Source organism: Streptomyces sp. NPDC127114 (assembly GCF_042677525.1).
Lineage (GTDB): Bacteria > Actinomycetota > Actinomycetes > Streptomycetales > Streptomycetaceae > Streptomyces.
Genome location: NZ_JBHXTJ010000007.1, coordinates 57,672 through 114,231, shown reverse-complemented (window position 1 = coordinate 114,231; position 56,560 = coordinate 57,672). Strand labels below are relative to the sequence as shown.

Sequence of the window (56,560 nt, the reverse complement as noted above, 5' to 3'; positions counted from 1 at the left end):
TTCGTCGAGAAGTCGAAGCTCGACCTCGAGAAGATCATCCCGAAGACGCTCCTCGACTACACCCAGTTCGAGGGCAGGCGGTGCGCCATGCCGCTGCTCACCGACGCCTACGGCCTCTACTACAACAAGGACGCCTTCAAGGCGGCCGGCCTCGACCCCGCGAAGCCCCCGAAGACGTACTCCGAGCTGCTCGCCTACGCGAAGAAGCTCACCAAGGCCAAGGGCGACGGCTACGAGCGGCTCGGCTTCATGCCGAACTACCACGGCTACGAGACCACCACCGAGCACTACCTGGGCAGTTGGGGTCCCTCGTACTTCGACCCCGCCACCGGCAGGTCCACCGTCGCCTCGGACCCCGCGGTCGCCGAGATGATGACCACCCAGAAGAAGATGGTCGACGAGCTCGGCGGCTACGCGAAGCTGGAGAAGTACCGCACCACCTTCGGCGACGAGTGGGGCGCCAAGCACCCCTTCCACACCGGACAGGTCGCCATGCAGCTCGACGGCGAGTGGCGGCTGGGCATGGCCACCGACGCCAAGGTGCCGTTCGACATCGGCGTCGCCCCGATGCCCGTCCCGGACGACCGCGCGGCGGAGTACGGCAAGGGCTTCCTGTCCGGCACGATCATGGGGATCGCGCCGCAGAGCAAGAAGCAGAACGCCGCCTGGGAGCTGGTCAAGTTCATGACCACGGACACGGAGGCCGTCGTCGCCTTCGCCAACGGCATCCGCAACGTGCCGTCCACCTTCGACGCCCTGAAGTCGCCGGACCTGAAGCTCGACCCGCGGTTCACGACCTTCCTCGACATCGCCCGGCACCCGAAGTCCAACACGCCGGCGGGCGCGGTCAACGGCGCCGCCTACCTCAACACGCTCCAGGACTTCGCCCTGCAGTACGAGAAGGGCGAGGTGTCCGACCTCAGGGCCGGTCTGGAGAAGACCGCCCGGCAGATCGACACCGACATCGCCAAGGCGAAGTAGCCGCGGATGAGTGCCCCCACCCTGCGTTCGAAGCGCCGTCGCTCGGCGCTCCGCACGGCCGCGTTCCTGTCACCGTGGCTCGTCGGGTTCGGCGTCTTCTTCGCGTACCCGATGGTCTCGACCGTGTACTTCTCCTTCATGGCCTACGACGGCTTCCAGCCGCCGTCCTTCAACGGCCTGGCCAACTGGACGTACGTCTTCCGGGACTACCCGATGTTCTGGCCGGCCCTGCGCAACACGCTGTGGCTGGTCGTGGTGATGACGGCCTGTCGGGTGGTCTTCGGCCTGGGCGTCGGTCTGCTCATCACGAAGATCAAGACCGGCGCCGGGGTCTTCCGCACGCTGTTCTACCTGCCGTACCTGGCTCCGCCGGTCGCGGCGACGCTCGCCTTCGTCTTCCTGCTCAACCCGGGCACCGGGCCGGTGAACTCGGTCCTGGAGGGGCTCGGCGTCCCCGCGCCCGCCTGGTTCAACGACGCGGCCTGGTCCAAGCCCGCGCTCACCATGCTCGCGGTGTGGGGCGTCGGCGACCTCATGGTCATCTTCATGGCCGCGCTGCTCGACGTGCCGAAGGAGCAGTACGAGGCCGCCGAGCTGGACGGGGCCTCCGCCCTCCAGCGCTTCCGCTTCGTGACTCTGCCGAACATCTCGCCGATCGTGATGTTCGCCGTCGTCACCGGGATCATCCAGGCGATGCAGTACTACACCCAGCCCCTGGTGGCCGGGAAGGTCGCCTCCGGCGTCATCGGCGGCTCGGGCCAGCAGTTCGAGCCGGGATACCCGGACAAGTCCACGCTGACCCTGCCGCAGCTCGTCTACAACCTCGGCTTCCAGCGCTTCGACTACGGAGCGGCCTGCGCCACCGCCCTCGTCCTCTTCGCCCTGGCCATGGTCTTCACCGGGCTGCTCATGCGCCGCCGCGGCGGCCTCGTCCAGGCAGGTGACTGAACCATGAGCCAACTGCTCCAGAGCCGCGAGGCCGTGCGGCCGGCCGCCGCCGAGCCCACCCCGGCCTCCCGCACCGCCCGCCGCAGGGCGCTGCTGCACTGGATCGCCGTGCACGCGCTCGGCATCGCCGCCGCGCTGTTCTTCGTGCTGCCGTTCGTCTTCGTGCTGCTCACCTCGCTGATGAGCGACCAGCAGGCGCTCACCCGCGACCTCACCCCGGACACCTGGGAATGGGGCAACTACGTCCGGGTCTTCGAGGCCCCGGGCTTCCTCACCTGGTGGCGCAACACGCTGCTGTACGCGGGCCTCGGCACCGTCCTGACGGTGGTGTCCTCGGTCCCGGTGGCGTACGCGCTCGCCAAGTTCCGCTTCCGCGGCAGCCGGCTCGCCCTGATGCTCGTGATCTCGATGATGATGCTGCCGCCGCAGGTCGTCGTCATCCCGATGTACCTGTTCTGGGCCAAGCAGCTGGACCTGTCCGGCAGCCTGTGGCCGCTGATCGTCCCGATGGCCTTCGGCGACGCCTTCTCCATCTTCCTGCTGCGCCAGTTCCTGCTGACCATCCCGAACGAGTACCTCGACGCCGCCCGCGTCGACGGCTGCGGCGAACTGCGCACGCTCGTCCGGGTCGTGCTGCCGATGGCGAAGCCGGGCATCGCGGCCGTCGCGCTGTTCCAGTTCTTCGCCGCGTGGAACGACTACTTCGGGCCGCAGATCTACGCCTCGGAGAACCCGGCCGCGTGGACCCTGAGCTACGGCCTCGAGTCGTTCAAGGGCGCGCACCACACCGACTGGAATCTCACCATGGCCGCGACCGTCCTGGTCATGGCCCCCGTGATCCTCGTCTTCTTCTTCGCCCAGAAGGCATTCGTCGAGGGCGTCACACTGACCGGAGTGAAGGGCTGACTGATCCCATGCCGCAGACATCCGGGGGCCGGCCCCCGAACCCCCTGCCGAGGAAGATCGCCGTCGTCGGGGGCGGCTCCACCTACACCCCCGAACTGATCGACGGGTTCGCGCGCCTGCGCGACACCCTGCCCGTCACCGAACTCGTCCTGGTCGACCCGGCCGCCGAGCGCCTGGAACTCGTCGGCGGCCTGGCCCGGCGGATCTTCGCCAGACAGGGCCACGACGGGGTCGTCACCACCACCTCGGACCTCGACGCAGCGGTCGACGGCGCCGACGCGGTCCTGCTCCAGCTGCGGGTCGGCGGACAGGCCGCCCGCGAGCGCGACGAGACCTGGCCCCTGGAGTGCGGCTGCGTCGGCCAGGAGACCACCGGCGCCGGCGGCCTCGCCAAGGCGCTGCGCACGGTCCCGGTCGTCCTGGACATCGCCGAGCGGGTCCGCCGCACCAATCCGGACGCCTGGATCATCGACTTCACCAACCCGGTCGGCATCGTCACCCGTGCGCTGCTCCAGGCCGGCCACAAGGCCGTCGGCCTGTGCAACGTGGCGATCGGCTTCCAGCGGAAGTTCGCCGCGCTGCTCGGCGTCTCCCCCGCCGAGGTGCACCTCGACCACGTGGGCCTCAACCACCTGACCTGGGAAACCGGGGTACGGCTCGGGGGCCCCGAGGGCGAGGACGTGCTGCCCCGGCTGCTCGCCGAGCACGGCGACGCCGTCGCCGAGGACCTGCGGCTGCCGCGGTCCGTGGTGGACCGGCTCGGCGTCGTCCCCTCGTACTACCTGCGCTACTTCTACGCGCACGACGCCGTCGTCGAGGAGCTGCGCACCAAGCCGTCGCGGGCCGCCGAGGTCGCCGCGATGGAGAAGCAGCTCCTGGAGATGTACGGGCACCCGGCGCTCGACGAGAAGCCCGAGCTGCTCGCCAGACGCGGCGGCGCCTTCTACTCGGAGGCGGCCGTGGACCTCGCGGCCGCGCTGCTGGGCGGAGGGGGCTCGCCGTACCAGGTGGTGAACACGTACAACAAGGGCACGCTGCCGTTCCTGCCGGACGACGCGGTGATCGAGGTGCAGGCGGCGGTGGGTCCGAAGGGTCCGGTGCCGCTGCCCGTGGCGCCGCTCGACCCGCTGTACGCGGGCCTGGTCGCGAACGTCTCCGCCTACGAGGACCTGGCCCTTGAGGCGGCGCTGCGCGGCGGGCGCGACCGGGTGTTCAAGGCGCTGCTCGCGCACCCGCTGGTGGGCCAGTTCGCGTACGCGGACGGGCTGACCGACCGGCTGATCGCGCACAACCGGGAGCACCTGGCGTGGGCCTGACCGGGGTACTCCTCGCCGTGGACGCGGGGAACAGCAAGACCGACGTCGCGGTCCTCGCCCCGGACGGCACGGTCCTGGGCGCGGCGCGCGGCGGCGGGTTCCGGCCGCCGGTGGTGGGTGTGGCGGCGGCGGTCGACGCGCTCGCGGAGATCGTGGACACGGCGTGGGCGGCGGCCGGCGGCGGTGGCGCACCGCCGGTCTTCGAGCACGTCGCCGCCTGTCTCGCCAACGCCGATCTGCCGGTCGAGGAGGCGGAGTTGAAGGCCGCGCTGGACGCGCGCGGCTGGAGCCGCTCGGTCCGGGTGCACAACGACACCTTCGCGATCCTGCGGGCCGGGGTCGACGAGCCGCGCGGTGTCGCCGTGGTGTGCGGGGCCGGGATCAACTGCGTGGGCATGACGCCGGACGGGCGCACCGCCCGCTTCCCGGCGATCGGGAAGATCTCCGGGGACTGGGGCGGTGGCGGCGGCCTGGCCGAGGAGGCGCTGTGGTTCGCCGCGCGCGCCGAGGACGGGCGGGGCGTACCGACCGCGCTGGCCAGGGACCTGCCGGAGCACTTCGGGCTGCCGTCGATGTACGCGCTGATCGAGGCGCTGCACCTGGGGCGCGTGCCGCCGGAGCGCAGGCACGAGCTGACGCCGGTGCTGTTCCGTACGAGCGCGGCGGGCGACCCGGTGGCCCGGTCGCTGGTGGACCGGCTGGCGGAGGAGGTCGTGGCGCTGGCGTCCGTCGCGCTCGGCCGGCTCGGACTGCTCGACGAGGAGGTGCCGGTGGTGCTCGGCGGCAGCGTGCTCGCCGCGCGCCATCCGCGTCTCGACGCGCGGATCGCCGCGCTCCTCGCCGTGAAGGCGCCGAAGGCGGCGGTCCGCGTGGTGACCGCACCGCCGGTGCTCGGCGCGGGGCTGCTCGCCCTCGACGCGGCGGGCGCGCCGCCGGAGGCGGCGGCACGGCTGCGGGAGCACTACGCGGCCTGAGGGCACACGGTGCGGATGGCGACGGCCGTGGCCGTGGTGGGTGCGGGGCGTTCCTCCGGGGGCGCCCCGTACGCATGTTCACTCGTTCGAGGACGTTCGGGGTGGAACCGATTCCGGCCAGCAGGCGTATTCATGGTGAAGGGGGTTCGCCTGCGACGGCCAGGGGAGCATGGGGCACGATAGGAACAAGATCAGGTCAATCCCGGTGTGCGAAACGGGCGCTGCGGCCATACTGCTGGCCGGGTAGTCGTCCGCCGTTCCGCCGGCAGGACGGGTCGACGTCTGAGACCGAGGGGGAGGTCACGTGACATACCCGCCGAACGCGCCCGCCGCCTCGGCGGCGCAGGGCACCACCGCCGCGCCCGCGCGGCCGGGTCCCGCCGTGCCGGCGCAGGCGACGCAGGCCGGGCACGGGCCGGCCGCCGCTCCGCCGCCGGCCTCGCCCGGTGCCTGGGCCGAGGCCCGCGAGGTGCTGCGCCGCGCCGCCACGACCGAGCCGGGCCGGCTGCGGATCCTCGGCGCGGTCCTGGCGCTGCTGGTCGTCGCCTTCGGCGCCGTCACGGCCTACGAGGTCGCCGACCGCGCCTCGTACGCGGACGACGTGGTGGGCCGCAGCCAGCCGCTGAGCGCCGACGCCGCCGACATCTACCGCTCCCTCGCCGACGCGGACGCCACGGCCGCGAGCGGCTTCCTGGCCGGCCCGCAGGAGTCCGAGCAGGTCCGCAAGCGGTACGCGGACGACATCGCCACCGCCTCCCGGCTGCTCGTCAGGGCAGCCGCGAGCACCGACGCGGGCGGTGACTCGGCCCGTGAGATCGCCACCCTGAGCGAGTACCTTCCGCGCTACACGGGCCTGATAGAGCGGGCCCGCGCCGCCAACCGGCAGGGCCTGCCGCTCGGCGGCGCCTATCTGCGGTACGCGAACCTGACCATGAGCCGGCAGCTGCTGCCCGCCGCCGAGCGGCTGTACGCGGCGGAGACCGAGCGGCTGCACCAGGACGACGACGAGGCCCGCGCCTGGCCGGTCCTGTCGCTCGCGCTCGGGCTGCTCACCCTCGCCGTGCTGGTCTGGGTCCAGCGCCGCAACTACCTCCGGACCAACCGGGTGTTCAACCGCGGGCTGCTCGCCGCGAGCGCCTCCTGTCTGGTGGCCCTGCTGTGGCTGCTCGCCGGGCACGGGCTCGCCCGCGCCGGTCTCGACGACGCCCGGGCGCACGGCCAGGAGTCCCTCCAGGTGCTCAACGAGGCCCGGATCAGCTCCCTGAAGGCCCGTGCCAACGAGAACCTGGCCGTGGTGGCGCGCGGCGCCGTGCTCACCGAGGACGGCAAGACCGACAAGTACGAGGCCGACTACGCCGCCGGCGCGGACGCGCTGGGCGCCGCGCTGGACGCGGCGGAGCGACTCGCCGACGACGCGGAGGGACGCGGCCCGCTCACCGAGGCCGCCGCGCGCGCCGGTGAGTGGCGCGAGCGGCACGCGAAGGCCCGCGAGCTCGACGACGCGGGCGACTTCACCCGCGCCATGGAGAAGATCATCGGCAGCACGGAGTCGACCGGTCAGTCCTTCGACCAGGTCGACGCGGCGCTCGGCCGGGCCCTCGCCCACGAGCAGGACGAGTTCACCCGCGCCGCCGAGGGCGGCCGGGACGCGCTGACCGGGCTGCCGCTGGGCGCGGCGGTCCTGGGTGTGCTCGCCGCGGGATGCGCCGTCACGGGCGTCAACCGCAGACTGTCGGAGTACCGGTGAGAGGGGGCGGGATGCCGGACGGCGTCGAGACGACGAACGGGACGGCCGGGGTGCCGGGCGGCGCCACCACGCCGTCCGCCGCGGCACCGCGGGGCGCCGCGCGCCTGCGCGGCTGGGGCGGGGTGGCCGCGATGGCCGTGGCCTGCGCCCTGACCGCCTCCCTCGCGCTGTTCGCGCTTCCGCGCGCCGGGGAGGCCGCCCCGTCCGCCCGGCCCGGGGCGGGTCCGGGCGTGGGCCGGGGCGTGCAGGTCAAGGCGGAGAACGCGGACACCTGCGAGAACCCGGAGGCCTCGCTGACGCCGTCGTCGGCCGACGGCCCCGCGGTGACCCGGATCAAGAACCGCGGCAAGCTGATCGTGGGCGTCGACCAGTCCAGCTACAACTGGGGCTTCCGCACGCCGCCGACGGTCACCCGGCAGCCCGACGGTTCGGTGAAGGAGGTCCCCGGCGAGCTGCGCGGCTTCGACATCGACCTGGCGAAGGCCATCGCGAAGTCGATCCTGGGCTCCGAGGACGCCGTCATCTTCCGCACCATCCCGACCAACCAGCGGATCACCGCCCTGGAGAGCGGCAAGGTCGACCTGGTGGTGCGCACGATGACCATCAACTGCAAGCGCATCCAGCAGGTCGCCTTCTCCACCGCCTACTTCCAGGCCGGCCAGCAGGTCCTCGCGCCCAAGTCCTCCACCGTGACCGGCTACGACTCCTCGCTGAGCGGCAAGCGGGTGTGCACCGCCGAGGGCTCCACGGCCTACGAGGCGCTGGAGGCGAAGTCGTTCGGCGCGGTCTTCAAGGACGTGGGCGACGGCACCAAGGACGACCCGGACCTGCTGACGGTGCCCAACCAGCTGGACTGCCTGGCCCGGCTGCAGATGGGCGAGGTCGACGCGGTCCTCACCGACAACGCGCTGGCCGCCGGACAGGCCGCCCAGGACCCGGCCGTGGAGCTCAAGGGCCGGCCCTTCACCACCGAGTACTACGGGGTGGCCGCGAAGCTGGGCGACGACGACCTGGTGCGCCGGGTCAACCAGGTGCTGGTGGAGTACCGGCAGGGCCCCTGGCAGAAGGCGTACCAGAAGTGGCTGGCGGCGGACCTGCCCGGGATATCCGGACCGCCCGCCCCCACGTACAAGTAGCACGAGACGAGAGGTGATCGATGGGCGTCGCGGGACCCCCCGGGCCGGTGATGGACCGGGACGAGGTGGACCGTGCGCTGGCGCGGCTCGGCGCTGAGCACAAGGCGGTCGAGGACTCGCTCCTCGCCCTCCAGGACCACGCCGGACGCCGGCTGCTCGAAGGCGCCGAGCTCACCGGCACGACCCGGGAGCGCTGGCAGACCGCCGAGCGGACGATCACCCTGCTGTGGGCGTACTTCGACGCGTACACGGCCGCCCTGCACGACGCCCGCGAGCTGCGGGCCCGGCGCCGCTGGCCCGGCCGGGAGGAGCTGGCCGAACTCACCGACCGGCTGCGGGGCGAGAGCGTCCACGTCCCGGGCGGCGCGATCGGACAGGCCGCGCTCGCCGAGCGGTTCACCCTGGACGGACTGGTCCGGCGGATGAACGAGCTGTACGCCTCCTCGCTCGACGTGGTGGTCACCGCCGACGCCGTGTGGTCGGCGCTGCCCGCGCGCATAGACCTGCTCGCCGCCGAGCTGGGCCGGACGCGTTCGCTGGCGCACTCGGTGGGCGTGCGGCCCGGGGAGCACCCGGCCGGGGACGAGCTGGAGTCGATCACCGCCGAGCTGTCCGCGCTGCGCGCCCAGGTGGTGTCCGATCCGCTGGCCTTCTGGCGTCCCGCGCAGGGCAGTTCGGCGCCGGGCGGCGGCCGTCCGGACACCGGGCGGTACGACACGGCGGCCCGCGCGCTGGAGGACATCCGGCGCGAGATCGAGGCGGTGCTCCAGGTCCGGCAGGACTCCGAGGAGCGGCTGCTGCGGCTGCGGGACGTGCTGTCGCGGGCGGACCGGACGCTCGCGGAGGCGCGGGCGGCCCGGGGCGAGGTCCTCGCGAAGATCGCCGCCTCCGAGGTGCCGGCCGTCAGCGGCCCGCCGACGGCGCTCCAGGAGCGGCTGGCCGCGGCCGCCGAGTACCGCAGGCACGCCCAGTGGCACCGGCTCTCGCCGCTCCTGGACGCCCTGGAGCGGGAGGCGGAGGAGGAACTGCTGCGGGCCCGCGAGTCGTTGACGGCGGTGACCGCGCCGCTCGCGGTCCGCGCCGAGCTGCGCGGCCGGCTCGACGCGTACAAGGCGAAGGTGGCCAGGCTCGGGGCGGCGGAGGATCCGCTGCTCATCGAGCGGTACGACACGGCACGCCGGATGCTGTGGAGCGCACCGTGCGATCTGCGGGCCGCCGAACAGGCGGTGCTGCGCTACCAGCAGGCGGCGGCGGAGACGCTGTCGGCACCGAGAGACGGCGGGGGGAACCAGTGGTGAGCGAAGGGTCCGGAGTGGGCAGCTGTCAGCGTCCGTCGTGCGAGGGCTCGTACGAGGACATGGGCGGCGGCGAGCTGTACTGCGACACCTGCGGTCTCGCCCCGGTCGTCGCGCCCGGGGGCGTGCTGCAGGCGACGCGTACCGGGATGGCGGTGGCCGGGACCGGCACCGGTCGCGGGGGCGATTCGGGCCGTTCGGCCTCGTCGGCGTCGTCGCGCGTGTCCTCGCGCTCGGCGCGGTCCGCGGCGTCCCGGCGTTCGGTGTCCGGGCGGCTCTCGCGCTCGCTGTCGGGGGCGAGCGGTGCCTCCCGTTCGGTGTCGGTGCGCAGCTCGGGTTCGACCGGCGGCCAGTCGGGGCGGGGCCGGCTCGGCGCCGGTCTGGTCTCGGTGCCGGAGGTGCCGCGGCCCGACCCGCGGGGCGCCGTGATGGACAACCCGGAGGTGCCCGAGAGGAAGCGTTTCTGCTCGCGTTCGGACTGCGGCGCGCCGGTGGGCCGTTCGCGCGGCGACCGGCCGGGCCGTACCGAGGGCTTCTGCACCAAGTGCGGCCACCCGTACTCCTTCGTTCCGAAGCTGCGCGCCGGGGACGTGGTCCACGGGCAGTACGAGGTGGCGGGCTGTCTCGCCCACGGCGGTCTCGGCTGGATCTACCTCGCCGTCGACAAGGCGGTCTCGGACCGCTGGGTGGTCCTCAAGGGCCTGCTCGACACCGGCGACCAGGACGCCATGGCCGCGGCCATCTCCGAGCGCCGCTTCCTCGCGGAGATCGAGCACTCCAACATCGTCCGCATCTACAACTTCGTCGAGCACCTGGACCAGCGCACGGGCTCCCTGGACGGCTACATCGTCATGGAGTACGTGGGCGGCAAGTCCCTCAAGGAGATCGCCAACGGGCGGCGCACCCCGGACGGCCGGCGCGACCCGCTGCCGGTCGAGCAGGCCTGCGCGTACGGCATCGAGGCCCTGGAGGCGCTCGGTCACCTGCACAGCCGCAACCTGCTGTACTGCGACTTCAAGGTCGACAACGCGATCCAGACCGAGGACCAGCTGAAGCTCATCGACATGGGCGCGGTCCGGCGGATGGACGACGACGAGTCCGCGATCTACGGCACGGTCGGCTACCAGGCGCCGGAGGTCGCCGAGGTCGGCCCCTCCGTGGCGAGCGACCTGTACACGGTGGCACGCACCCTGGCCGTCCTCACCTTCGACTTCCAGGGCTACACCAACGTCTTCGTGGACTCGCTGCCCGAGCCGGACGGCATCGAGGTCTTCCGTACGTACGAGTCCTTCTACCGCTTCCTGGTGCGGGCCACCGACCCCGACCCGGCCCGCCGGTTCGGCTCCGCGCAGGAGATGGCCGAGCAGCTGACGGGCGTACTGCGGGAGGTCGTCGCGCTCCAGTCGGGCCGGCCGCGGCCCGCCCTGTCGACGCTGTTCGGCGCCGAGGTGCGGGTCACGGACACCGAGCTGTTCGAAGAGCTCACCGAGGACGTGTCGGTGCTCGGCGCGCGGGAGCGGCGGCGCGGCAGGAAGACGCTGCCGACCTCCGTCAACGGCCGGGCCGGGAGCTTCCTGCGGCCCTTCGACGTGACCGCGACGGCACTCGCGCTGCCGGTGCCGAGGGTGGACGCGGCCGATCCCAACGCCGGTTTCCTCGCCGGCCTGCTCGCCGCCGCGCCCGCCGAGCTGATCACCGCGCTGCACGCGGCGCCGGTCACCTCGCTCGAACTGCGGCTCCGCGAGCTGCGGGCGCGCCTGGAGATGGGCGACCTGGTCTCCGCCGGGCGTTCGCTCGACGACCTGGAGCACGGCCACGCGGACGACTGGCGGGTGGTCTGGTACCGGGGCGTGACCTCCCTGGTCGGCGGCGACCGGGAGAGCGCGGCGGTCTCCTTCGACGCCATCTACGACGCCTTCCCGGGCGAGCCCGCGCCCAAGCTGGCGCTCGGCGTCTGCGCCGAGCTGCTCGGCCAGCTGGACAACGCGGCGGAGTACTACCGCCTGGTGTGGGCGACCGACCCCAGCTATGTCAGTGCCGCGTTCGGCCTGGCCCGGGTGCAGCTCGCGGCCGGCGACCGGACGGGCGCGGTGCGCACCCTGGAGTCGGTGCCCGAGTCGTCCATCCACTACACGGCGGCCCGGGTCGCCGCCGTACGGGCCCGGCTGCGGCGCCGGCCGGCCAACGAACCGCTGGGCGCCGACCTGACCGCCGCCGCGGCCCAGGTCTCCGCGCTGCAGGGCTTCGGCCTCGACGCGGTGCGCCGTGAACAGCTGTCGACGGAGGTGCTCGGCACGGCACTCGACTGGGTGCTGTCCGGGAGCCCCGGCGCGGGCCCGGCCGGCACGGCGCTGCTGGGCAGCGAACTGGACGAGCGCGGACTGCGCTTCGGCCTCGAACGCTCGTACCGGGTGCTCGCCCGGCTCGCCCAGCGGGGCGAGGAGAGGATCGAACTGGTGGAGCGGGCCAACCGCTTCCGCCCCAGGACGTGGGTGTGAGTATGTCGTTGAAGCCCAAGCCGCCGCACCCGCTCGGGAACTGCCCCGGCTGCGCGGAGCCGCTCGAGTCGGGTGACCGGTTCTGCGGCGCGTGCGGCTTCGACCTGTCGGCCGCCGAGGTGCCGGACCGGCCGACGGTGCCGATCGCGCTGCCCGTGGAGTGGCCGGAGCCGCCGCCCCGGGACCCGCAGTCGCTGACGACGGCCACCCAGCACCCCGGCGACCTGCCGGGCACCGACTCGGGCGGCCGCGACCTGCCGACGATCCCGGTCCGCACGGACGAGGTGCCGCAGGCCCCGGCGGCCGAGGCTACGGCCGCCGGGGCCACGGCCGGCCAGGCGCCTGCCGCCGAGGCTACGGCCGCCGGGGCTGCGGCCGCCGGGGCCACGGCCGGCCAGGTGCCGGCCGCCGAGGCTCCGACCGGCCAGGCGCCTGCCGGCCAAGTGCCGGTCGGCCAGGCACCGGTCGGCCAGGCGCCTGCCGGCCAAGTGCCGGTCGGACAGGAGCCGGTGAGCCAGGCGCCTGCCGCCGCGGTGCACGGAGCCGGGGCGGGGCCTGAGGCCGCCGCGGAGCACGGAGCCGGGGCGGGGCCTGAGGCCGCCGCGGAGCACGGAGCCGGGGCGGGGCCTGAGGCCGCAGCGAGGCAGGGTGCCGCGGCGGGGCACGAGGTCCCCGCGTCCTCGCCCGAGTCCGCTGCCGGGCACGGCACGGAGTCCGGCGCCGTGCCCGGCGCCGAGGCCGTACCGCCTTCCGACGACGGCGACTTCACGCTGCCCGCGCCCGATCCCCGGGCGGCGCTGCGCGCCGAGGCCGTGGCGCCGTCACCCGCGCCGGCGGCCGGCGACGGGCGGAAGGTGTGCGTGGCCTGCCGGACCGGACGGGTCGACGACGACGGCTACTGCGAGCACTGCGGGCACGCCCAGCCGCGGGACCGCGACCACATGGAGGAGGAGCTGCCGGCGGTCGCGGCCGTCAGCGACCGCGGGCTGCGCCACCACCGCAACGAGGACTCCTTCGCCGTCGCGTCCGCCGCACTGCCCGACGGCTCGCCCGCCGCGCTCGCCGTCGTCTGCGACGGCGTCTCCTCCGCGACCCGCCCCGACGAGGCGTCCGCCGCCGCCGCGTCCGCGGCGCGCTCCGCGCTCGTCACGGCACTGCCCCGTGGCACCCACCCGCAGCAGGCCATGCAGGAGGCGATCGTGGCCGCCGCCGAGGCGGTCACCGCACTGGCCGAGCGCCCGGAAGGCGAGCGGGAGCACCAGAACGCGCCGGCCTGCACCATCGTCGGCTCCATCGTCGCCGACGGGCTGCTCGTCGTCGGCTGGGTCGGCGACAGCCGGGCGTACTGGGTGCCGGACGACCGCGCCACACCGCCCGCCCGGCTCACCGAGGACGACTCGTGGGCCGCGCAGATGGTCGCGGCGGGTCTGATGAGCGAGGCGCAGGCCTACGCGGACGAGCGCGCCCACGCGATCACCGGGTGGCTCGGCGCGGACAGCTACGAACTGGAGCCGCACACCGCCGCGTTCAAGCCGGACCGGCCGGGCGTGGTCGTGGTCTGCACGGACGGCCTGTGGAACTACGCGGAGGCCGCGGACGACATGGCCCGGGTCCTTCCGCCGGACGCGGCCGAACGCCCGCTGCACGCCGCGCAGGTACTGGTCGGCCACGCCCTCGACGGCGGAGGCCACGACAACATCACGGTCGCGCTGCTGCCGTTCGCCCTTCCGTCCGCGGGAGCGGGATCGGGACCGGCCGGACCGGCCTGACCTGCCTCACCGGCCTGACTGGCCTGACTGGCCTGACTGGCCTGACTGGCCTGACCGTCCGTTCCCTCATCCCTTCTTCTCTCTTCCTCTTTCTTCCTCATTTCTTCGCGTGAGCCGAGGAGCCGAATCACCCATGGCGAACTTCTCCAAGCCGACCGGGCCGCAGTTCTCGGTGGACGTGTACCAGAACGAGTTCCTGCCGGAGGGCGGGCGGGACGTCAACGCGATCGTCACCGTCACCGCCACCGGTGGCGGCACCGCCGGCTCGTTCCGGCCGGCCGCCGGCTCCGCCGCCGTCGTCCTGATGCTCGACTGCTCGGGCTCGATGGACTACCCGGCGACCAAGATGCGCGGCGCCCGCGAGGCGACCGCCGCCGCGATCGACACCCTGCGGGACGGCACCTCCTTCGCCGTCGTCGCCGGTACGCACGTGGCGAAGGAGGTCTATCCGGGGAACGGTCGGCTCGCCGTGGCCGACGCCCGCACCCGCGCCGAGGCGAAGGACGCGCTGCGCGGGCTGAGCGCGGGCGGCGGCACGGCCATCGGCACCTGGCTGCGGCTGGCCGAGCGGCTGCTCTCCTCCGCCGACGCGGCCATCCGGCACGGCATCCTGCTCACCGACGGCCGCAACGAGCACGAGTCGCCGGCCGAGCTGCGGGCGGCCCTGGACGCCTGCGCGGGCCGGTTCACCTGTGACGCCCGCGGCGTCGGCACCGACTGGGAGGTCGAGGAGGTCAAGGGCATCGCGCGGGCGCTGCTCGGCACGGCCGACATCGTCGCAGACCCGGCCGGGCTCACCGCCGACTTCACGGCGATGATGGGGCACGCCATGGGCAAGGAGGTCGCGGACGTCGCCCTGCGCCTGTGGACCCCGGTCGGCGTGGAGATCGGCTTCGTGAAGCAGGTCGCGCCGACGGTCGAGGACCTGACGGGCCGGCGCACCGAGGCGGGCCCGCGCGCCGGCGACTACCCGACCGGCTCGTGGGGCGACGAGTCCCGCGACTACCACGTGTCCGTACGGGTCCCGCAGGCGGCGATCGGCCAGGAGATGCTGGCCGCCCGGGTCTCGCTGATCGTCCCGGACCCGGCCGGCGGCGCCCCGACCACGCTGTCCCAGGGACTGGTACGGGCGGTGTGGACCGACGACATGGTGATGTCCACCTCCATCAATCCGCAGGTCGCGCACTACACGGGACAGGCCGAGCTCGCGGACGCCATCCAGGAGGGACTCGACGCACGCAAATCGGGTGATTACGACGGCGCGACGGCCAAGCTCGGGCGAGCCGTGCAGCTCGCGGCGGCCTCCGGCAACGCCGATACCGCGAAACTCCTTTCGAAGGTGGTGGACGTGGTCGACGCCGCGACGGGTACTGTGCGTTTGAAGGCGAAGGTCGCGGAAGCGGACGAGATGACTCTCGAGACGCGCTCCACCAAGACCGTTCGCGTGAAGAAGTAGGCCCGTCAGGGCGAGGACGACGAGAGGGGGAAGCACCGACATGCCGACCTGCCCGAACGGACACCAGTCGGTCTCCGACGACTGGTGCGAGGTCTGCGGCCACCGCATGGCGGCCGGGGCGGGCGCGCCGACGGGTGCCGTACCGCCGCCTCCCCCGCCGCCGCCCGCGTACGGCTACCCCGGCCCCGGAGGCCCGGGCGGACCGGCCGGCCCGGCCGGTCCTGGTGCGCCGGGTGCCCCGGTGCCGCCTCCTGCCGCGCCCGGCGGCTTCGGACCGGGCGGCGACCCGAACGCCACCGCCCACGCCGAGCTGTGCCCGCAGTGCCGCACCCCGCGCGAGCACATGGCGCCGTTCTGCGAGGAGTGCCGCTGGAACTTCCTCACGAACACGGCGACCTCGTACACCCCGATCGCCCCGTCGCACGCGCCACGCCCGCCGGCCGCGCCGCAGGGCCCGCCGCCGGGTCTCAACCTGCCGCCCGGTTTCCAGTCGCCGCCGCGGCCCGCGCAGCCGCAGCACCCGGACGCGTTCGACTACCAGGGCTCGCGTCCGTCCCAGGTGAACCGTCCCGCCGAGCCGCTGGGCGCCGACCCGACCCACCACCAGGCACCGCCGCAGCGCCCGCCGATGCCGGAGCCGCCGCAGGCACCGCAGCCGCCCCAGGCCGGGCAGCCGCCCCAGGCTCCGCCGGCCCCGCAGGCCTTCCCGGCCGCGCCGCCGCAGCCGGCCCCGCCGCAGCCGCGCGCGGACGACGACTGGATGCTGCCGCCGCCCTCGCAGCCGCAGCACCCCGCACCGCCCGCGCCCGCGCCCGCGCCGCAGGGTCCGCCGCCGGTGCCGGGCACCGGTCAGTATCCGGGCCAGGGCCCGGCCCCGGTTCCGCCGCCGGCCCCCGCGCCCGCCCAGGCTCCGGCTCCGGCTCCGGCTCCCCAGGGTCCGCCGCCGCAGTTCGCACAGCCGCAGCACCCGCAGGCCGGCTGGACCGCGGTGATCGGCCCCGACCGCGAGTACTTCATGGCGATGATGCACCGCAGCGGTCCGGAGGCCTCGGGCCTCAACCTGCCCGCGTACTCCCCGGAGCAGCACGTCCCGCTCCAGGGCAACCAGGTCAGCATCGGCCGCCGCCGGCACTCCACCGGCGAGTCGCCCGACATCGACCTGTCGGTGCCGCCGGAGGACCCGGGCGTCTCGCACCAGCACGCGGTGCTCGTGGCGCAGCCGGACGGCTCGTGGGCGGTGGTGGACCAGAACTCCACCAACGGCACCACGATCAACGGCTCGCCCGACCCGATCCAGCCGTACGTGCCGGTGCAGCTCCAGGACGGCGACCGGGTGCACGTCGGCGCCTGGACGACGATCACCGTCCGCCGCGGCTGAGCTTTCAGAGGTCCGGCAGGGGCCAGGCGTAGGGCCCTTCCGGGTCGTCCAGCCAGGCCCACTGCCGTCCGCCGCTCACCGTCACACCGAAGCGCTCCCGCTCCGGCCGCCGTTCGCGCTGCCAGAGCGAGAGCGCTTCGCGCGTTCCGAGGGCGTCACCGGCGAGACCGGCCAGGAACTCGAAGCGTTCGTCGTCGTACACCCGCCGTGGCAGCCCGCCGGTGCGCCGCCGCGAGGGGCGGGCGGCGGCGCCGCGCAGCGCGACGAAGTACGCGGGGGTGGCCAGGAAACGGCCCTCGGCGTGGTCCGGGCCGTGGACCGCCAGCAGGACGAGACCGGTGGAGAGCGGCGTGAGGATCCTGGCGCCGGCCCGGCACTGCGCGAGCCAGGCGTACGGGACCGAGGGCATCGCGCACGTCGCCACGATCCGGTCGTACGGAGCGTGCTCGGGGCAGCCGCGGGCGCCGTCCCGGGTGATCACGGCCGGCCGGTACCCGGCGGCGGCGAGATGGGTCCGGGCGGACTCGGTGATCTCCTCGTCCAGGTCGACGGTGGTGACGTGGTCGTCGCCGAGGCGGTGGCAGAGCAGGGCCGCGTGGTAGCCGGTGCCCGCGCCGATCTCCAGGACGTCGTGGCCGTCGCGGACGTCGAGGGCCTCCAGCATCCGCGCCATGAGGGAGGGCTGGCTGGCGGAGGAGAGCAGCTCGCCGTCCCTGACCCGGGTGGCGAGGGTGCCGTCCCGGTAGGCCCCGCGCAGCCAGCGGGTGCGGCGCGCGGGGTCGGGGTCGCCGGACCAGAGGCGTTCGTAGCCGCCCGGCCCGGGGACGTAGTAGGAGGGCACGAAGAGGTGGCGCGGGACCCGGGCGAAGGCCTCCCGCCAGGCGGGGTCGCGCAGGGCGCCGTAGGCCTGGATCTCGCGCACCATCGCCCGCCGGGCCCGCGCGCCCTCCTCGGCGAACACGTCGCGCATGGCTCCACTGTCCTGCGCGACGTGTGGTTCCGGCCACCGGTCGCATCCGGCCGGAGGCCGGGAGAGTCCTAGACCTCCGGTCCTCCGCCGGGGCATCTGAGACGATGGAACGGTGAACGATATTCCGCGCGGCACGCTTCAGGAGCAGACCTTCTACGAGCAGGTGGGTGGCGAGGAGACCTTCCGCCGCCTGGTCCGGCGCTTCTACGAGGGAGTCGCCGAGGACCCGCTGCTGCGGCCGATGTACCCGGAGGAGGACCTGGGTCCGGCCGAGGAGCGGCTCGCGCTGTTCCTCATGCAGTACTGGGGCGGCCCCCGCACGTACAGCGACCACCGCGGCCATCCGCGGCTGCGGATGCGGCACGCTCCGTTCACGGTGGACCGGGCGGCGCACGACGCGTGGCTGCGGCACATGCGGGACGCGGTGGACGAGCTGGGGCTCGCGCCGGAGCTGGAGCAGCAGCTGTGGCACTACCTCACCTACGCCGCCGCCTCCATGGTCAACACCGCGGACTGACCGCCCGCTCGCGGACGAACACATTCCGGTGACCGGGCGCCGAATAACGGTCACGATCGCATCAAGGTGCGACCGAAAGCGGTTACCGGCTCCGATGCCCTCTGAAAGCATCCGATGAACGTTCGATAGTGAACGATCGTGGTGCATCGCGGTGCTTCCAGGGGGGAATCGGGTGACGGGTTTCGTACTCCTACGGGTCAGGGCGCACCGTCTCCTCCTCTCCGCGGCCCTCCTCGCCGTCCTCCTCACCACCTCGGTCCTCGCCACGCTGGCCGGATTCTCCGGCTCCATCGGCGACGCCGCCCTCCAGAGCACCCTCAAGGGCCGCTCCGCGCCCGCCGCCACGCTCGTCGTCTCCGGCCGGATACCCGCCGACCGGCGGGCGAGCGCCGACGCCGCCGCCCGCGCGGGCGCCGACCGGACCTTCGCCGGACTGCCGGTGACCGTGCGCAAACGGGAGACCTCCGGCCCGTACGCGCTGCCCCGCTCGCTCCAGCCGCCCGCGGCCCGCGCGGGCGAGCCCGACCTCACCCAGTTCGCCGCGCTCGACCGCTCCCGGATCACGCTGGTCCGCGGCGCCTGGCCGAAGGCCGGCGGGCCGCGCGAAGCCGTCGAGAGCGCCGTGCCGGAGGAGGCCGCCCGCCGTCTGAAGGTGGCCCCCGGCACCGTCCTGGAACTCACCGACCGGCTCACCGGCACGACCGTGACCACCCGGATCACCGGCGTCTACCGGCCCGTCGACACCGCCGACCTCTACTGGCAGCTCGACCCGGCCGGCGGCCGCGGCGTGAAGACCCTCGTCTTCACCACGTACGGACCGCTGCTCGCCGACCCCGCCGTCCTCGGCTCCGGCCGGCTCACCACCGGCGACACCTCCTGGCTCGGCGTCGCCGACTACACCGGCCTCACCACCGACCGGATGGCGGCCCTGCGCTCCGCGGCGACCGAGGGACCCAAGGCGCTGCTCGCCGACACCGCGGGCTTCGGCACCACCGTCAACGCCGCCACCTCCCTGCCGACCGTCCTGGACCGCACCGACCGTGCCCTGCTGGTCTCCCGCTCCACGCTGTCCATCGTGGCCGTGCAGCTCGTGCTGCTGGCCGCGTACGCGCTGCTGCTCGTCGCCCGGCTGCTCAGCACCGAACGCTCCGGCGAGACCGACCTGCTGCGCGCCCGCGGCGCCTCGCGCCGCCGGATCGCCGGGCTCGCCACCGCCGAGGCGCTGCTGCTCGCGCTGCCCGCCGCCGTCGCCGCGCCGCTGCTCGCGGGCCCTCTGACCCGGCTGATCGCCGACCGGTCCACGCTCGACGCGCTCGACGGCGGCCTCGGCCTCACTCCCCCGCCGCTGGTCTGGCTGGTGGCCGGCGCGGTCGCGCTGTGCTGCGCCGCCGCGGTCGTCGCCCCGGCGCTCGCGGCCGGCGACGGCGCCGCCGTGTCGCTGCGCAAGGGGCGCGGGGCCGCGCTGCCCGCGCCGGTCCGGGCCGGCGCCGACATCGGTCTGCTGCTCGTCGCGGGCGTCGCCTACTGGCAGCTCGACCGGCAGACCGGCGACGGCGGCGGCGCGCTCGCCGGGGACCGCTCCGGCGGCCTCGGCGTCGACCCGCTCCTGGTGGCCGCCCCGGCGCTCGCCCTGCTCGCCGGCACGGTCCTGACGCTGCGTCTGCTGCCGCCCGCGGCGCGGCTCGCCGAGCGGCGCGCGGCCGGCGGCCGGGGCCTGCCGGCGGCCCTCGCGGGCTGGCATTTCAGCCGCCGGCCGCTGCGCGGCGCGGGCCCGGTGCTGCTCCTCGTGCTGTCCGTCGCCATGGGCATGCTGGCGATCGGCCAGCGCGACTCCTGGGACCGCTCGCAGCGCGACCAGGCCGACTTCCGCACCGGGGCGAGCGTGCGGGTGCTGGGCGCGGGTCCCGGCGAACCCGGCCGGACCGAACGGCTCGCGGCCGTGGCGGGCGTCAGCGCCGTGGCGCCCGTGCACCGCGGCAGCGCCGACTTCGGCGGCCGCGACGCCACCGTGCTCGCCATGGACACCCGGCGGGCCGCCGACGGCATGCTCTTCCGCCCCGACCTCGCGGACGGCTCGCCCGCCGAGCGCCTCGCCGCCGTACAGCCGAAGCCGGCACCGCGCCCGGGCGTCGCCCTGCCCGAGGGCGCCCGGGGCCTGTCGCTCGACCTGCGCGGCAGCGCGCCGCGCGGGGCCACGCCCTCCCAGGTCACCGTCGTCCTGGAGGACGGCTACGGCGTGCCGTACCGCCTGCTGCTCGGCGGCCTCCCGTCCGACGGCCGCACCCACCGGCTCCAGGCCGCCCTGCCCGAACCGGCCGGTGGCACCGGCTTCGTACTGACCGGTATCGAGGCCGCCGGCCAGGCGGCGGACGGCGGCGGCGCCCACGCGCTCGCCGTCGAGGGCATCGGCTCGACCGGCGCCGGCGGCGCCCGCCGTCCGGTCGACGCCCGCGGCCCGCTCGCCGCCTGGGCCGGCGACTACACCGCGGAACGCGACAACGGCGAGGCCACCGCCTTCGCCGTACGCGGCGGGCCGGCCGCCGGCGCCCTGCTCACCATGTCCTTCGTCGTCGGCGCGGACGAGGCCGGCCCGGGCACGGACGGCTACACGCTGACGCTGTCCGCCCCGCACGGCGACCGGCCGCGGACGGTGCCGGCGCTCGCCACCGACGCGTTCCTCTCCGCGGCCCGGGCGAAGAAGGGCGACACCGTCGACGTCGGCTTCGGCGGCCACCACCTGAAGGTGACGATCGCCGAGGTCGTCCGCGAGCTGCCGACCACCGGCCCCGGCGCCCGCGCCGTCAGCGCGGGCGCGCCCGACGTCGCGCCCGAGGACGGCGGGGCGCTCCTGGTCGACCTGCACACGGCCAACCGGGCCCTGTCGGGAATGCCCGCCTCGGTCCTGGCGCCCACCGAGTGGTGGCTCACCACCGCGCCGGGCAGGGCCGCCGAGGTCGCGAGGACCCTCCGGTCCGGCACCGACGCCGACCCGTCGCTGGTGCTCGTACGGGACGAGGCCGCGGCCGAGCTGCTCGGCGACCCGCTCGGCGCGGGCCCCAACTCGGCGCTGATGGCCGTCGCGGCGGCAGCGGCGGCGCTCGCCGCGGTCGGCTTCGCGGTCTCCTCGGCCGGTTCGCTGCGGGAACGGTCCCGGGAGTTCGGAGTGCTGCGGGCGCTCGGCGCGCCGCGCCGCCGGCTCGCCCGGCTGCTCGCCGCGGAACAGGGCCTGCTCGTCGGCATCGGGCTGCTCGTCGGCGTGGCGCTCGGCACCGTCCTCACCCGGGCGGTCGTCCCACTGGTCGTGCTCACCGGCCAGGCCGAGCGCCCGGTGCCCGCCGTCCTGGTCGAACTGCCGCTCGCCCACGTGGGACTGCTGCTCGCCGGAGTGGCCGCGCTGCCGCTGGCCATCGTCGCCGTGATCGCGCTGCGCCGCACCGACCCGGCCGTCACCCTGCGCACCCAGGGGGACCAGTGACCCCGACCGCCCCGAAGCCGCCGTCCACCTCCGCTCGCGGAAAGGCCGACGCCATGCCCCGCAAGCCCGCCCGCACCGTGGCCCCCTGGGTCCGCACCCGGCTGCGGACCGCCCCGGGCGCGGCCCTGGCCCACGGTCTGCTCGTACTGGTGACGGCCTTCCTCGCGGCGGCCCTGCCGCGCGCCGTCGACACGTACGAGACCGCGGGCCTGTGGCACGCCGTCGACACGGCGGAGCCCCGCCACAGCGCGCTGACGCTCACCACCACCGTGCCGAGCAGTCTCGCACCGGAGGCGCGGCAGGCCGAGTTCGCGCCGGAGAAGCTCCGCGCCACCCGCGACGAACTGCTCCCGGCGCTGCCCGCGCCGCTGCGCGCCGACCTCGCCGACTCGGCGTACGGGGTGCGCACCACCAAGCGGATGCCGGCGCCCGAGCCGTGGCTGGCGCGGCCGGACGGCGTCGCGCCGGAGTTCCTCCTCGACTCGCCCTCCGGCCTGGCCGAGCACTCCGGACTCGTCGCAGGCCGCGCACCGCGCGCCGCCGCGGACGGCGGCATGGAGGCGGCCGTCACCGCGAAGACCGCCGCCGCCCTCCGGCTGAAGCCCGGCTCCGTCGTCCACGTCCCCGGAGTCGACGGCGCGCCGAAGCCGATCACCGTCACCGGCGTCGTCGAGCCGCGCGAGCCCGACGGCCGCTACTGGTCGACCGACCCGGCCCTGCACACGCCGTTCCTCGCGGCCACCCCGGAGGCCGAGCCCCGCCACTACTGGGTGGGCACGCTGCTCCTCGCGCCCGAGAGCGCGCCCGGCACGGTCGCCACCCTCGGCGAACCCGAGAAGTACTGGCGGTTCGCCCCCGACGTCCGCCACCTCACCGCCCAGGACACCGAACGGCTCACCGCCGCCCTCGGCTCCGCCGGCGACGGGCCCGCCCTGGTGAAGCTGCGCGACATCCTCGGCGACGGCGGGGCCTTCACCACCGACCTCGACGGGATCCTCGCCGGATACACCGGCACCCGGACCGCCATCGCCTCGGTCGTCGCCGTCGCCACGTTCGGCATCGGCGCGGTCGCGGCCGTCGTACTCGCCATGACCGGCGGCCTCTTCACCACCCGGCGGCATCCCGAGCTCGCGCTGCTGCGCTCCCGCGGCGCGTCCCTGACCGGCATCGGGCTCCGGCTGCTCGGCGAGACCGCCGCGGTCGCCGTCCCCGCCGCCGCCCTCGGCCTGCTGCTCGCCCTGCCCCTCACCGGCGGCGGCGGAGCCCGGCTCCTGCCCGCCTGCCTGGGCGCGGCGGCCGTCGCCGTCGTCGCCTCCCTGGTGCTGCCGCTGCGCGCGGTGTTCCTGCACCGGCGGCCCCGGCTGCACGGCGCCCGCGAGGACCTGGTCACCGCCCGGCCCTCCGCGCGCCGCACGATCGCCGAACTCACCTTCCTCGTCCTCGCCGTGGGCGCCGTCACGGCGCTGCGCCGCCGCGGTACCGGCGACTCCGGCGACCACCTGGTCAGCGCCGCGCCGGTGCTCGTCGGACTGATCGCCGCGTTCGTGCTCGTACGGCTCTATCCGCTGCCGCTGCGCTGGGCGGCGCGGCCCGCCCGCCGGCTGCGCGGCGCCGTCGGCTTCCTGTCGCTGGCCCGGGCCGGCCGCTCCGCGGCGTCCGGTGCCCTGCCGCTGCTCGCCCTGCTGCTCGCGCTGACCACGGCCGCCTTCGGCGGCTCGGTGCTCACCGGGGTCTCCGACGTCCGCGACCGGGCGGCCTACCGCGAGACCGGCGCGGACGCCCGGGTGGTCGGCGACCTGGCCTCGACGGCGCTGCCGCCCGGGGTCGCCGAGACGGTACGCGGCGTCGCCGGCGTCCGCGAGGTGTCGCCCGTGCAGGTCGAGTTCGGGCTCGAACTGCCCTCCCGCCGGGGCACCGCCGACCAGGGCATGGGCGCCCCGCTGATCGGCGTCGAGCCCGCCTCGTACGCCCGGCTGGCCGCCAGGACCGGCTTCGGCGCCTTCCCCGCCGGCCTTCTGAAGTCCACCGGCACGGGCGGGCCCGGCCACGTCGGGAACACCTCCCGGGTGATCCCCGCGATCGCCTCGCCGCGGGTCGCCGAACGCCTCGGCGACCGGCCCATGGAGATCAACGCGGCCGCCGGCCGGTTCCACGTCAAGGTGGTCGCCGTCCGCGCCGCGACCCCGGCCCTGCCCGACAAGGACTTCCTCGTCGTCAACGGCGACGACCTCACCAACCGGGCCGCCACCTCGCTGCTCGTCACGGGCGGGCCGGACGGCGTGCTCGACGGCCGCGCCCTGCGGGCCGCGGTCACCGCGAAGGCCCGCGGCGTGCGGGTCGTGCTGCGCGAGGAGACGCGCGCCGGCTACGTCGACTCGCCGATGCAGACCGGAGCCGAACGCATCTACCGGGCCGCCATCGGCGCCGGCGCGGGCTTCGCCGTCCTCGCCGTACTGCTGTCGCTGCTGCAGAGCGCGCCCGAGCGCACCACGCTGCTCGCCCGGCTGCGCACCATGGGCGTCACCCGCCGGCAGGGCCGGCGGCTGCTCGCCCTGGAGGCCCTGCCGCAGGCGCTGCTCGCGGCGGGCGGCGGCGCGCTCGTCGGCTGGGCGACGATCGCCCTGCTCTCGCCCGGCGTCGACCTGATCCGGCTGGCGCTGGCCGCCGCGCCGGACGAGGCCATGGCGCTGGGCACCGCGCTGCGCGCGGACGTCTGGTCGCTGGGCGTCCCGGCGGCCGGCGTGGTGGTCCTCACCGGCGCGGTGGCCGGTGTGCAGGCCTGGTGGGTGGCCCGCAGGGGCCCGGTCAAGGAACTCAGGGCAGGAGACGCACGATGACGACGACCTCGCAGACCCCCGGCACGACGACGCTGGAGGAGCTGGAGCGGCGGGCGGCGGAGCGCCGGGACCGGCCCTCGTACGGCCATGACGCGCTGATCGCCTGCGACCGGCTGGTGCGGATCTTCACCACGGACGGGGTGGAGGTCCAGGCCCTGCAGGGCCTCGATCTCCTCGTCACCGAGGGCGAGTTGATGGCCCTGGTCGGCGCGTCGGGGTCGGGCAAGTCGACCCTGATGAACATCCTGGCCGGGCTCGACGTGCCGACCGCGGGCGCGGCCAAGGTCGCGGGCTGCGACCTGCTGACGATGGACGGCAAGGCCCGGCTGCGCTACCGCCGCGAGGTCGTCGGCTTCGTGTGGCAGCAGACCGCGCGCAACCTCCTGCCCTATCTGACGGCCGCGCAGAACGTCGCCCTGCCCATGCAGTTGAAGGACGGGCGGAAGGGCGCGAAGCAGAAGGCGCGGCGTGCCGAGGAGCTGCTCGCGATGCTCGGCATCGCCGACTTCGCCGACCGCCGCCCGCACCAGCTCTCCGGCGGCCAGCAGCAGCGCGTGGCCATCGCCGTCGCGCTCGCCAACAACCCGTCGGTGCTGCTCGCGGACGAGCCGACCGGCGAGCTGGACTCGGCCACCGGCGAACAGGTCTTCGCCGCGTTCCGCCGGGCCAACGAGGAGCTGGGCACCACGATCGTGATCGTCACCCACGACCAGGCGGTGGCCTCCGAGGTCCGCCGTACGGTCGCCATCCGCGACGGCCGCACCTCCTCCGAGGTGCTGCGCCGCACCGAGGTCGACGAGGCGGGCCGGGAGTCCCTGGTGGCCCGGGAGTACGCGATGCTCGACCGGGCCGGCCGGCTCCAGCTGCCCGCCGACTACACCGAGGCGCTCGGCATGCGCCACCGGGTGGCCCTGGAGCTGGAGCAGGACCACATCGGGGTGTGGCCGGACGACGCGGAGAGCTGAGGGCGCACGTCTTGCGTCCGGAGGAACCGGGTATGCGGCGGGGCCGTCCCTCACCCCGGGGGCCGTCCCCCTCGGGGGGTGAATGATGAGGCTTCGGGGAAGTCCGATGAGGAAGGCCCTGTCGTACGCCGGCGCCCTGCTCGTGCCCGCCGCCGCCGGCGTCCTGCTGCACCTGTGGGCGGGCTGGAGCATGCGCAGTCCCGTACGGATCCCCACGTTCGCGGCCGTCCTCGCGGGCCTCGTCCTGACCGCGGCGGCCCTGTTCGCGCTCGACGCCCTGTTCCGCGAGGGCCGCGGCGCGAGCGTGCTCGCGGTGTGCCTGCTCGTGGCGGGCCTGGGAGCGGTGTGGGTGGAGGCACGCGACTCGCGGGTCCGGGGCGCGGTCGCCGACTGCGTCGTGGCCGGCAAGGTCACGGTGACCCTGCACCCCACCTTCGGCGAGGGCGCGCCGCTGCCGAAGCGGCTGTTCCACCACCCGCTGGACTGCGAAGGCGGCTACCCGTCGCAATTCTCGGCCGAGGAGAAGATCGGCGACCCGGGCAAGCCGGTACGGATCGCCTACGACCCGGCCCGCCGCATGGACCCGGTCCTGGCGAGCCGGAACACCGCCCACGGCTCACTGGTCCTGCCGTCGGTGCTGCTCGGGCTCTGCGCGGCGGTCTCGGTGCTCGCGATCGCGGCGGAGCACCGCGAGGGCCGGTTTAGCCGCCGAGCGCCATGAGTCCGGCGGCGGTGGGCCGGAACCCGCACCGCTCGTGGAAGCCGGTGAGGTGCGGCTCGAAGTCGACGTGCAGCCAGTGCGCCCCGCGCTCGCGCGCGGCCTCGGCGGCGGCCCGTACGAGCGCCACGCCGAGCCCCTTGCGGCGCTCGTCGGGGTGGACGGTCGTGTCGAGCAGGAAGGCGTGCACGCCGCCGTCGCCGGCCACGTTCACGTAGCCGACGAGCCGCCCGTCCCGGCGCGCGGTGACGTGCAGCAGCCGACGGGCGAGGACCGGCCCGAAGTCGGCGTCCCGGTGCCCGGGCCAGGAGGCGCGGAAGAGCCCGTTCAGCTCGTCCCCGGCGAGCCCGGCGTCGACGAGGAGACGGACGCCGGCAGGGACGGGGGCGCCGGGGCCGGGGCCGGGGGTGCCGGGGTGCCGGGTGTCCGGGTGGCCGGTGCCGGAGCCGCGGGCGCCGGGGCTGGGGCCGCGGGCGCCAGGGCTGCGGGCGCCGGGGACACCGGTGCCGTGGGGTCCGGTGTCCGGGTGGTGGGTGCCGGAGTGGCCGGTGCCGGGATGTCGGGTGTCCGGGTGGTCGGTGCCGGAGTGGACGGCTCCTGGGTCACCGGGCGGCGCCCGGTGACACGTTCAGTGACATCGGAACGGTCCGCAGGGCGATCGAGCCGTACGGGGTGCGGAGCCGGAGCCACGGGCCGGAGGCGAAGAGCGCCACCGGAAGCTCCTCGTCGGGGAGCGGGGGCAGGAAGCCGAGGGACTGGGCCGCGTGCACGGCACGCAGCGGCAGTCCGGTGCCCGCCAGCGTCCGGGACCAGATCTCGCGGCCGATGCGGTCGCGCTCGGCGCGGGTGCGCCGTTCCTCGGGCAGGGCCTCGTCGCGGCCGCGGAACTCGGCCACCGCGGCGGCGACCGCGCCCCGCATCTCGGCGACGGGCGGCAGCCCGGCGACCGGCTCCCAGCCGCCGCGGGGCGGCAGGACCCCGGCCCACGGCGGGCCGGTGACGGCGTCGGGCACGACCGCCTTGCCCGCGGACTCCTCGATGCCTTCGAGGAGTTCACCGGCGGAGACGGTCACGTCGAGATCGACCGCGTCGACCAGCCGGGCCGTGCGGATGGCGAGCACCTCGAAGGACGGAGCCCTGCCGAACACGGCGACCGCGCCGCCGCCGGCCTGAAGGCGGACGGCGGCTGCGCGGTCGTAGTGCAGCAGACGGCGCAGGAAGGCGGCGAGTCCCGCCGCCTCCCGGGCGTCGTCGAAGTGCAGCGGCGCGGTGGCGGTCATGCTGCGGACGTCATCCCGTCGTCCATGTACTCCTTGAGGAACGACCGCTCCTCGTCGGAGATCCGCCGCGGGCGCTGCTCCTCCAGGTTGAACGGCACGACGACCGTCGACGCCCGTACGTACGTGACGTCGGGGTCCTTGATCTCGTACGCGATCGTCAGCGAGGCCGCGCCTATCTTCGTGACCCACGACTCGATGGTCACCGGCTCGTGCCGGTGGACCAGCGGCCGCAGGTAGTCGATCTCGTGGCGGGCCACGACGGACCCGCCGGAGAACGACGGGCTCCCGTCGCCCGGCGCCAGCCGGAACATGAAGTCGATCCGCGCCTCCTCCAGGTAGCGGAGGAAGACCACGTTGTTGACGTGGCCGAAGGCGTCCATGTCCGACCAGCGCAGGGGGCAGGAGTAGAGGTGCCGAGCCATGAAGTGATCAGCCTCGGGTCAGCTTCTTGTAGGTGGCGCGGTGCGGACGGGTGGCGTCCGGGCCGAGCCGCTCGATCTTGTTCTTCTCGTACGACTCGAAGTTGCCCTCGAACCAGAACCACTTGGAGTCGCCCTCGTACGCCAGGATGTGCGTGGCGACCCGGTCGAGGAACCAGCGGTCGTGGGAGACGACCACGGCGCAGCCGGGGAAGTCGAGGAGCGCGTTCTCGAGCGAGGACAGGGTCTCGACGTCGAGGTCGTTGGTCGGCTCGTCGAGGAGCAGCAGGTTGCCGCCCTGCTTGAGGGTGAGCGCCAGGTTGAGGCGGTTGCGCTCACCGCCGGAGAGCACGCCGGCCGGCTTCTGCTGGTCCGGGCCCTTGAAGCCGAACGCGGACACGTAGGCACGGGACGGCATCTCGACCTGGCCGACGTTGATGTAGTCCAGCTCGTCCGAGACGACCGCCCAGAGGGTCTTCTTCGGGTCGATGTTGGCGCGGCCCTGGTCGACGTACGAGATCTTGACCGTCTCACCGATCTTGATCTCGCCGGAGTCCGGGGTCTCGATGCCCTGGATCATCTTGAAGAGCGTGGTCTTGCCGGCGCCGTTCGGGCCGATGATGCCGACGATGCCGTTGCGCGGCAGCGTGAAGCTGAGGTCGTCGATGAGGACCTTGTCGCCGAAGGCCTTGTTGAGGTTGTTGACCTCGACGACGACGGAGCCCAGACGCGGGCCCGGCGGGATCTGGATCTCCTCGAAGTCCAGCTTCCGCATCTTCTCGGCCTCGGCGGCCATCTCCTCGTAGCGGGCGAGGCGGGCCTTGGACTTGGCCTGACGCCCCTTGGCGTTCGACCGCACCCACTCGAGCTCTTCCTTGAGGCGCTTCTGGCGCTTCTCGTCCTTCTTGCCCTCGACCTTGAGGCGCTCGGCCTTCTTCTGGAGGTAGGTCGAGTAGTTGCCCTCGTACGGGTGGGCGCGGCCGCGGTCGAGCTCGAGGATCCACTCGGCCACGTTGTCGAGGAAGTACCGGTCGTGGGTGATGGCGACGACGGTGCCCTTGTACTGGGCGAGGTGCTGCTCCAGCCAGTTCACCGACTCGGCGTCGAGGTGGTTGGTGGGCTCGTCGAGGAGCAGCAGGTCGGGCGCCTCGAGCAGCAGCTTGCAGAGCGCGACGCGGCGCTTCTCACCACCGGAGAGGTTGTTGACCGGCCAGTCGCCGGGCGGGCAGCCCAGGGCGTCCATGGCCTGCTCCAGCTGGGCGTCCAGGTCCCACGCGTTGGCGTGGTCCAGGTCGTCCTGGAGCTTGCCCATCTCCTCCATGAGCGCGTCGGTGTAGTTCGTCGCCATCTCCTCGGCGATGGCGTTGAACCGGTCGAGCTTGCCCTTGATCTCGGCGACGCCGTCCTCGACGTTCTCCAGGACGGTCTTGGACTCGTCCAGCTTCGGCTCCTGCATGAGGATGCCGACGGAGAAACCGGGGGTGAGGAACGCGTCACCGTTGGAGGGCTGCTCCAGACCGGCCATGATCTTCAGCACGGTGGACTTACCGGCACCGTTCGGGCCGACCACACCGATCTTCGCACCGGGCAGGAAGCTCAGCGTCACGTCATCGAGGATGACCTTGTCGCCGTGCGCCTTGCGCGCCTTGCGCATGGTGTAGATGTACTCAGCCAAGAGAAACCGTCCGGCAAAGAGTGAGTGGGCAGATAGACCCCATCTTGCCTGACCGGCCCCCCAAGGCGGAAACCAGTACTGCGGCGAGCGCCTGACCTGGGGCTCGCCGGGCAGAGCTGTGGCGCCCCCGTCACGGTGCGTGGCGCGAAACGGCGCAGGCGTCTTGGGGGAATGACGAGAACGTGCGAACACGGCAGCGCAACGGCCCGGCACACGCAACGCGACGGCCCCGCCGCGCGGTGCGCGACGGGGCCGTTGCGTGTGCGGACCGCCCTCAGGGCCGCCCGGCGGCCTTACTGGCCGGCCGCCTTCTTCTTGCGGAGGAAGAAGACCGCGCAGCCGCCGACCGCGAGGAGCGCGACGGCGATGCCGGCGATCATCGGGGTGGCGTTGGAGCTACCGGTCTCGGCGAGGTCGCCGCCACCGGTGGTGGAGCCGGAGGTGGTGCCACCGGTCGCCGGGGTCTGCGACGGCGACGGGTTGCCGCTCGGGGTCTCGGACGGCGTCGGGCCGGGCGTGGCCGTCTTGCAGTCGAGAACGCCCTCGATGACCTTCTCGAACCCGTTCGGGCCGGTGATCGTGAACTTGTACGCCGCGTCCTCGGCGACCGGGACGGTGACCGTCTTGGACTCGCCGGCGGGGATCGTGTACTTCATGCCCTTGAGCTCGAGCTCCCAGGCCTCGTCACCCTTGTTGCCGAGGGTGATGTCCACGCCGCCCTTGGCGCAGTTCTTCTCCGCGGTGACGGACGGGGCGGCGCCCTGCTTCACCCAGGTCGCGGAGGCCTTGGCGGAGGCCGTGGAGATGCTCGTGCCGGCCAGGATCAGGGTCTGGCTCGTCGTCCGGGTGGCGACGAAGGCGCGGCCGATCGGGACCGTGGTGTCCGCCTGGACGGTCAGCTCGGCGCTGCCGTCGGGCGTGCCGGCCGGGACGTCGAAGTAGACCTGGGAGCCCTTGGCGACGTCGGTGACGACCTTGCCGTCCTTGTCGACGATCTTCACGCCGGCCGGAGCGCCGGGGGCGAGGGAGACCTTCGCCGTGGCGGCGTTGGTCTCGACGGTGACCGGGCCGAGGCGCCCGCCCGCCTTGCCGGAGACGGAGGACGGAGAGAGGCTCAGCGAGGCCGAGGGCTCCGAGAGCTCCACCGCGGACTTCTCCAGGAAGTCGGTCAGCTTCGCCGCGTCGGCATCGGCCGGCACGGCGTCGACCTTGTCGGAGAAGTGCCAGATCGCGGCCTGGGTGGCCGCGGCGGCGGTCTCCTTGGAGAGCTTCGAGGCGCCGGCCTTCTTGGCCAGGCTGTCGAGGTCGTTCACCTGCGGGTAGGAGTTCTGCAGGATCCAGCGGATCTTGCCGGCGTCCTTGTTGTTGTGGAGGGACGACTGGTCCCAGCCGACCTCCTTGTACTCCTCGCCCGTCTTCGCACCGGTGTAGAGGTCGATGCAGTAGGTCTGGATGGACCCGCCGGGCTTGACGGCCATCTCGAACAGACCGGCACTGACGGTGCGGTCCTTCTTGCCCTTGATGACAACGTCGTCGAAGATCTTCAGATCGCCGAGGGTCGCCGTGACACCACCCGTGCCCGTCGCGCTCTCGTCAGCCGCCGCCGGTCCCGCGATGGCTATCGAACCCGCCACCACGAGGCCGGAGGCCAGCGCCGCAGCGGCAAGGCGGGCAGCGCCGCGCCTCTGTACAGAAAACATGGATTTCCCCTCCGTGCGGGCTGCTCCGCGTCATCGATCGATACGCGTGGGGGGAGCACCCGCTCAGCAGACTCACTTGACCCAAGACTCGCTGACCCACTGGAAGCAAGTGCCTCATGAGTACCCGGGAATCCTAGGGACGGGGAAGACCCCGGTGTCCAGTCGTACGACCTGATAACCATTCCGACTCGAAATCGTTATCAACGCCGGAAGTTGAGTGCGAAACCGCTGGTCACGGTATCGACAAATCCCCACAACGATGGGTCAAGAAGCGGTTACCAGAGGGTAGTCGGCCGGCTCCGCCGGAGTCGGCGGAGGTGTCGCCCAGGGATCGGAATCCGAGGGAGAAGCGGTCGCGGCTCCCGCCTCCCGGCCGGGCACGAGGCCGGCGCCGCCGGGGCCGGTCGCCGACGGATCCGAAACCCTCCGCTCCGGTACGGGAGTTTCCGGATTCTGCCGCACCGAGCGGCGGAACGCCGCCGTACCCCTCGTCAGGTCGTGGCCGACCGCGACCGCGTCGATGTCCACGAAGGTCTTCCGGCGCCCGTCCACCTCCTCCTCGCGCACCTTCAACCTGCCGTGCACCACGAGCGGTTCGCCCACCGAGACCGATGCCGCCAGGTTCGCGCCCAACGAGCGCCAGGCGGACACCGTGTAGAAGCTCGTGGAACCGTCCGTCCACACCGCCCGTTCGCGGTTCCAGCGGCGCGCGGTCACCGCGAAGCGGAAGCGCGCCACCCCGCCCCCGACCGTCTCCCGGTACTCCACGTTCGTCGCCACGTTGCCCACCAGGGTCACCGTCGTCTCGTTCATCGCCCACATCTCCCGTTCATCCGCCCGCCGGCTCGCCGGCCATCAGGTCATCGGCGCTCGAACCGCCGGCCTTCGGCTCCTCGCCGTCGGCCGTCGGCCCGTTCGTCCTTCACGGGATCCATGCTGGACCGAACCGGGAAAACCCGCCGAAGCCTGTGGACAACAGGGTGGTTGTGGACAACTCGGCCACCCGAAGGGGGCGTTCCGCCTCACCTCCCCCGGCCGGCACCTGCCCGCGCCGGCCCGAAGCGCGTGCCGCCGAACCGGGCGACCCGGCTCGCCACCCGCGTCGCACCCGAGGCCGTGACGTACTGCTCGCGCACCTCCCGGTAGCGCATCAGCTCCGCCGCGATCGGGTCGAGCACCCGGGACCTGCCACAGGCAGCGGCCGCCTCGCGCAGCCTGCGCTCGGCGTCCTGCCCGTAACGCCTGGCCGGCCCCCGTACCGCCGCCGCGCACGCCCACTCCACGAGCGGACCGCCGACGATCCCCGCCACCATGATCAGGACCGGCGGCCACAGCAGCGGCTCGACGACGCCCACGATCTGGCCCACCAGCCACAGCGCCCCGAAGATCTGCAGGAAGGTCATCACCACCTGGGCGAGGACCGCGGCCGGCCACCACGCCGGGCGCGGCGGCCGGGCCGCCGGGTCGCCCATGGTCACCGTCAGCTCGTCCAGCGCCTCCGGCAGCCCGTCCGCACCGCGCAGCGCCGCCTCCCGCACCGCCTGGGCCCACGGCCCGGGCAGGCCGCGCGAGGCCTCGTCGGAGACGATCCGCACCGCCTGTTCGACCCGCTGACGCGCGGTCAGCTCGTCCTCGGCCGGGTTCTCCAGGCGGGGATCGGTGCTGCCGTGCGTGCGGACCCGCTCGTACCAGCGGTAGAGCCGCAGCCACGGCGTCCCGCAGGCGCGGATCGCGTTGCGCCGCCAGACGCGTTCGGCGGCCTCGCCGGCCGCCTGCGCGCCGATCGCGACCGCGAGCCGGTCGGCGAACTCCTCCCGGGCCCGCTCCCCCAGCCCGGGCCGCCCGTCCGCGACGAACACCGGCCGCAGCCGGGCCGTGGCGGCGTCCACGTCGGCGGCGAGACGCCGCTCGGGCGCCGTGCGCTCCTGGACGAAGCGGCCGAGCAGTTCGCGCAGTTCCGCCACGCCCTCGCCGGTCGTCGCGGACAGGGCGAGCACGGTCGCGCCCGGCTCGCCGTGCTCGCCGAGGGCCATGCCGTCCTCGTCGAGCAGCCGGCGCAGGTCGTCGAGGACCAGGTCGGCGGCCTCGGTGCCGAGCCGGTCGATCTGGTTGAGGACGACGAAGGTGACCTCGGCGTGCCCGGCCAGCGGTCGCAGATAGCGCTCGTGGAGCGCGGCGTCGGCGTACTTCTCCGGGTCGGTCACCCAGATCACCGCGTCGACCAGGCCCAGCAGCCGCTCCACCTGCTCGCGGTGGGTGGTGACGGCCGAGTCGTGGTCGGGCAGGTCGATGAGGACGAGACCCTGCAGGTCGGCGTCGCCGGCGCCGCCCGCGAGCGGCCTGCGGCGCAGCCGCCCGGGGATGCCGAGCCGGTCCAGCAGGCCCGCGGAGCCCTCGGACCAGCTGAGCGCGATCGGCGCGGCGGTGGTGGGACGCCGCAGGCCGGTCTCGGAGACGGGGACGCCGGCGAGGGCGTTGAAGAGGGCCGACTTGCCGCTGCCGGTGGCCCCGGCGATGGCGACGACGGTGTGCCGGGCCGAGAGCCGCTGCCGCGCGGCGGCCTCGTCGAGCACCCGCCCTGCCTCGGCGAGGGCCTCGTTCTCGACTCGGGTACGGGACAGCCCGACCAGTTCGTGAAGGGCGTCCAGACGGGTACGCAGGGCGCCGCCATAGGCGCCGCCCACGGGCGGGAAGACGCCACCGTCGCCGCCGTCGCCGCCGTCGACGTCATCGGCATCGCGACCGCCGGCGGGCCCGCTGGAGGAGGGGCCGACGGGCGGCTCGTGGGTGGGATGAGCCCGCTCGGCGGCACGACGGGCGATGAGCCCGTCGTCCCAGCGGGCGGGGGCGGGAGCGCCGGCCGGGGCGGGGGCGGGGGCGAAGTGGGGGGCGGGGGCGCCGGTCGGGGCAGGGGCTGGGGCGGGGGTGGGAGCGCTGGCCGGGGCTGGGGCTGCGGCAGGGGTGGGCGCGCTGGCCGGGGCTGGGGCGGGGGCGAAGTGGGGGGCGGGGGCGCCGGTCGGGGCTGAGGCGGGGGCGGGCGCTGCGGCAGGGGCGGGAGCGCTGGCCGGGGCTGGGCTGCGGCCCCCTGCAGGGTCACGGTCGGAGCCCCGGCGGCGGTCGCGTTCGCCGTCACGGTCGCGGTCGCTGCCCCCTTGGCGGCCCCCACAGCGGCCCCCGTCGTGCATGCCGTCGTTCATGCCCTCGCGCCCTCCGTCGCGCTCCTTCGCGCCGGGAGACTCCCGTACCTCATCGGCGGCGCCTGCTGCGCCCCGTGCGGCATCGCGCGCGGCGGGTCGGTCAAGTCCCTCAGGCCCGCCGGGCCCGTCGGACTGCTGAGGTCCTGCAGGCCCGCCAGGGCCGCCCAGTCGGCCAGGCCCGCCCAGTCCGCCAGATCCACCGGCACCACCGGACCCACTGGGTCCACCAGCCCTACCGGACCCACCAGATCCACCGGGCACCCCGGCACCGTCGGACCCACCCGGCCCACCGGGCCCAGCAGCTCCCCCTGGCCCAGGCCCACCGGGCCCAGCAGGTGCACCAGACCCCCCGAGCCCCCCGCCCCCACCAGGCCCACCGGACCCACCAGGCCCCCCAGGCTCCCCGAACCCTCCGACCCCACCGGCAGCGTCGGCCACATCCACTGGCTCCACGGGCGTCACTTCTCCTTCTGCAGGACGGAGAGCGCGGCGATCAGCTCGGCCTGCGGCTCGGGGGTCACGTCGAGGGCGTCGAGGGGCGCGAGACGCCGGTCGCGTTCGGTGTGCAGGGCGCGGTCGAGGCATGTGGCGAGCAGTTCGCCACCCTTGTCGCGCAGCCGCAGGGCGCCCTGGGCGCCGAGGAGTTCGGCGAGCCGGTCGCCCGCGGCGCGGGTGCGGCGGCCGCCGAGGAGCACGGCGGCGAGGAGCGCGGTGACGGTCCCGGTGTCGGGTGCCGCGGCGGCGGCCGCGCGCTTGCCGCCCCGGGCGGCGGCCGGGCGTTCCATCTCCCGTACCTCCTCCTCGACCATCTCCTCCAGGACGCGCCGCCAGTGCCGTACGGTCATGGCGATCCGCTCGCCGGCGTCCTTGCCGTCGTCCATGCCGGGGCACGCGGGTGCGGCGCCCGGGGCGAGCGCGCCGGCGGCGGGCTCGCGGCGCCAGGCGTCCCGTACCCGCTCGTCGGCGGCGGCGACGGCGCAGTGGACGAGCGCGGCGAGGGACTCGACGAGGGAGTCGAGGAGTTCGTCGGCGGAGCTGTCGCGGGGGTAGCCGCGCCAGCGGGTGCGGGCGTCACCGGCGAGTACGGCGCCGCGGCGGACCTGTTCGCGGACCCGCCGCCCCTGCTCCTCGTACGCGGCCTCGACGGCGCCGCCGAGTCGTACCGCGGCGGCGTACTGGGCCGCGACCGCCCCGGCGAGCTCGGGCATGCGGGTGTCGAGCGAGTCGATCACCCCAGCGGCGGTCCGGCCGACGGCCTGCTGGCGGGCGGCGGGGTCCTGGACGCAGTGGGTGAGCCAGCCGCGCAGGGGGGCGACGGCGTTGTCGGGGAGGAGCCCGCTGCCGCCGCCGGTGGACTCGGGCAGTTCGGGGATGGTGAACCGGGGCGTGTCGCCGAGGCCGGCCTTGGCGAGCAGTGCCTCGTACTGCCGGGAGACCTCGGTGATGACCTGGTGGGGCACGCGGTCGAGGACGGTGACGAGGGTGGCGTCGTACTCCTTGGCGGTACGGAGGAGGTGCCAGGGGATGGCGTCGGCGTAGCGGGACGCGGTGGTGACCATGACCCAGATGTCGGCGGCGCAGATCAACTCGGCGGCGAGCAGCCGGTTCTCGACGACGAGCGAGTCGATGTCGGGCGCGTCGAGGAGGGCGAGCCCTCGGGGGAGGGTGGCGGCGGTCTCGAGGCGCAGGGCGTTGTCCTCGGGGGGCTCCTCGGGGTGGTCGTCATCCTGCTGGGGCAGCCAGACGCGGGTGAGCTGCGGCAGCACGCGCATGCCGGCGAACCAGTGGTGGTCCTCGGGGTGGCAGACCAGGACGGGCGTGCGGGTGGTGGGTCTGAGCACTCCGGCCTCGCTGACGCGCCGCCCCACCAGCGAGTTGACCAGCGTGGACTTCCCGGCCCCGGTGGACCCGCCGACGACCGCGAGCAGCGGCGCGTCGGGATCCTTCAGGCGGGGCACGAGGTAGTCGTCGAGCTGGGCGAGCAGCTCGGACCGGGTCTGCCGGGCACGGATGGCGCCGGGGAGCGGGAGAGGGAGACGCACGGCGGCGACACGGTCGCGCAGGGCGGAGAGTGCGTCGATCAGCTGAGGCCGTTCGTCCAAGGTCACCACATGCGAAGAATGCCCAATTTTGGAGCCTTTTTGAAGCGTATTGGGGCTCTGCGCGCCGACCGAACGGATGTAGCCGGGGGCCCTGGGCATAACGACTGCACAACACCCGGCCCGAGTGGCGCGAAAAGCGCTGCACGAATCGCACCTGCCTGCGATTATCGGACCGCTTCACCGAACCTCCACATCGTGCCACGCAGGTGAAGCAACCGGGCCAGGCCGATGGGACCCCTATCCTTGACCCGACCACCACCGGCCCCCGTAGCTCAGCGGATAGAGCAGGTGCCTTCTAAGCACTTGGCCGCAGGTTCGAGTCCTGCCGGGGGCGCAACGCCGGGACCCTCCTTCGGGAGGGTCTTTTTGCTGGTCAGGGGCGGTTTTCGGTCGGAGCGGGCGGGTCGGGGACAGGGGTCCGGGTGGCTTGATCTGTGCGGCTGGAACCGGCCAAGGACGGTCTACGGCAGCGTCTCTCCGAAAGACCTCCCGAAGAGGAGCGCGCTGCGTCGGTCCCGCGGGGTGAGACAGCGCTCACGGGGGTGCGCTCAGGACTCCGTGGTCTGCCTGAACGTGGTGAGGAGCGTCATGGCGCGGGCTCGGAAGGCTTCGTCCTGGCGGATGATGTGAGGCTCGACGCCCGAGCGGATCACCCGGGCGTCGCCGTCGGCGAGGGCCGCGAGCCGGCTCAGGTGGTCGGCGTTCAGAGCGGCGCCCCCGAGGGCTTCCAGGGCGTCGCAGGCACCCGTCGGGTCGGCGTCCGCCTCGGCCGACGCCAGGGCGGCCGAGGCGAGCGCGGCATGGTCCAGAGCGGCGGGGTCCGACACGGCGACGAGGGCCAGCACCGCGGCCGGCGCCTGGGCCGGGTCGTCGAGGGCCGCCTCCAGCCTGGCGGTGAGCGAACGACCGGCCGGGCCGAGGAGCGCGGTCGCCCTGGCGGCCCTCGCCACGGACCAACGCGTCCACTGGCTCTGCGCGGCACGGTCGAAGACCGAGGCGAGGACGGCGACCGCCGGGTCCGGATCCCCCGTCACGCGCCACAGCGCTTCGGCGAGGGCCGTGTCCGTGTCCAGCGCGCGTGTGGTGCACGTGCCCGGGTCACTGAGCGCTCCCCGGAGGAGGGGCGCCAGAACCGCTGCTCGCGAACCGAGACCGGCCGCGATCCCGGCGGCATCGCTCACGTCCCAGCCACCGCCCCCGAGTTCCTGTTCGAGGCATCCCAGCAGCAGCGCGGGATCGTCCGTGAGGTCGTCCAGGGCCTTCGCCGCCGCGAGGACCCCGCGTCGGGCAGCCGCCCGCAGCGCGGCGACGGCCACGGCGCGGTCCGACGGAGCGCAATCGGCCGCAACGGAGGCGAGTGCGCGACAGGCCGGGCCGGGAAGGTGAGGGATCGCCGCGGACAACTCCGGTAGCGCGGCCGCCGCCTCGGCGCCCCAGCCCGCCAACAGAGCGCACAGCTGCGCGGGTTCGTTGCCGCCGAGGGTCGCGGGCCGCGAGAGGCGGCGGCGGACGGCGTCCAGAAGGCCTACGTGGTACGGGAAGGCGGCGCTCACCGCTTCCCACGGTCCGCTCTCCGTGCCCCACCGTCCGCTCTTCGCGCCCCACCGTCCGGTCGCCGCGTCGAGGGCGCGCGGGCGGCGCCCGAGGCCGGCGGCGAGGAGCGGGGCGGCCCGGTCCGGCGCGACGCGTACGAGCGCGGCCAGAGCACGGTCGGCGTGATCGTCCTCCTGGTCCGGGTTCCGGCCGGCGAGCGGGACGAGTACGTCCGCGGCCGGTTCGGCGGCGCCTGCCAGCCGTTCCAGGAGAGACGCCATGCGGAGCACCGCCGCCTCGTCCAGAGCCGCTGCCCGCAAGCTCTCCACCAGGTGCCGCGCGGCACTGCGCGACAGCATGCAGGCACGGTCGGCGGCCCAGAGGCCTTCGGACCGGACCTCGGCCCGGCCGTCCCGCAGAGCGGCGCGGACCAGGGCGAACGCCGCCTCCCGCGTCGGCTCGTCGTCGCGGTCCAGCAGGGCTTCCACGACGGCGGCCAGCGGCTCGCCGCGCTCGAAGTCGAACTCGGAGCGCAGGCAATCCGCGGGCAGAAGCGACAGCATCGCCGCCTGCAGGGACTCGTTCCACGGGGCGCCCGCGTCGAGGCAGGCGAAGACAGCGGCCAGCCGCACGACGGCGGACTGTGACGGGTCCAGGACGGAAGCCGCCTCGGCCGCTCCGTGCCGCGGGTCGAGCCGAGAGATCCCGGCCAGTACCTCGGCGCGGACGTCGGGTTCGGTTTCCTTCGCCCACCGGGCACGCAGGGCGGGCAGCACGGTCCCGGGGGTGCGGGTGTGCGAGACCGCCCAGGCGGCGGCCCGGCGGACGGCCGGATCGTCATCGGACAACAGCGGCAGCAGCACCGTCAGTTGCCCGGCCACGGCCGCCCGCACCCTGCCCGGCGCCACGCCGTGCTCGTCCTCGCTCTCCGCCATGCCGCCGAGCAGCGCCAGGACGTCGGCCGTGCGGTGCCCGGCGGCCGCGATCCCGGCGAGAAACGGAGCCGCTTCCGCGCTGGCGGCGTAGACCGTTCCCTGGTGCAGCAGACTCCCGTACAGCTCGGAGAGCGCTTCGTCCGACGCGGCCGCATCCGTGTCCGTGTCCGTCAGGGCCCGGAGCAGGTCGGGGATCGCCTCCGCGCTGCCGTACGCATGGGAGGTGGAGGCCCAGGGGTGGGCTTCCAAGCCGTCGAGCGGGTCTGCGAGTTCCATGCGGGGATGGTGCCAGCCGCCACTGACAGCGGACGGCCTTGTGGCCGCGGGCCCTGTGGCTGTGGGCCTTGTGGCCGTCGGCCTTGGGCCTTGGGCCGTGGGCCGTGGGCCGTGGGCCGTGGGCCGTCAACCGTCAGCCGTCAGCCCGTCAGCCCGTCAGCCCGTCAGCCGTCAGCCGTCAGCCGTCAGCCGTCAGCCGTCAGCCGACGATCCGGTCTTCTCCCTCCTGTCCCTCTGTCACGTTCTCGCCTCGGGAATCGTCATATCCATGACGCGACCGACCGGGGGACGGGAAAGAGGGCAGGGCCACGCGAATTCGCCCTGCCCCGCCGCCAGGCCCCGAGGTCGTTCCGACCAGCATGACGGTGTCCGACGACACCCTGACCCAGATGAGGTGCTCCGGCATGACGATGAAGATCGACTCGGTGATCGCACGACAGCGCGTCGACGACCTGGAGGCGGCCGTCCCGTTCTACGAGCGGCTGACCGGCGAGACGGCCGGTCGCTTCGCCTTCGGCGGTGTGAGTCTGGCGAGCGTCGGCCCCTTCCTCTTGTACTGCGGTTCCGACGAGGCGGTGCAGCGGGTCGCCGGAGTCGGCGCCACCCTGGCGGTCGCGGATCTGGGTGGCGCCGTCGAGGAAGCGGTGGCGGCCGGTGCCACCGTGGTGATGCCGGCGCAGCCCACCCCCAACGGCCACCGTGCGGTCCTGCGGCACCCTCACGGAGGCGTGTACGAGTACGTCGGCCCCTGATGAGGGGACTGCCCCGCGCCTCGGGCGGCCTCGTCCGTTCCCGCGCGTTTGCGGGTGGTGCGGTGCGGTCGGAGGCTGAAGGTGCGGGGTGTGAGGCGTGGCCGGGGCGGTGCGTGGGGGCTCCGGCCCGCCCGTACAGAGGGAGGTCATCGTCATGGGCACCGTCAAGGACATGCTCGCCACCTACCCGGCCGATCTCGGGAGCATCGATCAGAACAAGCTCACGCGTTGCATCGAGGCATGCATCGCCTGTGCCCAGGCGTGTACCGCGTGCGCGGACGCCTGCCTGTCGGAGGGCATGGTCGGTGACCTGACCAAGTGCATCCGTACCGACATGGACTGCGCCGACATCTGCAACGCCACCGCCGCGGTCCTCTCGCGCCACACGGGCTACAACGCTGACGTCACCGCCGCCCTGCTCAGGGCCTGCACGGTCGCGTGCAAGGCGTGCGGTGACGAGTGCGCCTCGCACGCGGACATGCACGAGCACTGCCGGGTCTGTGCGGAGGCCTGCCGCTCCTGTGCAGAGGCGTGCGACGAACTGCTGGCGGCCCTCGGCTGAACCCCGGGGGGAGGGCTCGCGGGGTTCAGCCCGGGGGGAGCCTGTGGGGTTCACCCCAGGGGAGCCCGCCGGGGGAAGCCCGCGCGGGGGCCCGTCCGGGGGGAGCCCGCGGGGGCCCGTGCGGGGGGAGCCCGCGGGGAGAGAGGGCAGAGCTCAGGCGGCCTTGGCGCCGGCCCCGTCCCGGGCCGGCGGCCAGCGCGGGTGCAGGCCGTCGATGTGGAAGTCGTGCGTGTGGCTCCGTCCGGCGCCCGCCAGGTGCGGGTGGTCCCGGGGCAGTTCGGGGTGGGCGTGCTCCAGTTCCGCGGGGTCCGTCCTCGGCCACAGCCGTACGGCGGCGAGGGACGCGGCGAGCGCGATCACGGTGAGCGCGCCCGCCGCGACGGCCAGGCCCGCGCGGGCGGCGAGCCAGCCCGCCAGGGGGTAGGTGAGGAGCCAGCAGGCGTGGGTGAGGGAGAACCGGGCCGCGAAGGCGGCGGGCAGGTCGGGCGCTCCGGCCGAGCGTCGTACGAGCCGTCCGCCGGGGGTGAGGATCGCCGAGGTCGCCGCTCCGATGAGCAGCCAGGCCACGAGGAGGGCCGCCCACGCCCAGGGGTCGGCCGTCCCCGGTCCCGCCGTACCCGGACCCGGCGCCCCCGGCCCCGCCGTACCTCCCGGCTCCCCCGGACCCGCCGTACCCGGTCCCCCCGTACCCCACCCCGCCGCCAGCCCCGTCGCGAAGGCGCCGAGCACCGCCGTCATGACGAACGCGGCCGGCAGCATGAGGGTGCGGTCGCCGACGCGGTCCAGGATGCGGGGCAACGCCAGGGCCACGCCCATGGATCCGGCACCGTACGCGCCGAGGGCGAGCGAGACGTCACCGGCGGAGCGGCCGAACGTGTCCCGTACGAGGACGACGGTGTTGACCAGGACCATGGACCCGACCGCCGCGACCACGAGGTCGAGGGCGAGCAGAGCCCGCAGGCGCGGGGTGGCGAGGAAGAGCCGCGTCCCGAAGGCGGCCTTCGCGTACGCGCCGCCGGCGCGCTCGACCGGGCGTGGCCTGGGCAGCAGCACGGAGACGACGAGGACGCCGGACGCCGCGAAGCCCGCGGCGGTGCCGGTGAAGAGCCACTCGTACGAGACGAGGGAGAGCAGCGCGGCGGCGAGGGCGGGGCTGAAGAGGCTCTCCAGGTCGTAGGCGAGGCGGGAGAGGGACAGCGCCCTGGTGTAGTCGCGCTCCGCAGGAAGGACTTCGGGGACGGTCGCCTGGAAGGTGGGCGTGAACGTGGCGGAGGCGGCCTGCAGCAGGAAGATCAGCACGTACACCTGCCACACCTGCGTGACGAACGGCAGGGTCAGCGCGACGCCGGCGCGGGTCACGTCCATGGCCACCAGCAGGGCCCGGCGGGGCAGGCGGTCGGCGAAGGCGCTGACGAGCGGGGCCGTGCCGACGTAGGCGACCATCTTGATCGCCAGGGCCGTACCGAGGACCACGGAGGCGTTGCCCCCGGCGAGGTCGTAGGCGAGCAGGCTCAGGGCCACGGTCGCGAGGCCGGTGCCGACGAGGGCGACGACCTGGGCGGTGAACAGGTGGCGATAGGTGCGGTTCCTCAGGACGGACAGCATGCGGCATCCCTCGGTCGGCTACGGGTACCTCACGGGTCTCGGGGCATGGGTCACGAGGCACGAGGCACGGGTCTCGGGTCGCAGGGCTCGGGGCTCGGGGCACCGGGTCTCAGGGCACGGGCCACGGACCACGGGTTACCGGGCACGGTCCTTCCACCGTAATCGATGCGTGCGCGATTGCGCACCTATTGACGTATGCGGACGAGGGGTCGTACGTACGGCACCGCGCCGCCGCCTGCGCGTGGGGCGGACGAGAACGGCCGGAAGCGGGCATTAGACTCGGGCACCGTGGCGGACACCCAGTACGAAGATCTGTTGAGGCACGTGCTCACTTCCGGTACGGCCAAGGCCGACCGGACGGGGACGGGCACCCGAAGCGTGTTCGGGCACCAGCTGCGCTACGACCTCTCCAAGGGGTTCCCGCTGGTCACCACCAAGAAGGTGCACCTCAAGTCGATCGTCGTCGAGCTGCTGTGGTTCCTGCGCGGCGACTCCAACGTCGGCTGGCTGCACGAGCACGGCGTCACCATCTGGGACGAGTGGGCCGACGAGAAGGGCGACCTCGGGCCGGTCTACGGCGTGCAGTGGCGCTCCTGGCCCGCCCCCGACGGCCGGCACATCGACCAGATCAGCGAGATCCTCGACACCCTGCGCCGCGACCCCGACTCCCGCCGGATGATCGTCTCCGCCTGGAACGTCGCGGAGCTCGACCGCATGGCGCTCGCGCCCTGCCACGCGCTGTTCCAGTTCTACGTCGCGGACGGCAAGCTCTCCTGCCAGCTGTACCAGCGGAGCGCCGACCTGTTCCTCGGGGTTCCGTTCAACATCGCCAGCTACGCCCTGCTGACCCACATGGTGGCGCAGCAGGCCGGTCTCCAGCCGGGCGACTTCATCTGGACCGGCGGCGACTGCCACATCTACGACAACCACGTCGAGCAGGTGGAAGAGCAGCTTTCGCGCACTCCGTACGCGTTCCCCGAGCTGAAGCTCCACCCCGCGGACTCGCTCTTCTCCTACGAGCGCTCCGACGTGGAGGTGCTGAACTACCAGCACCACCCGGCGATCAAGGCCCAGGTCGCGATCTGATGGGCGTCGGGCTGATCTGGGCACAGGCCCACGACGGAGTGATCGGCGTCGCGAACACGATTCCGTGGCGGCTGCCCGAGGACATGACGCACTTCAAGGCCACCACGGTCGGCCGTCCCGTGATCATGGGCCGCAAGACCTGGGACTCGCTGCCCGTACGGTTCCGCCCGCTGCCCGGCCGGCGCAACATCGTGGTGACGCGCGATCCCCTGTGGGCCGCCGACGGCGCCGAGCGCGCCGGATCCGTCCCCGAGGCGCTCGCGCTCGCGGCCGGGCCGACGGCTGCCGGGCCGACGGCTGCCGAGCCCACCACCGTCGGCCCCACGGCCGCCGGCCCCGCGACCGCCGAGCTCACGGCCGCCGAGCCCACGGCCGCCGCCCCCGAGCCCGCCGGCCTCGCGACCGCCGAGGCTTCCGCCGCCACCGCGCCTGCCGTGTGGGTGATGGGCGGCGGAGAGATCTACCGTGCCGCCCTGCCGTACGCCACGACGGTCTCCGTGACCGAGGTCGACGTGACCGTGGAGGGCGACACCTACGCCCCGACCCTGGACGCGGCGACGTGGACGGTCACCGACCAGGACTCGGACCGGGACCTGGACTCGGACCGGGACTCTGACCGGGACCGGGACTCTGAACGGGACCGGGACTCTGACCGGGACCGGGACTCTGACTGGGCGACCTCGACGACCGGGCTGCGCTACCGCATCCGTACGTTCGTCCGCCGCTGAGCGGCGGCGGCCCCGCCGCCGCCCGCCCCCTCCCCTCATTTCCCTTCCCCGCCGGTCTCCGTCCCTTCGCGACCGGCCAGGCCCTCCAGATGGGCGCGCAGCACCTCGGTGCAGGTACGCGGTTCCACGAGCGACGGCTGGAGTACGCCGCCGAGGCCGAGGCCGTCCAGGAGTGCCGTCAGCCGCTCGGACTCGACATCGAGGTCGAGGCCGGGGCGCAGGACGCCCGAGGCGTCGAGCCGGTCGAGCACCCGGCGCACCAGGCTCCTCGTTCCCTCCGCGGCCTGGCGTGACAGGTCTCCGAGCGCCGGGTTGGTGCGGGCGGCCGTGTTGAAGTCCAGGAAGACGGTGACCTCGGCCCGGCGCTGCTCGTCGAGCGGCAGGAGCTCGGCCAGCAGGCCCTCGGCGAGGGCGAGCTGATCGGCGCGGGGCCGCCCTTCCAGCCCTCCGGTGCGCTCGATCCGGGCGAGCAGCCGTGCGCCGACCCGGTCGAGCATCGACCGCATCGCGAAGCGCATCAGGTCCTGCTGGCTCGCGAAGTAGTGCCGCAGCGAACCGATGTTGAGCGCCGCCTCGTCGGCGACGGTGCGCAGCGAGGCGCGCTGCAGGCCTTCCCGGACGACGACCCGGAACAGCGCGTCGACGACCAGGCGGCGGCGGGCCTCGGGATCCACGTACTTGGGCATGGCGCTTTTCTATCACGCCTGTGATAGAAAAGGATTTATCACGGTCGTGATACAACCCTGGAGGGTTCCTCGTGGAGACGTACCTCAATCTCGCGCTCATCAGGTTCGGCCTGGTCGCAGGCGGTCTCGTGATCCTCGCGCTGCTGGCCTTCGCCGTCGCCGTCACCCTCAGGAGGAAGGGCCGGCTGGACGACGTGCGCCCGTACGTGGATCCCGTACTGCGGGCCGGGCTGCGCGCCGCCACGCGACGGCTCACCGACGGCCGCGGAACGGCGGCCGGGGCGCGACGGCGGAGCGACCGGTGGTGACCGGCCTCTCGGCGGCGGACTCCTCCGGCCTCCTCCAACACCTGCTGCTCGACCGCGCACTGAAGGTGGTCATCGTGGTCGCGGCCCTCGGCGTCCTGGCGCTCGGCATGGCGGTGATCTGGCGACGAGCGGGAGGAGGGAAGTGACCTGGGTCACTTTCTGTCACGCCTGACGGCCGCCCGGTGTCTTGATGCCGAACCCGTGACGAAGACGGAACACGGCAGACGGAGGGGACACCATGACCGACAAGACCAGCGCCGCCGCCGACAACACCAGCGCCGCCGCCCGGAACGCCGCCCACGACGACGCCGACGCCGGCACCCGCAGCACCTCCCCCGCTGCCGTCCGCGCCGGCGCCCACGTCGTCGTGATCGGTGGCGGGTACGCCGGCGTGATGGCCGCGAACCGGCTCACCCGCCGCGACGACGTGACCGTGACCCTGGTCAACCCGCGCCCCGTCTTCGTCCCGCGGCTCCGGCTGCACCAGCTGGTGGGTGGCAGTCACGACGCGGTCGTCGAGTACCGGGACGTCCTCGCCGATCGCGTCCGGCTGGTCGTCGACGGCGTGACGCGGATCGACGCGGCCGCGCGCACCGTCGTCCTGGCGGAGGGCGGCACCCTCTCCTACGACCACCTGATCTACGCGGTGGGCAGCGCGAGCGCCGCCCCGCGCGTGCCCGGAGTGGCCGAGTTCAGCCACTCGGTCGCCACCCTCGAGGAGGCGCGGCGGCTGCGGTCCGTCATGGACGCCACGCCCGCCTCGGCGCCGCTCACGGTCGTCGGCGGCGGCCCGACCGGCATCGAGACCGCCGCCGAACTCGCGCAGCAGGGCCGCCGGGTGACCCTCGTCAGCGGCGGCACGCTCGGCCCGTACCTGCACCCCAGGGCCCGGCGTACGGCGGTCAAGCGGCTGGCACACCTCGGCGTGACCGTCCTGGGAGCTTCCGGCACGGAGGGCACGGAGGGGTCGAAGGGCTCGGAGGGGGCAGAAGGCTCGCAGGGGTCCCAGGGGCCGGAAGGCGCCAGGGTGGTGGCCGTGACGCGTGACGCCGTCCACCTCGGCGACGGCCGTACGCTGCCGAGCGCGGTGACCATCTGGACCGCCGGGTTCGGCGTGCCCGATCTCGCCGCGCGCAGCGGACTGAGCACCGACGCGGCCGGCCGCCTGCTCACGGACGAGACCCTGACCTCCGTGGACGACGAGCGGATCGTCGCCGCCGGGGACTCCGCGGCCCCGGCGGACCGCTCGTTCCGGATGAGCGCCTACGCCGCGGGCTGCCTGGGCGCCCACGCCGCCGACACCGTGCTGCACCGCCTCGCGGGCGAGCGGCCCGAGCCCGTCGACCTCTCCTTCTCCGCCATGTGCATCAGCCTGGGACGCGGCTCCGCCGTCTTCCAGCTCGCCCGCAAGGACGACACCGCGCTGCCGCTGTACGTCGGCGGGCGCGCCGGGGCCAAGCTGAAGGAGATGTCCTGCGAGTTCAGCGTCAAGCACCTCGCGAAGGAGGCCCGCGAGCCCGGTTCGCACAGCTGGCCCAAGGGAGCCAAGGGAGCCAGGGGAGCCGAGGGAGCCAAGGGAGTCGGACGCGAGCCGTCGGCAGGGGCCGACCGGGGCGAGCTGCTGACGGCGGCCGCCGTCAAGTCGTAGTCTCGGCAGCCCATTTGATCACTCACAGGACCGAAGGAGAACGCCCGGACATGGACGACGACGACCGCGCCGGTACGGACGAGGCGACCGAGGCGTTCGTCGCCCACCGCAACCTTCTCTTCACCGTCGCGTACGAGATGCTCGGCTCGGCCGCCGACGCCGAGGACGTCCTCCAGGAGACCTGGCTGCGCTGGTCGGAGGTCGACCTGACGCAGGTCACGGACCGGCGCGCGTATCTCGTACGGATCGCCACCCGGCAGGCGCTCAACCGGCTGCGCTCCCTGAAGCGCCGCCGGGAGGCGTACGTCGGCCAGTGGCTGCCCGAGCCGCTGCTCACCGCGCCGGACGTGGCCGAGGACGTCGAGCTGGCCGAGAGCATGTCGATGGCGATGATGCTCGTCCTGGAGACGCTGGCACCGACGGAACGCGCGGTGTTCGTGCTGCGCGAGGTCTTCGACGTCGATTACGCCGAGATCGCCGAGGCTCTCGGGAAGACGCCGGCGGCCGTCCGCCAGATCGCCCACCGCGCCCGCCGGCACGTGGACGCCCGCCGCCCGCGTACGAGGGTCTCCCCCGAGAAGGCGCGGGCGGTCCTCGAGTCGTTCCGGCGAGCGCTCGAAGCGCGGGACCCGCAGGCCTTCCTGGACGTGCTCGCCCCGAACGTGGTGCTCGTCAGCGACGGCGGCGGCGTGAAGCGCGCCGCGCTGCAGCCGATCGTCGGCGCGGACAGTTTCGTCCGCTTCTACCTCGGCGGCTCCGCGAAGGCGGGGGTCACGGTCACCTGCACGCCCACGACGGTCAACGGAAGCCCGGCGCTCGCGGTGCGGGTCGACGGCGAGCTGGACGGGGTCATGGCGGCCCGCGTGGAGGACGGCCGCATCGCCGGCATCTACTTCGTGCGCAATCCCGAGAAGCTGACGCGCGTCGCCGCCGAGACCTCGCTCACCCTGCGCTGAACGCCCCCGACCCGGGTCGGCCTCGCCCGGCCTGGGTCGGCCTCGCCCGGCCCGGGTCAGCCTCGCCCGGCCCGGCCGGCCTAGCCCGGCCCGGGTCCACCTCGCCCGACCCGGCCGCTCTACCTCGCCCGGCCCCGCCTCCGCCGGGTCGGGGCCCGGTTCGGCCGCCCGCCGTTCGCCGGTCAGGCGTCATCGACCGCCGGGAGCGGGTCTCGGCCGTACGCCGGGCGGGCGCCAGCCGCAGGCCAGGCGGGCGTCAGTCGTGCCAGGGTTCGCCCGTCACCTGGTGGTCCGCGTGGCTGATGGCCTCGACGACCAGCCGCTTCATATGGCCGTCCGGCAGCGAGTAGACCACCCGGCGGCCCTCCTTGCGGGACTCCACGAGCCCGCCGAGCCGCAGCTTGGCCAGGTGCTGGCTCACGGCGGGCCGGGCCGCGCCCACCGTCCCGGCGAGCGCGCTGACGTCCGACTCGGCGCGCGACAGGAGCCACACGAGGTGGAGGCGGGTGGGATCGGCGAGCAGCGCGAAGACGCGTGCGGCCGCGTCGAGTTCGCGGGCGCCGGGTGTGCGCTGGTGGGCGCCGGTGGCGTCAGGGGTGCCGTCGCGTGGAGCCATGAGGGAATCGTAGGCACATCGGGGCCGGCGGGGACGGGCCGAGCGGATCTGGCGGAAACGGACGGAGGGCCCGCAGGCCGCCGGCGAAGATCACCGCGGGGGCCGCGGGGGTCTGTCGGCGGCGAGCCGTTGCCCGTCACCTGGCTGCCCGAGCAGCTCACCTTCGCCCGCTGGTACGCCGCCCACGGCGACAGCCTCCTCGTCCCCGCCGTACGCGCCGTTACGGACACCGAGGGCACGGAGGGCGGCACGGTCGTCAGGGCCGTCCGGCGGGTAGACAGCTGATGTGAACACGACCGTCGCCGCGTCCCGTATCGAGCGGCTTCTGGAGAACGGGGTCCGCGGGCAGGTGTATCCCGGGGCCGCGTGGGCCGTCGGTGACGCCGGTGGGAGGCTGGCGGGCGGGGGCGTCGGTGCGCTCGCGCCCGGGGAGCGGCCCGTCCGCGCCGGCGACGCGCTGTTCGACCTCGCGAGTCTCACCAAGGTCATCGCCGTCTGGCCGGTCGTCGGCACGCTCGTCGAGAGCGGCAAGCTCCGACTCGACGTGAGGATCGGCGAGTTCTGGCCCGAGGCCGCTCCCCACGCGCTGGGCGACGTCACTCCGCTCCAGCTGCTCACCCACACCGCCGGGCTGCCGCTGCGCGCCAACCTCCGTGCCCTGTACGGGACCGATCCGCAGGACGTACGGGACGGAGTGCTGCGCGAGCGGCTGCGGCGGCGGCCGGGTGAGGCGGTGGAGTACACCGACCGCGCCGCGCTCGTCCTCGGCTACCTCGCCGAGTTCCTGACCGGAACGTCCCTGCGGGAGCTGGCCGGGACCCGGGTGTGGGAGCCGCTGGGCATGACGGACACGCGGTACGGGCCGCTGTCCGCGCCGCTGGCCGCGCGGGCGGCGCCGACCGAGTACGACGAGGAGACCGGCGCCCATCTCCGCGGCACCGTGCACGACTTCTCCACCCGGCTGCTCGGCGGCGCCTGCGGTATCGCCGGCACCTTCTCCACCACCGGCGACCTGGGGCGCTTCCTGCGGCAGGTGCTCGACCCGGTCCGGCCGCCGTTCGGCGCGGAGTGGGCGGCCGAATCGCTCCGCGTGCGGACCGGCCGACTCGTACCGCCGCGCGGCCTGTTCTGGCACCTCGCGCCCGGCACCACGGCGCGCGACGACATCTGGGTCCACTACGGCTTCACCGGCACGGGCATGTGGGTCAGCCCCACGCGCGGGCGCTGGGCCGTACTCCTCACCAACAAGCTCTACTTCACGCGCGCGACGGGCCCGATAACCGCCGTCCGCGACGCCTTCCGCGAGGCCGTGTTCCCGTAGCGACACCCCACCTCGACCGGCCGTGACCGTCAGTGACGATTGTGACCGGATCAGGCCGGAATCGTTGCACGCCGTAAACGATCACGCGGAGGTGCGACGGTGGTTGAACAGCGGACGGCGTTGATGACGGGGGTCGGCACGGATACGGATTCCCCGGCAGCGAGCGCGCTTTCAGCGGCAGCGCCGGACGCGGCCTCGGCGGTCTTCCTCGACGAACCCGCCGCCGTACGCCGCGCGGCCGACGAACTCGCCGACGGACGCGCGGTGCTGCACGGCTTCGCCGGCCTCTACGCGTTGACCGCCCGTCCCGAGCCGGAGGCCGTCGCGCGGGTCAACCGGCTGAAGGGCCGCCCGGAAGGGCAGCCCGGCAGCGTCACTACCGTGCCGTCCCTGGTCCCCGGCCTCTTCGACTGGACCCGGCTGCCCGCCGAACTGCCCCGCAGGCAGGTGTGGTCGCTGATGGAGGAGCTGTACGAGCTCGGTCCGTTCGGCTTCCGGGGGCCGGCCGCCGACCGGCTGCCCGGGCATCTGACGGCGGTACGGGACGGGGTGAGGACCGTACAGGTCATCACCCCCGGCCGGCTCTGCCCGTCGAACGAGTTCCTGGCCGCGGCCCTCGACCGGATCCGCTCCGGGCCCGAACCCGAGCCCGCACACGGCACCAGGCCCCATGCCGAGCCCCGCACCGAGCACCACGCCGAGCCTCACACCCAGCCCCGGGCCGAGCCCGGCCCCAAGGCCGGCCCCAAGTCCCGTCCCAGCGGCGGCTTCCTCTTCGTCACCTCGGCCAACCGGTCCCGCGAGCTGCCCCATTGGCGCGGTGACGGTGCCGTCCGCGACTTCGGGCACGAGCCCGGCGTACGGATCCTGGCGCATCGCGACGACGAAGCGGCACGGCGGCGGTATCCGCACCACGCGCCCGTGTCGGTGAGCATCGTGTCCTTCCACCGCCCGGCCGGCCGCGGCCGGGCGGGGCTGCCGGCGCTGACGCTGGAGCGCCCGGGCTCCCTGTCGGCCGAGCACATCCGGTCCGTGGCCGCGAACCACGGCTTCTCGCTGGTCGTCGCCCCGGCTGCCGCCGCCGGTCCGCGGCCCGGCCCGCGCGTCTACCTGCCGCCCGTACGCCGGTAGCCGTAGGCGCGCAGGAAGGCCGCCACGCCGCCGCGCAGCAGGCGTTCGGTCTCGGTCTCCGCGAGCGGCAGGACGCCGTAGTGGGAGCGCTGCAGGACGGTGGCCGAGGTGAGGGCCAGGAAGTGGCCGCTCGCCAGCGGGGCGTCGCCATGAAGGTCGAGGAGGCCGTCGTCGGCGAGCGCGGTGAACGCGGCGGTGAGCGCGGCGGCGACCGGTGCCGGCCCCGCCTCCTGCCAGGCCTCACGGACCTCGGCGGGGACGTGGTCGGCCTCGGCGGAGATGTGGCGGACCAGGGCGAAGTGGTCCGGGTACTCGGCGATGAGGTCGGTGAACGCGCGGGCGAGGGCGACCAGGTCGCGTTCGAGCGCGTCGGGGTGGGGCGGCCGCTCGGGGTCCACGAGGGCGTTCAGCCGGGTGAGCTGGGCGTCCCGCACCTGGTTGGACGTCCAGGTGACGACCGTCTGGAAGAGCTGGGCCTTGCCGCCCGGGAAGTGGTTGTAGAGCGTGCGCGTCGAGACCCCGGCCGCGGCGGCCAGCGCGTCGACGGAGGCGCGCGCGTAGCCCTCGCGGCCGAAGGTCGCGCAGGCCGCGCGGACCATGGCGAGCTGTTTCTCCAGCTTGCGGGGCGGGACCTCGCGCCGGGCCCGCTCCATCCAGGCGTCGTTGGTGCTGCTCATGCCTGCACCTTACGCGCGACCACCCCTCAACTACAACGCACGTTGCACTTTCTACAACGAGCGTTGTACCTTCCTGGTGTTGCCGGACGCACCGGGCGTCCCGGCCACTCGTCGAGGGGGAACAGTCATGTCCGAAACCACCGTCGGGACCCACGCACCGCTGCGCGTCGTCGTCCTGGTCGGCAGCGTCCGCGACGGCAGCACGGGACCCGCCGTCGCCGGATGGTTCACCGGGATCGCGGAGCGGCACGGCGGCCTGGAGCTCGACGTGATCGACCTCGCCGAGGTCGACCTGCCGCTGGCCATGCCCGCCTGGGGCGGCCGGCCCGGCGAGCGCGCGGCGGCCGCCCTCGCCGAGGTCACACCGCGGCTCGCGGCCGCCGACGCGTTCGTGGTCGTCACGCCCGAGTACAACCACAGCTTCCCGGCCGCGCTGAAGAACGTCATCGACTGGCACCGGGCCGAATGGCAGGCCAAGCCGGTCGGCTTCGTCTCGTACGGCGGGATCGGCGGCGGCCTGCGGGCCGTCGAGCAGCTCCGACTGGTCTTCGCCGAGCTGCACGCCACCACCGTGCGCGACTCGGTCAGCCTGCACGGCCCGTGGTCGGCGCTCGGCGAGGACGGCGAGCCGCGCGACGCGACGGTCGCGGAGGGCGCCGCCAAGGGCATGCTGGGCCAGCTCGCGTGGTGGGGGCGGGCGCTTCGTACCGCCCGGACCGAACTGCCGTACCAGGTCTGAGAGGGCTGCCGTCATGAGCAAGACCGAACTCCGCGACGACGCCCGCCTCCCGAACCGCACGTCGACCCCCGGCGCACCCGCCACCGCCACCGCATCCACGCCCGGGCCCGGACCCGCGTCCGCGTTCGGGTCCGGGCCCGGGCCCGAACGCGGACGAGCGTCCACGTCCCCGTCCCCGTCCGGTGCCGCCGGGACGCCGCTCAACCGAGTCCTCGCCGTCACCATCCTGGGCTCCGTCATGGCCGTCCTGGACATGACCATCGTCAACGTGGCCCTGCGCAGCCTCTCCGAGGCCTTCCTCGCCCCGCTGGAGACCATCCAGTGGACCGCCACGGCCTACACCCTGGCCCTCGCGGCCGTCATCCCGACCGCGGCCTGGGCCATGGGCCGGATCGGCGCCAGGCGCACGTACCTCACCGCGCTCGTCCTGTTCACCCTCGGCTCCCTGCTCGCCGCGCTCGCCTGGGACGCGGCCAGCCTGATCGCCTTCCGTGCCGTCCAGGGCCTCGGCGGCGGACTGCTCATGCCGGTCGGCATGACGATGGTGATGCGGGCCGCCGACCCGGCCCGGATGGGACGGGCGATGGCATTGGGCGGACTGCCCATCCTGGTCGGCCCGGTGGTCGGGCCCACGCTCGGCGGCTGGCTCGTCGACGTCGCCTCCTGGCACTGGATCTTCCTGGTCAACCTGCCCCTCGGCGCCCTGGCGCTGGTGCTCGCGGGACGGCTGCTGCGTCCCGACGCGCCGCGCGCCGGCGACCCGGCGCCGCGTCTGGACGTCCCCGGTCTGCTGATGCTCTCTCCCGGGCTCGCGCTGCTCCTGTACGGGCTCGCGCGCGGCGGCGAGGGAGCGGCGGCGGCCGGCGCGTTCGCCTCGCCCGGCGTCCTGCTGCCCACCGCGGCCGGTCTGCTCCTCGTCGCGGGCTTCGTGCGGCGGGCCCTGACGGCGCGTGAGCCGCTGCTCGACCTGCGGCTGCTCCGCGACCGCACGTTCGCGGCCGGGATCGGCACCCTCGCGCTGTTCACCTGCGGCTACTTCGGCTCGATGCTGCTCGGTCCGGTGTACTGGCAGGCGGCCCGCGGGTTCAGCGCGAGCGCGGCGGGACTGCTCGCGGCCCCGATCGGGATCGCCGTCGGCGTGACCATGCAGATCGCCGCCCGCCGCATCGACACCACCTCGCCGCGGCGCCTGATCCCGGCGGGTGTCGCCCTCGCCGCGTTCGGCATGGGGCTCTCGGCGCTGCAGACCGGCGTCGCGGGCGTGGCGGCCTGGCGGGTGGTCGGCGCGGCGATGGTGATGGGCGTGGGCGCGGGCATGGTCCTGATGCCGACGATGACCACCGCGAGCCGGAACCTGCCGAAGGAGCGGATGGCGGCGGCGAGCACCGCACTGAGCATCAACTCGCAGCTCGGCGCGTCGGTCGGTACGGCGCTGTGCTCGGTGGTCCTCGGCGCGGCGGGCACCGACCCGGCCGGCTTCCGGATCACGTACGCGGTCGCGGCGGCGCTGCTCGCCCTGGCGCTCGTGCCCGCCCTGTTCCTTCCGGGCCGCCGCCCCTGACCTCGCCAGCGCTCCCTCCCCCACAAGTCGGTCTTGTTTTCCAACTCACCACCCCCCTAGTGTGTCCAGAAATCAAACTGACACACCCTAGGGGGGCGTGGCGTTCCATGGGAGCAGCCAAGAAGCTTCCGGCCCGGCTGGCCGACCACCCGTCCGTACGCGCCGTGCTCGCCGCCCGCGACGCCGACTCCGGTACCGACTCCGGCACCGGCACCGACTCCGGCAACGGCACCGCTCCCGCGGTGGTCGACGCCGACTGGCTGCGCGAGCTGTGCCTGCGGGCCGGTGCGGACGACGCGGCGGCCGTGAGCCTGGACCATCCCGATCTGGCGGGCGAACGGGAGTACGCGGAAGGCGCGTTGCCCGGGACGCGGACGCTCGTCTCACTCGTCGTGCGGATGAACCGGGACGACGTGCGCTCGGCGGCCCGCAGCGTCGCCAACCACGAGTTCCACCGGGCCGGCGAAATCGTCAACGACGCGGCCCGGACGGTCGTACGGGAACTGCAGGACGCCGGATACCGGGCGGTGAACCCCTCCGCGACCTTCCCCATGGAGATGGACGACTTCCCCGGCCGCATCTGGGTCGTCGCCCACAAGACGGTCGCGGTGGCGGCCGGCCTCGGAGTGATGGGTCTCCACCGCAACGTCATCCATCCGCGCTTCGGCAGCTTCGTCCTGCTCGCGACCGTCCTCCTGGACGCCGAGGTCTCCTCGTACGGCGAGGCGCTCGACTACAACCCGTGCGTGGAGTGCAAGTTGTGCGTGGCCGCCTGCCCCGTCGGGGCGATCTCCAAGGACGGCGACTTCGACTTCCTGGCGTGCGCGACGCACAACTACCGCGAGTTCATGGCCGGGTTCACCGACTACGTGCAGACGGTCGCCGACAGTGCCGACGCGGCCGACTTCCGCTCCCGGGTCACCGACGCCGAGAACGCCTCCATGTGGCAGAGCCTGGCCTTCAAGCCCAACTACAAGGCCGCCTACTGCCTGGCCGTCTGCCCCGCCGGCGAGGACGTCCTCGGGCCGTACCTCGACGACCGCCGGCACTTCATGAACACCGTTCTGCGGCCCCTCCAGGACAAGGCCGAGACCCTGTACGTCCTGCCCGGCTCCCCCGCGAAGGAGTACGCGGAGCGCCGCTTCCCGCACAAGGCGGTCAAGGAGGTCAGCGGGGGCTGGCGGAAACCGGCCCCCAAGGAGGACGCCACGCGGCCGCCGGACGCCCCCTAGAGGGTGCCCGCGAGCGTGACGCCCAGCCACACCGCGCCGAGTCCGGCCGCGATGCTCCCGAGGACGTTGGCCGCCGCGTAGCCGCGCGCGCCCGTCTCGTACAGCTTCAGCGTCTCGTACGAGAAGGTCGAGTACGTGGTGAGCGCGCCGCACAGACCGGTGCCGAGGAGCAGTCCGACGCGGGCGGAGGCGACGCCGGTGAGCAGGCCGAGGAGGAGCGAGCCGACGACGTTCACCGTGAACGTGCCCCAGGGGAAGACGGAGTCGTGGCGGGCCTGGACGGCGCGGTCGGTGAGGTAGCGCAGCGGCGCACCGACGGCGGCGCCCGCGACTACGAGCAGCCAGTTCACCCGCGCGGCTCCCGGCCCCCGTCGTCCTTGCCGTCCCGGTTCCCGTCCGCGGCCCTCTCCCCGTTCCCGTCACCGGCCCCGTCACCGGCCCCGTCCGGCCGCGGTGTCGCCCCGGCCGGGCCGTACCGTACGACCTCGCAGGCGTCGAGCAGGATGAGCCCGCCGTCCGTGAGCAGCTCCTCCACCTCCGGCAGGAAGGCCCGTACGCGCTCCTCCGTGTCCACGACGAGGACCGCCACGGGCAGGTCCTCGCCCAGCGAGAGCAGCCGGGCGGTGTGCACCAGCGCGGAGGAACCGAAGCCCTCGACGCCGTGGAACACGGAGGCCCCGGCGAGTCCGGCGGCGTGCGCGCGGTGCACGATCTCGGTGGACAGCGGCCGGTGGTGCCAGGTGTCGTTCTCGCCGACGAGGACGGTCAGGCGCAGCGCGGGGCCCGCGAGCCGGGTCATGACGGCCTCCTTCGCGCGGCGGCGGCCCGGGCGGCGACGACGCCCGCCCAGACGGCGGCGAGCGCGGTGACCGCGGTCCCGCCCAGGTAGAGCAGGGCGCGCGGGGCGTCGCCGGTGGCGAGCAGCCGCTGGGTGTCGAGCGTGTAGGTCGAGAAGGTGGTGAAGCCGCCGCAGACGCCGGTGCCGAGGAAGGGGCGCAGCAGCGGGTGGGGCGGTGAGGCGGTCTCGGTCGCGACCACCATCAGCGCGCCGAGGAACGCGCAGCCGGCCGCGTTGACGGTGAGGATCGTCCAGGGGAAGGCGCCGGCCGGAGTGGGCCAGGCGAGGGTCGCCGCGTAGCGGGCCGCGGCACCGAGTGCGCCGCCGACGGCGACGGCCCCGACGACGGGTAGCTGTGCGCGGAATCCCATGAGGCCAGATTAGGCGCAGACGGCGGCGCGACCGACGCGGAGCCGGCACCGGGCGCGGACCCGAAGCGGACACGAACGGACCCGGGCGCGAACCGCAAGCGGGCGCGGACCCGAAGCGGACCCGAAGCGGACTGGGCGCGAACGCCAGGCGGCCGAAGGCCGGAAGAGAAACGAGGCGCACAGGCGCGGTCCCCGGCCTGGGGCATTAACCGGAGCCCGGCCCGTGCTGCCTCACGTTGATGTTCCGGGCGGATAGTCACACCGGTCAAAGGCCGTGCGGCGAGTCTGTCAGATCCCCCCGTGGGGTATCGCGGCCCCGGATCGGAACGGCGGCGGACCGGTGTCCGGCCGGTGAGAGGGCCCTGCCGCGGGCTTCCGGGGGAGGGTGTGTGGTCCGGCCACCACCAGGCGGCCCAGACGGGTGCCGGCTACACCTCCTCCTGGCGGCGCCGACACGGGACCGTGGAGGTGCAGCGGGAGGGAGCTGCACAACCCCCCATGGCAGGAGTGTCGTGAGTACATCCGTCGCAACCAGGTTCAGGACCGTCGCCGCGCACCGGGACGCGGCCGGCGAGGACGTGTACGGCGAACTCTGCGCCGCGCTCTTCTCCGGTTTCCCGCGCCGCGACCAGCGGATGAAGGCCGAGCAGTATCTGAGCGGGCTGCTGACCGCGCAGGGCCGCAAGTCCATCCGCAACATCGCCGCGCAGATCGGCGGCCCGGCCGCCGAGCAGAGCCTG

General features: G+C 74.2%; 49 protein-coding genes and 1 tRNA gene (2 of these 50 only partly in view). 33 read left to right on the top strand and 17 right to left on the bottom strand.

Going from position 1 to position 56,560, the window contains the following annotated elements; translation table 11 throughout:
* From ACFVGS_RS09900 to ACFVGS_RS09845, 12 genes are all read left to right on the top strand, one after another.
* Positions 1-981, top strand: the 3' portion of a protein-coding gene (locus ACFVGS_RS09900) for an ABC transporter substrate-binding protein (RefSeq protein WP_384421449.1). 369 nt of this gene lie to the left of the window's left edge; only the last 981 of its 1,350 coding nucleotides appear in the window; its start codon lies beyond the left edge, outside the window; it ends in the stop codon at positions 979-981.
* A 6-nt stretch (positions 982-987) separates the two neighbouring features.
* Positions 988-1,929 (top strand): carbohydrate ABC transporter permease, encoded by a 942-nt coding sequence (locus ACFVGS_RS09895; protein WP_385692094.1) that lies wholly within the window; start codon positions 988-990, stop codon positions 1,927-1,929.
* 3 nt (positions 1,930-1,932) lie between these two features.
* Entirely contained in the window at positions 1,933-2,835 is a 903-nt protein-coding gene (locus ACFVGS_RS09890) for a carbohydrate ABC transporter permease (protein WP_385692092.1), read from the top strand.
* 8 nt (positions 2,836-2,843) lie between these two features.
* Positions 2,844-4,151, top strand: a complete 1,308-nt coding sequence (locus ACFVGS_RS09885; protein WP_385692089.1) for a 6-phospho-beta-glucosidase — start codon at positions 2,844-2,846, stop codon at positions 4,149-4,151.
* Positions 4,142-5,125, top strand: coding sequence for an N-acetylglucosamine kinase (locus tag ACFVGS_RS09880; RefSeq protein WP_384421442.1), 984 nt, complete (start codon positions 4,142-4,144; stop codon positions 5,123-5,125). Before ACFVGS_RS09885 ends, ACFVGS_RS09880 begins: the two co-directional genes overlap by 10 nt.
* A 304-nt stretch (positions 5,126-5,429) precedes the next feature.
* The gene (locus ACFVGS_RS09875) at positions 5,430-6,872 is read left to right on the top strand and encodes a hypothetical protein (protein ID WP_385692087.1); all 1,443 of its coding nucleotides are present in this window, start codon (positions 5,430-5,432) and stop codon (positions 6,870-6,872) included.
* Between the two features lie 11 nt (positions 6,873-6,883).
* Positions 6,884-8,008, top strand: a complete 1,125-nt coding sequence (locus ACFVGS_RS09870; protein ID WP_384421438.1) for a glutamate ABC transporter substrate-binding protein — start codon at positions 6,884-6,886, stop codon at positions 8,006-8,008.
* A gap of 20 nt (positions 8,009-8,028) precedes the next feature.
* Entirely contained in the window at positions 8,029-9,306 is a 1,278-nt protein-coding gene (locus tag ACFVGS_RS09865) for a hypothetical protein (protein ID WP_384421436.1), read from the top strand.
* Positions 9,307-9,365: 59 nt separating this feature from the next.
* A complete protein-coding gene (locus ACFVGS_RS09860; RefSeq protein WP_385692190.1) occupies positions 9,366-11,801 on the top strand; it encodes a tetratricopeptide repeat protein in 2,436 nt (811 codons plus the stop codon).
* A 2-nt stretch (positions 11,802-11,803) separates the two neighbouring features.
* Positions 11,804-13,570 (top strand): PP2C family protein-serine/threonine phosphatase, encoded by a 1,767-nt coding sequence (locus tag ACFVGS_RS09855; protein WP_385692189.1) that lies wholly within the window; start codon positions 11,804-11,806, stop codon positions 13,568-13,570.
* 133 nt (positions 13,571-13,703) lie between these two features.
* The gene (locus ACFVGS_RS09850; RefSeq protein WP_385692082.1) at positions 13,704-15,026 is read left to right on the top strand and encodes a VWA domain-containing protein; all 1,323 of its coding nucleotides are present in this window, start codon (positions 13,704-13,706) and stop codon (positions 15,024-15,026) included.
* Positions 15,027-15,066: 40 nt separating this feature from the next.
* Complete coding sequence (locus ACFVGS_RS09845) at positions 15,067-16,404, top strand: FHA domain-containing protein (RefSeq protein ID WP_385692079.1); 1,338 nt, start codon at positions 15,067-15,069, stop codon at positions 16,402-16,404.
* Positions 16,405-16,408: 4 nt separating this feature from the next.
* Here the strand turns inward: ACFVGS_RS09845 and ACFVGS_RS09840 are convergent, their stop codons facing one another.
* The gene (locus tag ACFVGS_RS09840) at positions 16,409-17,374 is read right to left on the bottom strand and encodes a methyltransferase domain-containing protein (protein ID WP_385692076.1); all 966 of its coding nucleotides are present in this window, start codon (positions 17,372-17,374) and stop codon (positions 16,409-16,411) included.
* A 112-nt stretch (positions 17,375-17,486) separates the two neighbouring features.
* Here ACFVGS_RS09840 and ACFVGS_RS09835 point away from each other — a divergent pair, with 112 nt between their 5' ends.
* The 5 genes from ACFVGS_RS09835 to ACFVGS_RS09815 all read left to right on the top strand — a co-directional run bounded on the left by ACFVGS_RS09835 (position 17,487) and on the right by ACFVGS_RS09815 (position 25,889).
* On the top strand, positions 17,487-17,891 hold the full coding sequence (locus tag ACFVGS_RS09835; protein ID WP_384415478.1) for a globin: 405 nt from the start codon (positions 17,487-17,489) through the stop codon (positions 17,889-17,891).
* A gap of 172 nt (positions 17,892-18,063) precedes the next feature.
* Positions 18,064-21,366 (top strand): FtsX-like permease family protein, encoded by a 3,303-nt coding sequence (locus ACFVGS_RS09830; protein WP_385692073.1) that lies wholly within the window; start codon positions 18,064-18,066, stop codon positions 21,364-21,366.
* 53 nt (positions 21,367-21,419) lie between these two features.
* Positions 21,420-24,203, top strand: a complete 2,784-nt coding sequence (locus ACFVGS_RS09825; protein ID WP_385692070.1) for an FtsX-like permease family protein — start codon at positions 21,420-21,422, stop codon at positions 24,201-24,203.
* Complete coding sequence (locus tag ACFVGS_RS09820) at positions 24,200-25,168, top strand: ABC transporter ATP-binding protein (protein WP_385692067.1); 969 nt, start codon at positions 24,200-24,202, stop codon at positions 25,166-25,168. Before ACFVGS_RS09825 ends, ACFVGS_RS09820 begins: the two co-directional genes overlap by 4 nt.
* A 106-nt stretch (positions 25,169-25,274) precedes the next feature.
* Positions 25,275-25,889 carry a hypothetical protein gene (locus tag ACFVGS_RS09815; protein WP_385692064.1) on the top strand — a complete coding sequence of 205 codons (615 nt, stop codon included), beginning with the start codon at positions 25,275-25,277 and terminating at the stop codon, positions 25,887-25,889.
* Here the strand turns inward: ACFVGS_RS09815 and ACFVGS_RS09810 are convergent.
* From ACFVGS_RS09810 to ACFVGS_RS09775, 8 genes are all read right to left on the bottom strand, one after another.
* The gene (locus tag ACFVGS_RS09810; protein ID WP_385692187.1) at positions 25,870-26,142 is read right to left on the bottom strand and encodes a GNAT family N-acetyltransferase; all 273 of its coding nucleotides are present in this window, start codon (positions 26,140-26,142) and stop codon (positions 25,870-25,872) included. The two genes, ACFVGS_RS09815 and ACFVGS_RS09810, sit on opposite strands and share 20 nt — an antisense overlap.
* A gap of 346 nt (positions 26,143-26,488) precedes the next feature.
* A complete protein-coding gene (locus ACFVGS_RS09805) occupies positions 26,489-27,166 on the bottom strand; it encodes a hypothetical protein (RefSeq protein WP_384415462.1) in 678 nt (225 codons plus the stop codon).
* Positions 27,163-27,588: an acyl-CoA thioesterase gene (locus ACFVGS_RS09800; protein ID WP_384415459.1), complete on the bottom strand. Its 426-nt coding sequence runs from the start codon at positions 27,586-27,588 to the stop codon at positions 27,163-27,165. The genes ACFVGS_RS09805 and ACFVGS_RS09800 overlap by 4 nt, the downstream gene beginning before the upstream one ends.
* Positions 27,589-27,595: 7 nt before the next feature.
* Positions 27,596-29,260, bottom strand: coding sequence for an energy-dependent translational throttle protein EttA (ettA, locus tag ACFVGS_RS09795; protein ID WP_384415455.1), 1,665 nt, complete (start codon positions 29,258-29,260; stop codon positions 27,596-27,598).
* A gap of 293 nt (positions 29,261-29,553) precedes the next feature.
* On the bottom strand, positions 29,554-30,960 hold the full coding sequence (locus ACFVGS_RS09790; RefSeq protein WP_384415453.1) for a Cys-Gln thioester bond-forming surface protein: 1,407 nt from the start codon (positions 30,958-30,960) through the stop codon (positions 29,554-29,556).
* A gap of 264 nt (positions 30,961-31,224) precedes the next feature.
* On the bottom strand, positions 31,225-31,773 hold the full coding sequence (locus ACFVGS_RS09785) for a single-stranded DNA-binding protein (RefSeq protein ID WP_385692060.1): 549 nt from the start codon (positions 31,771-31,773) through the stop codon (positions 31,225-31,227).
* A 209-nt stretch (positions 31,774-31,982) separates the two neighbouring features.
* Complete coding sequence (locus ACFVGS_RS09780) at positions 31,983-34,157, bottom strand: GTPase (RefSeq protein WP_385692057.1); 2,175 nt, start codon at positions 34,155-34,157, stop codon at positions 31,983-31,985.
* Between the two features lie 458 nt (positions 34,158-34,615).
* Entirely contained in the window at positions 34,616-36,259 is a 1,644-nt protein-coding gene (locus tag ACFVGS_RS09775) for a dynamin family protein (RefSeq protein WP_385692054.1), read from the bottom strand.
* 261 nt (positions 36,260-36,520) lie between these two features.
* Here ACFVGS_RS09775 and ACFVGS_RS09770 point away from each other — a divergent pair.
* Positions 36,521-36,593: transfer RNA gene (locus ACFVGS_RS09770), tRNA-Arg, on the top strand.
* A gap of 214 nt (positions 36,594-36,807) precedes the next feature.
* On the opposite strand, the gene ACFVGS_RS09765 is transcribed toward ACFVGS_RS09770, so the two are convergent.
* Positions 36,808-39,003 (bottom strand): HEAT repeat domain-containing protein, encoded by a 2,196-nt coding sequence (locus ACFVGS_RS09765; protein ID WP_385692051.1) that lies wholly within the window; start codon positions 39,001-39,003, stop codon positions 36,808-36,810.
* Between the two features lie 404 nt (positions 39,004-39,407).
* Between ACFVGS_RS09765 and ACFVGS_RS09760 the strand changes: the two genes are divergently transcribed.
* Both ACFVGS_RS09760 and ACFVGS_RS09755 read left to right on the top strand, forming a co-directional pair.
* Positions 39,408-39,755: a VOC family protein gene (locus ACFVGS_RS09760; protein ID WP_385692048.1), complete on the top strand. Its 348-nt coding sequence runs from the start codon at positions 39,408-39,410 to the stop codon at positions 39,753-39,755.
* 154 nt (positions 39,756-39,909) lie between these two features.
* Positions 39,910-40,317 (top strand): four-helix bundle copper-binding protein, encoded by a 408-nt coding sequence (locus ACFVGS_RS09755; RefSeq protein WP_384415436.1) that lies wholly within the window; start codon positions 39,910-39,912, stop codon positions 40,315-40,317.
* Positions 40,318-40,470: 153 nt separating this feature from the next.
* Here ACFVGS_RS09755 and ACFVGS_RS09750 read toward each other — a convergent pair whose 3' ends face one another.
* On the bottom strand, positions 40,471-41,922 hold the full coding sequence (locus ACFVGS_RS09750) for an MFS transporter (RefSeq protein ID WP_385692045.1): 1,452 nt from the start codon (positions 41,920-41,922) through the stop codon (positions 40,471-40,473).
* Positions 41,923-42,210: 288 nt separating this feature from the next.
* Between ACFVGS_RS09750 and ACFVGS_RS09745 the strand changes: the two genes are divergently transcribed.
* Both ACFVGS_RS09745 and ACFVGS_RS09740 read left to right on the top strand, forming a co-directional pair.
* Positions 42,211-43,008 (top strand): thymidylate synthase, encoded by a 798-nt coding sequence (locus tag ACFVGS_RS09745; RefSeq protein ID WP_384415431.1) that lies wholly within the window; start codon positions 42,211-42,213, stop codon positions 43,006-43,008.
* Positions 43,008-43,736 carry a dihydrofolate reductase gene (locus tag ACFVGS_RS09740; protein WP_385692042.1) on the top strand — a complete coding sequence of 243 codons (729 nt, stop codon included), beginning with the start codon at positions 43,008-43,010 and terminating at the stop codon, positions 43,734-43,736. The genes ACFVGS_RS09745 and ACFVGS_RS09740 overlap by 1 nt, the downstream gene beginning before the upstream one ends.
* A gap of 35 nt (positions 43,737-43,771) precedes the next feature.
* Here the strand turns inward: ACFVGS_RS09740 and ACFVGS_RS09735 are convergent, their stop codons facing one another.
* Positions 43,772-44,422: a TetR family transcriptional regulator C-terminal domain-containing protein gene (locus ACFVGS_RS09735; RefSeq protein ID WP_385692039.1), complete on the bottom strand. Its 651-nt coding sequence runs from the start codon at positions 44,420-44,422 to the stop codon at positions 43,772-43,774.
* Between the two features lie 71 nt (positions 44,423-44,493).
* Here ACFVGS_RS09735 and ACFVGS_RS09730 point away from each other — a divergent pair, with 71 nt between their 5' ends.
* From ACFVGS_RS09730 to ACFVGS_RS09715, 4 genes are all read left to right on the top strand, one after another.
* On the top strand, positions 44,494-44,730 hold the full coding sequence (locus ACFVGS_RS09730; protein ID WP_384415423.1) for a hypothetical protein: 237 nt from the start codon (positions 44,494-44,496) through the stop codon (positions 44,728-44,730).
* Entirely contained in the window at positions 44,724-44,876 is a 153-nt protein-coding gene (locus ACFVGS_RS09725; protein WP_385692036.1) for a hypothetical protein, read from the top strand. Before ACFVGS_RS09730 ends, ACFVGS_RS09725 begins: the two co-directional genes overlap by 7 nt.
* Before the next feature lie 92 nt (positions 44,877-44,968).
* A complete protein-coding gene (locus tag ACFVGS_RS09720) occupies positions 44,969-46,378 on the top strand; it encodes an NAD(P)/FAD-dependent oxidoreductase (RefSeq protein WP_385692033.1) in 1,410 nt (469 codons plus the stop codon).
* A gap of 50 nt (positions 46,379-46,428) precedes the next feature.
* Complete coding sequence (locus tag ACFVGS_RS09715) at positions 46,429-47,334, top strand: RNA polymerase sigma-70 factor (protein WP_385692030.1); 906 nt, start codon at positions 46,429-46,431, stop codon at positions 47,332-47,334.
* A gap of 256 nt (positions 47,335-47,590) precedes the next feature.
* Here ACFVGS_RS09715 and ACFVGS_RS09710 read toward each other — a convergent pair whose 3' ends face one another.
* A complete protein-coding gene (locus ACFVGS_RS09710) occupies positions 47,591-47,950 on the bottom strand; it encodes an ArsR/SmtB family transcription factor (protein ID WP_384415412.1) in 360 nt (119 codons plus the stop codon).
* Positions 47,951-48,079: 129 nt separating this feature from the next.
* Between ACFVGS_RS09710 and ACFVGS_RS09705 the strand changes: the two genes are divergently transcribed.
* The 3 genes from ACFVGS_RS09705 to ACFVGS_RS09695 all read left to right on the top strand — a co-directional run bounded on the left by ACFVGS_RS09705 (position 48,080) and on the right by ACFVGS_RS09695 (position 50,402).
* Positions 48,080-48,235 carry a hypothetical protein gene (locus ACFVGS_RS09705; protein ID WP_385692027.1) on the top strand — a complete coding sequence of 52 codons (156 nt, stop codon included), beginning with the start codon at positions 48,080-48,082 and terminating at the stop codon, positions 48,233-48,235.
* Position 48,236: 1 nt separating this feature from the next.
* Positions 48,237-49,271: a serine hydrolase domain-containing protein gene (locus ACFVGS_RS09700; protein ID WP_385692024.1), complete on the top strand. Its 1,035-nt coding sequence runs from the start codon at positions 48,237-48,239 to the stop codon at positions 49,269-49,271.
* Positions 49,272-49,370: 99 nt separating this feature from the next.
* On the top strand, positions 49,371-50,402 hold the full coding sequence (locus ACFVGS_RS09695; protein ID WP_385692021.1) for a hypothetical protein: 1,032 nt from the start codon (positions 49,371-49,373) through the stop codon (positions 50,400-50,402).
* Here ACFVGS_RS09695 and ACFVGS_RS09690 read toward each other — a convergent pair.
* The gene (locus ACFVGS_RS09690; RefSeq protein ID WP_384415401.1) at positions 50,378-51,079 is read right to left on the bottom strand and encodes a TetR/AcrR family transcriptional regulator; all 702 of its coding nucleotides are present in this window, start codon (positions 51,077-51,079) and stop codon (positions 50,378-50,380) included. The genes ACFVGS_RS09695 and ACFVGS_RS09690 overlap by 25 nt on opposite strands.
* A gap of 127 nt (positions 51,080-51,206) precedes the next feature.
* Between ACFVGS_RS09690 and ACFVGS_RS09685 the strand changes: the two genes are divergently transcribed.
* From ACFVGS_RS09685 to ACFVGS_RS09675, 3 genes are all read left to right on the top strand, one after another.
* Positions 51,207-51,818, top strand: a complete 612-nt coding sequence (locus ACFVGS_RS09685; RefSeq protein ID WP_384415398.1) for an NADPH-dependent FMN reductase — start codon at positions 51,207-51,209, stop codon at positions 51,816-51,818.
* 13 nt (positions 51,819-51,831) lie between these two features.
* Positions 51,832-53,379 carry a DHA2 family efflux MFS transporter permease subunit gene (locus ACFVGS_RS09680; RefSeq protein ID WP_385692018.1) on the top strand — a complete coding sequence of 516 codons (1,548 nt, stop codon included), beginning with the start codon at positions 51,832-51,834 and terminating at the stop codon, positions 53,377-53,379.
* 107 nt (positions 53,380-53,486) lie between these two features.
* Positions 53,487-54,611, top strand: a complete 1,125-nt coding sequence (locus tag ACFVGS_RS09675) for a 4Fe-4S binding protein (RefSeq protein WP_385692015.1) — start codon at positions 53,487-53,489, stop codon at positions 54,609-54,611.
* On the opposite strand, the gene crcB (ACFVGS_RS09670) is transcribed toward ACFVGS_RS09675, so the two are convergent.
* The 3 genes from crcB (ACFVGS_RS09670) to crcB (ACFVGS_RS09660) are packed head-to-tail and all read right to left on the bottom strand — an operon-like array spanning position 54,608 to position 55,820.
* Complete coding sequence (crcB, locus tag ACFVGS_RS09670; protein ID WP_384415388.1) at positions 54,608-54,961, bottom strand: fluoride efflux transporter CrcB; 354 nt, start codon at positions 54,959-54,961, stop codon at positions 54,608-54,610. The two genes, ACFVGS_RS09675 and crcB (ACFVGS_RS09670), sit on opposite strands and share 4 nt — an antisense overlap.
* The gene (locus tag ACFVGS_RS09665; protein ID WP_384415385.1) at positions 54,958-55,410 is read right to left on the bottom strand and encodes a DUF190 domain-containing protein; all 453 of its coding nucleotides are present in this window, start codon (positions 55,408-55,410) and stop codon (positions 54,958-54,960) included. The genes crcB (ACFVGS_RS09670) and ACFVGS_RS09665 overlap by 4 nt, the downstream gene beginning before the upstream one ends.
* Positions 55,407-55,820 (bottom strand): fluoride efflux transporter CrcB, encoded by a 414-nt coding sequence (gene crcB / locus ACFVGS_RS09660; RefSeq protein WP_384415382.1) that lies wholly within the window; start codon positions 55,818-55,820, stop codon positions 55,407-55,409. Before crcB (ACFVGS_RS09660) ends, ACFVGS_RS09665 begins: the two co-directional genes overlap by 4 nt.
* Before the next feature lie 512 nt (positions 55,821-56,332).
* Here crcB (ACFVGS_RS09660) and ACFVGS_RS09655 point away from each other — a divergent pair.
* Positions 56,333-56,560, top strand: the 5' end (the start) of a protein-coding gene (locus tag ACFVGS_RS09655; protein ID WP_385692011.1) for an IS701 family transposase. It continues 984 nt past the right edge of the window; the window shows 228 of its 1,212 coding nt (coding positions 1-228); the start codon lies at positions 56,333-56,335; the stop codon falls past the right edge of the window.

What these genes read in the sequence shown, in the direction of transcription:
- ACFVGS_RS09680 (WP_385692018.1), top strand. Translation starts at nt 51,832, where the DNA reads ATGAGCAAGACCGAACTCCGCGACGACGCCCGCCTCCCGAACCGCACG.
- ACFVGS_RS09735 (WP_385692039.1), bottom strand. Translation starts at nt 44,422, where the DNA reads ATGCCCAAGTACGTGGATCCCGAGGCCCGCCGCCGCCTGGTCGTCGAC.
- ACFVGS_RS09750 (WP_385692045.1), bottom strand. Translation starts at nt 41,922, where the DNA reads ATGCTGTCCGTCCTGAGGAACCGCACCTATCGCCACCTGTTCACCGCC.
- ACFVGS_RS09825 (WP_385692070.1), top strand. Translation starts at nt 21,420, where the DNA reads ATGCCCCGCAAGCCCGCCCGCACCGTGGCCCCCTGGGTCCGCACCCGG.
- ACFVGS_RS09820 (WP_385692067.1), top strand. Translation starts at nt 24,200, where the DNA reads ATGACGACGACCTCGCAGACCCCCGGCACGACGACGCTGGAGGAGCTG.
- ACFVGS_RS09890 (WP_385692092.1), top strand. Translation starts at nt 1,933, where the DNA reads ATGAGCCAACTGCTCCAGAGCCGCGAGGCCGTGCGGCCGGCCGCCGCC.
- crcB (WP_384415382.1), bottom strand. Translation starts at nt 55,820, where the DNA reads ATGGGATTCCGCGCACAGCTACCCGTCGTCGGGGCCGTCGCCGTCGGC.
- ACFVGS_RS09850 (WP_385692082.1), top strand. Translation starts at nt 13,704, where the DNA reads ATGGCGAACTTCTCCAAGCCGACCGGGCCGCAGTTCTCGGTGGACGTG.
- ACFVGS_RS09760 (WP_385692048.1), top strand. Translation starts at nt 39,408, where the DNA reads ATGACGATGAAGATCGACTCGGTGATCGCACGACAGCGCGTCGACGAC.
- ACFVGS_RS09865 (WP_384421436.1), top strand. Translation starts at nt 8,029, where the DNA reads ATGGGCGTCGCGGGACCCCCCGGGCCGGTGATGGACCGGGACGAGGTG.
- ACFVGS_RS09805 (WP_384415462.1), bottom strand. Translation starts at nt 27,166, where the DNA reads ATGACCGCCACCGCGCCGCTGCACTTCGACGACGCCCGGGAGGCGGCG.
- ACFVGS_RS09755 (WP_384415436.1), top strand. Translation starts at nt 39,910, where the DNA reads ATGGGCACCGTCAAGGACATGCTCGCCACCTACCCGGCCGATCTCGGG.
- ACFVGS_RS09720 (WP_385692033.1), top strand. Translation starts at nt 44,969, where the DNA reads ATGACCGACAAGACCAGCGCCGCCGCCGACAACACCAGCGCCGCCGCC.
- ACFVGS_RS09815 (WP_385692064.1), top strand. Translation starts at nt 25,275, where the DNA reads ATGAGGAAGGCCCTGTCGTACGCCGGCGCCCTGCTCGTGCCCGCCGCC.
- ACFVGS_RS09855 (WP_385692189.1), top strand. Translation starts at nt 11,804, where the DNA reads ATGTCGTTGAAGCCCAAGCCGCCGCACCCGCTCGGGAACTGCCCCGGC.
- ACFVGS_RS09785 (WP_385692060.1), bottom strand. Translation starts at nt 31,773, where the DNA reads ATGAACGAGACGACGGTGACCCTGGTGGGCAACGTGGCGACGAACGTG.
- ACFVGS_RS09790 (WP_384415453.1), bottom strand. Translation starts at nt 30,960, where the DNA reads ATGTTTTCTGTACAGAGGCGCGGCGCTGCCCGCCTTGCCGCTGCGGCG.
- ACFVGS_RS09845 (WP_385692079.1), top strand. Translation starts at nt 15,067, where the DNA reads ATGCCGACCTGCCCGAACGGACACCAGTCGGTCTCCGACGACTGGTGC.
- ACFVGS_RS09780 (WP_385692057.1), bottom strand. Translation starts at nt 34,157, where the DNA reads ATGAACGACGGCATGCACGACGGGGGCCGCTGTGGGGGCCGCCAAGGG.
- ACFVGS_RS09800 (WP_384415459.1), bottom strand. Translation starts at nt 27,588, where the DNA reads ATGGCTCGGCACCTCTACTCCTGCCCCCTGCGCTGGTCGGACATGGAC.
- ACFVGS_RS09870 (WP_384421438.1), top strand. Translation starts at nt 6,884, where the DNA reads ATGCCGGACGGCGTCGAGACGACGAACGGGACGGCCGGGGTGCCGGGC.
- ACFVGS_RS09715 (WP_385692030.1), top strand. Translation starts at nt 46,429, where the DNA reads ATGGACGACGACGACCGCGCCGGTACGGACGAGGCGACCGAGGCGTTC.
- ACFVGS_RS09840 (WP_385692076.1), bottom strand. Translation starts at nt 17,374, where the DNA reads ATGCGCGACGTGTTCGCCGAGGAGGGCGCGCGGGCCCGGCGGGCGATG.
- ACFVGS_RS09765 (WP_385692051.1), bottom strand. Translation starts at nt 39,003, where the DNA reads ATGGAACTCGCAGACCCGCTCGACGGCTTGGAAGCCCACCCCTGGGCC.
- ACFVGS_RS09685 (WP_384415398.1), top strand. Translation starts at nt 51,207, where the DNA reads ATGTCCGAAACCACCGTCGGGACCCACGCACCGCTGCGCGTCGTCGTC.
- ACFVGS_RS09710 (WP_384415412.1), bottom strand. Translation starts at nt 47,950, where the DNA reads ATGGCTCCACGCGACGGCACCCCTGACGCCACCGGCGCCCACCAGCGC.
- ACFVGS_RS09885 (WP_385692089.1), top strand. Translation starts at nt 2,844, where the DNA reads ATGCCGCAGACATCCGGGGGCCGGCCCCCGAACCCCCTGCCGAGGAAG.
- ACFVGS_RS09895 (WP_385692094.1), top strand. Translation starts at nt 988, where the DNA reads ATGAGTGCCCCCACCCTGCGTTCGAAGCGCCGTCGCTCGGCGCTCCGC.
- ACFVGS_RS09860 (WP_385692190.1), top strand. Translation starts at nt 9,366, where the DNA reads ATGGGCGGCGGCGAGCTGTACTGCGACACCTGCGGTCTCGCCCCGGTC.
- ACFVGS_RS09740 (WP_385692042.1), top strand. Translation starts at nt 43,008, where the DNA reads ATGGGCGTCGGGCTGATCTGGGCACAGGCCCACGACGGAGTGATCGGC.
- ACFVGS_RS09675 (WP_385692015.1), top strand. Translation starts at nt 53,487, where the DNA reads ATGGGAGCAGCCAAGAAGCTTCCGGCCCGGCTGGCCGACCACCCGTCC.
- ACFVGS_RS09665 (WP_384415385.1), bottom strand. Translation starts at nt 55,410, where the DNA reads ATGACCCGGCTCGCGGGCCCCGCGCTGCGCCTGACCGTCCTCGTCGGC.
- ACFVGS_RS09690 (WP_384415401.1), bottom strand. Translation starts at nt 51,079, where the DNA reads ATGAGCAGCACCAACGACGCCTGGATGGAGCGGGCCCGGCGCGAGGTC.